Below are 57,671 nucleotides of genomic sequence, written 5' to 3' on the forward strand. Positions count from 1 at the left end.
TTCCAGAGAGCGGATCGTGCTCTCGGCTTCGGCGCGCTGAGCCTGAAGCACCGAGACGTTCGCGGCGGCGGCGGCGATGGTCGCATCCGCGGCCAGCACGTTCGCGCGGGCCTGGTCGAGCGCCACATTGGCACTGTCGAGGGAAGCGACCGAACCCACGGCCTTCGACTGGAGGTCACTGGCACGCTTCTGCGTGATCTCGGCCCCGCGAACGGTCGCTTCCAAGGCGGTCTTTTGCGCTCGGGCCTGCATCAGACTCGCCTGGGCACCGGCGATCTGCGCATCGAACCGCGCAAGAGACAGTTTTTCCGTATCGATCTGCGCCTGAGCCTGATCGGCGGCGATCCGGTAGTCGCCGTTGTCGAGCGTAACGAGGGGATCGCCCGCCTTGACCCGCTGGTTGGCGACGACGTTCACCGTTTCCACATAACCGGAAACCTTCGGCGCGATCGATGTCAGGTCGCCTTCGATATAGGCGTCGTCCGTCGAGATCATGAAGCGGCCGTTGGTCCAATATTCATAGCCGAACCAGCCGGCAGCCCCGAGCACGGCAAGGCCGATAATCGGCACGACGAACCGACGCCGCTTCGGCTGCTTTTCCGGCGCATCCGGCGCAGGTGCGGCAATCGGGGCAACGGCGGCTGGGGCTTCATCGCTCCGCGCCTTCGGTGCATCCTTTGCCGTGTCATAATCCTGATCGACCGGTCGCACATGCGCTGCCGATGTCTTGCTGGAGCCTGCCATGGTCGACGTCCCTGAAAACCAAATAATTGAACTGAACCGTTCGGTTCGATTTGACATAGGCAAGTCCATCGCGCATATCAAGTGAAATCGAACCGCTCGGTTCGAAAAGTTAATGAAGGGAGAATGCGATGCCTGCGCTGCAGCGAGCCGACGCTTCGATGGCGCCCGTGGAGGGCGACGCGCCTGCCGTGACGACGTTGCAGGCGAAAGCCGACCTTGCTTCCGCGGATGCAGGCACCAACGGACGGCGCGCGGCAGGCGAGGACCCGGTCAAGCGCGAGCAGATCATCGACGGAGCAAAGCGCATTTTCATGGCCGTCGGTTTCGACGCCGCAAGCATGAACGACATCACCCGGGAAGCCGGTGTGTCCAAGGGCACCATCTATGTCTACTTCGACGGAAAGGAAGATCTTTTCGCGGCCATGATCGAGCGCGAGCGTGCCAAGGTCGTGGCCAGCATGAAGCATGTCATGCAGACCAACCATGGACCCGTCGATGCGGTTCTCCGGGACTTCGGCGTAACGTTCGTCACCCACCTGTGCTCGGACACGACCGTTCGCGGCATGAAGATGGTGCTCAACGTCAGCGAGCGCATGCCCGATCTCAGCCATCGCTTCTTTTCGGCTTCGCCGGAAAACGGCTATTCGATCCTGCGCGCCTATCTGGAAAGCAAGATCGCAGAGGGACTGCTCGAGATTGAGGATACGGATCTCGCAGCGCGCCAGTTTATCGAGCTCTGCATGCCGGGCCTTTTCAAGCGCCGGCTGTTCGGCTGGCTGCCTGTCCCTCCCGATGCCGACGAGATCGACCGGACCGTCCGGTCCGCAATTGCAATGTTCCTCAAATTTTATATCGCGAAAAAGTGATGTAACGTGATGGCGAGACCGCGTTCGCGTGCCGCGGGCGACTTGCCGCATGCCGAAATCTCGTTACATGGGTGGCCCTGACACCTGCCTTGGGCAGGCCCCTACGCGCCTCTCGCTGAGGCCACCCTATCGAGGAAGGACCCGCCCTGATGCAGGATCTGCTGTTGCTCATGCAAGACCCGGCCGCCTGGATCGCGCTGATCACGCTTGTTGTCATGGAAGTCGTTCTCGGCATCGACAACCTGATCTTCATCTCCATTCTGACGAACAAGCTGCCGCCTGAAAATCGCGACAAAGCCCGCAAGATCGGCATCGGCCTTGCGCTCATCATGCGCCTCGGCCTGCTCTTCGCCATCGCCTGGATCGTCAAGCTCGACTCCGACCTCTTCACGGTCGCAGGCATGGGCTTCTCCGGCAAGGACCTGATCCTGATCGCCGGCGGCATCTTCCTCGTCTGGAAGGCCACGAAGGAGATCCACCATTCGGTCGATACGGAAGACCACAAGGAAGATCTTGTCGGCGCCGGGAAAAACGTCGTCAAGATGACCTTCGGGGCGGCGATCGGTCAGATCCTCGTGCTCGACCTCGTCTTCTCGATCGACAGCATCATCACCGCCGTCGGCATGACGCCGCACGTGCCGATCATGTTCATTGCCGTCATCACCGCCGTGACGGTCATGCTGCTCGCTGCCACGCCGCTCGCCAATTTCATCGAGAAGAACCCGACGATCGTCATGCTGGCGCTCGCCTTCCTGCTGATGATCGGCGGCACGCTGATCGTCGAGGGCTTCGGCGTCCACGTCCCCAAAGGCTACATCTATGCCGCCATGGCGTTCTCGGCCGGCGTCGAGGCGCTCAACATGTTCTCGCGTCGCAAGCGGGAGGGGGAACGCGCAGCCAAGGCGGGCGTGGTGCCGACGCACCATTGATCGCCCGGATGCTGTGGACGATCTAAAGGCAAGGGCCCGGCAGAATCTGTTGGGCCCTTGCCTCTTTGAAAGCCCGCCGGACATGGCCGCCGCCTTGACGCGCGGCGGGGAATATGGTCTCACGCCCGCGATTGAAGACCCGGCCGCGCCCCACGAGGCGCACGGTCGCGCGTCTCCGCCCTCGAATGACTGGGCCAGTGCGGCGGCGCTTGCCTGGAAACGCCCGCAGCACGTGAACAGGCCGAGATCATGACAGACACACCAGTCAGGGTGCGCATCGCCCCCTCCCCCACCGGCGAACCGCATGTCGGCACGGCCTATATCGCGCTGTTCAACTACCTCTTCGCCAAGAAGAACAACGGCACCTTCATCCTGCGGATCGAGGACACCGACGCCGCGCGCTCGACCCCGGAATTTGAAGCCAAGGTGCTCGACGCCCTGAAGTGGTGCGGCCTCGAATGGGCGGAGGGTCCCGATATCGGCGGACCCTATGGCCCCTATCGCCAGTCGGACCGCAAGGACATCTACAAGCCCTACGTCGAGAAGATCGTCGACGCCGGTCACGGTTTCCGCTGTTTCTGCACATCCGAACGTCTTGCCGAAATGCGGGAGGCGCAGCGTGCTGCCGGCAAACCGCCAAAATATGACGGGCTTTGCCTGCATCTCAGCGCCGAGGAAGTGACGCGGCGCGTGGACGGCGGCGAGCCCCATGTGGTGCGCATGAAGATCCCGACCGAAGGTGTCTGCGCCTTCGTCGACGGCGTCTACGGACCCGTGGAGATTCCGTGGGATGCCGTCGATATGCAGGTTCTGCTGAAGGCAGACGGCATGCCGACCTACCACATGGCGAACGTGGTGGACGACTATCTCATGCGCATCACCCATGTGGCGCGCGGCGAGGAATGGCTGTCTTCGGTTCCCAAGCATATTCTGCTCTACCGCTATCTCGGCCTCGAGCCGCCGGTGTTCATGCATCTTTCGCTGATGCGCAATGCCGACAAGTCGAAGCTCTCCAAGCGCAAGAACCCGACATCCATTTCCTACTACTCCGCGCTCGGCTACCTGCCGGAAGCGCTGATGAACTTCCTCGGCCTGTTCTTCATCCAGATCGCCGAAGGCGAGGAGATGCTGACCATGGCGCAGCTGACCGAGCATTTCGATCCGGAGAATCTGTCGAAGGCCGGCGCGATCTTCGACGTCCAGAAGCTCGACTGGCTGAACGGCCGCTGGCTGCGCGAAGGAATTTCGGAAGAGGAATTCATTGGCCGCGTGCTGTCCTGGGCCTTGGAGAACGACCGGATCAAGGAGGGCCTGCGCCTTTCTCAGTCGCGCATCTCCAAGCTCGGCGACCTGCCCGACCTCGCGGGCTTCTTGCTGAAGGCCGATCTCGGGCTCGACGCGTCGTCCTTCGCCAAGGTGAAGACGCCGCCGGAGGAGTTGGTCGACATCTTCAAGACCGTGCAGCCGGACCTCGAAACCATCGTGGAATGGAACGCGGAGTCGGTGGAAGCCGAACTGCGCGCCAGCGCCGACCGCATGGGCAAGAAGCTGAAGGTGGTGCTGGCGCCGCTCTTCATCGCCATCTCCGGCTCGTCGCGCTCGCTGCCGCTGTTCGACAGCATGGCCATTCTCGGCCGCTCCGTCGTGCGGCAGCGCTTGAAAGTTGCAGGACAGGTGGTTGCGGCGATGGCGGCCAACGCCGGGAAGTAAGGCCTGAAGCGTGGCCGTCCCTCATCCGCCTGACGGCACCTTCTCCTCGCGCGCGGGGCTAAGGACCTCTGGGTTGCCGTGGGGCATGCTCCTCGCCGCGCAAGCGGAAAGAGGAGCAAGGTGAGGGCGCGCTCCAACAGAACCACCGCAGATCAAATCATTGCGCGGCCGCGCCGCCACAGGACAGGCAACCATGACCGAAAAGCTCGAAACCGCCCTTTCCTCCGATGTCACCGAGGTCCGCGCCCAGAAGCTGAAGCTTCTGCGCGAGCAGATCGGCGACGTCTACCCCGCGCATTTCCACCGGACGATCACGAACGGCGCCCTGGCGGACATGTATGAAGCGCTGGAGCCGGACGTCGTGACCGAGGATGTGGTCACGGTCGCCGGTCGCGTCTTCTCGTCGCGCAATTCCGGCATGTTCATGGACATCCGCGATGCCTCCGGCAAGATCCAGATCTTCTCGCACAAGGACACGACCCCCGAGGACGCGCGCGCGCTTCTGCCGATGGTCGATATTGGCGACATCATCGGCGTTACCGGCGTCGTGCGCCGCACGAAGCGCGGCGAGCTGACGATCAATGCGCAGGAGATCACCATGCTCACCAAGGCGCTCCTGCCCATGCCGGAGAAGTGGCACGGCCTCTCCGACATCGAGCTGCGCTATCGCAAGCGGCATCTCGACATTCTCACGAACGAGGACAGCAAGCTCCGCTTCCAGCAGCGCGCCCGGATTATCTCCGGCATTCGCCGCTTCATGGAGGAAGACGGCTTCATGGAGGTCGAGACCCCCATGCTGCATTCCGTCTATGGCGGGGCCACCGCCGAACCCTTCAAGACGCATCACAACACGCTGAAGCTCGACATGTACCTGCGCATCGCGCCGGAACTGTTCCTGAAGCGCACGCTGGTGTCCGGCCTGTCGGACAAGGTTTTCGAAATCAACCGCAACTTCCGCAACGAAGGCGTCTCCACCCGGCACAATCCGGAATTCACCATGATGGAGTGCTACTGGGCCTACGCCGACTACGAGGACATCATGGACCTCGTGGAACGCCTGTTCTCCTCGCTGGCCATGGCGATCCACGGCTCGACCGACGTGACCTTCGGCGACAAGACGCTGTCATTTGCAGGTCCGTTCAAGCGCGTTCCCATGCCGGACGCGGTGAAGGACGTGACCGGCATCGACTTCCTGGCCATCAAGACGGACGAGGAAGCGCGCGCCGCCGCCAAGGCAGCCGGCTTCGAGGTCGAAAAGGATTGGACCTGGGGTGAATGCCTCGCCTTCATCTTTGAAGAGAAGGTCGAAGGCACGCTTGTGCAGCCGAGCCATGTCACGCATTTCCCGAAGGACATCTCGCCCTTTGCCAAGGAAGTGCCCGGCGAGCCGCGCCTGGTCGAACGTTTCGAGACCTATTGCAACGCCTGGGAAGTCGGCAACGCGTTTTCCGAGCTCAACGATCCCGAAGAGCAGCGCCGCCGCATGGTGGAGCAGCTGGAGCAGGCCCATGCCCGCGGCGAGAAGGAAAAGCAGCTGGACGACGACTTCCTGGACGCGATCGACCAGGGCATGCCGCCCGCAGGCGGTCTCGGCATCGGCGTCGATCGTCTCGTCATGCTGCTGACCAACGCGCCGTCGATCCGCGACGTCATCCTCTTTCCGGCGCGCCGCAAGGCGGACTGAGACACACCGTCTCGGCGATCGTCGCCATCAATGCGTGGCGCCGGTTTCCTCCGGCGTCACGGCATGCGGTCCAGCCGCTTCCTGCGTGTCAGGCCCTCGGGGTGTCGGGCTCGACATATCCTGTGAAGCTGCCGGCGTCCCGTGCGCTGCATCCTCTCCACCGGGGCTGCCTGCCGCCGCTTCCGTATGCGCTGCCTCGTGCCCCGTCTCCGGGACGGTCACAGCCTGCTCGGGCGTTTCATGGTCAGCTGTTCCATGGTCGGATGTTGCGGCCGTGTCTGCCGTCGCGGCGGGACCCATGCCCGGGATGAGTTGCAGGACGGTGGACAGCATGCCCGGTTGAGCCTGGCCCGGTGCTTCCTGGGGCGCGCCGTGCACCGCTTCGGCCTTACCACCCATGCCCGGGATCCAGGCCGTGATGGTGGAGACCCATCCACCCTGTGTCTGAGGTTCCGGCTGCCCGGCGAGCTCTCCATCGGCGGGCTCCCCATCGGCGGGCTTCCCATCGGCGTGCTCGCCATCCGGCGCATCATGTCCGGACGCAGCTGGCGCTTCGTGACCTTCCGCCGCCTCTCCATGAGCGTCAGCTGCCGCGCCGTGCCCCTCGACCGGTTCGCCGTGACCCTCGCCCGCACCTTGGCCCGCACTCTCGCCCGCACTTTGGCCATGCGCGGCAGGCTTGCCATGCGCTCCGACCGTATCGCCTTCGACGGGCGCTGCCGAATCGGCCACCAGCGTTTCGCAATCGGTGCGGTCGGTCATTTCGGTCAGGGCTGCCCGAATGTCGTCGGGGGAGAGCGTTTTGCGCTCGCCATAGAACAGTCCGACAGGGTTGGCCCTGCCATCGACGTAGCGGGCGATAAACGGCTGCGCCATGTCCGGAAGCTTCGTCGGGTCCGGCGCAAACAGCACCTCGGCCCCGATGGCCGCGCCGCGAAGATTGGCCCGACCCTCGGGACCCGCACGATCGAGCACGACGACCTGATAGAGATCCGCCTTTTCCGCCTTTGCCAGCACGCCGGCGACGCGAAGCGCGGTGCGCACACGCTCGATGCCGTCAACGCTGTCCGTCCGGACATATTTGCGCAGCCAGCGCTGGCCGCCGCGATTGAGCTTGATGAAATCGGTCGTGGTGCAGGCGACACCGGAGGGCTGGGACGACGTCGCCTCGTTGACAGCATCCGACAGGAGGCCGCTCTTCAGGACATAGGCCGCGCCGCCGCCGATGACCACGAGACAGGCTGCGGCGCCAAGAAGGCGCTTCTTGGAAAGCCGGACTTTCAGGGAAATGCCTTTCACCTCAGCCGCTCCATACCCGATCCCGCGCTCCAAACGGTCTGCCAGCGGCAGACATCCTGCCCGGACCGTAAACGAACGGGGTTGAGGAAGCTTTAATCGGCCCCGCGCGGCTGCCCGGCGATGCCGCACGAAAAACCATGCCCGCCCTGTCTTCCCCCTTGATTGACACGGGCCGGATGGCGCATGACCGTGGACAAGGACAAGTACAAGGACAGGGACGTCTGCCGGACCGGCAGTGCGACCCGTCCGGGGTCTCGAACGAAATCCAAGAGCATCGGACAGCACGGCATGGCACGGATCGGCATTGTGGGCGGCGGCATCATCGGTTGTGCGACGGCACTCCACCTGATCGCGCGGGGCCACGACGTGACGGTCTTCGAGCAGGATGCCGCCGGACTTCCCGCCTCGGTCGGCAATGCCGGCATCATGGCCATTCCCGAAATCGACCCGATCGCGCGGCCGGACATGCTTTTGTCCGCTCCACGCTGGCTTGCCGATCCGCTGGGTCCGCTGACCCTGCGGTGGAGCGACCTTCCGGCTCTCACGCCATGGCTGATCGCCTTCCTGCGTTCGGCCCGCCCGGCACAGGCCGCCCGCACCCGCACGGCCTTGCTCGGCCTGATGCGGACGGTGCTCGACGATCACCGTGATCTGGCGGGCATGGCCGCCCTCGTGGATCCCGTGCAGCACACCGGCGCCATGACGATCTTCGACGCCCAGACGTCGCTCGACGCAGCGTTTCGGCATGAGAGCGAAACGGCAAGGCTTCTCGGCTTTTCCATCGAGCGCCTGAGCCCTGCCGAGGTGCGCGCGCGCATACCCGCGCTCGAAGGCGCGCTTGCCGGCGGCATCTTCTCGGCCGGCTACCACACCTTCCGCCACCCGGAGACCTTTCTGCGCGACCTTCAGGCGCAACTGCGCGCCCGGGCAACCTTTGTCGAGGCGGGCATCGCCACGCTGCGTCCGGGCTCGGATGGCATCACGCTCACCACGTCGTCCGGCGCACGGCACCTCTTCGACAAGGCTGTGATCGCCGCAGGGGTCTGGTCGCGCGATCTCGTGCGCGGCCTCGGGTTGCGCGTGCCTCTCGAAACGGAACGCGGCTACAACACGACCTTCGCCGATCCGAAGGTGACGCTGCCCATGCCGATCTTCTTCTCCGAGCACGGTTTCTGCGCCACTCCGTTCGACAACGCGCTGCGGGTCGGCGGCGCCGTGGAACTGGCAAGGCCGGATGCGCCTGCAAACTTCGCCCGCGCCAAAGCCATGCGCACGAAGATGCGCCGCTACGTACCGTCTCTGCCGGAGACCGGCGGCACGGAATGGATGGGCCGTCGCCCCTCGACACCCGACAGTCTGCCCGTAATCGGCCTCAGCCCTGATGATCCGCGCATCGCACTGGCCTTCGGCCACGGCCATCTCGGCCTGACGCTGTCGGCCACCACCGGCCGGCTCGTCGCGGACCTCTTCGACAAGGGCGAGCAGCCGACGCTCGCACCATTCAGCATCCGCCGCTTCCAGCGCGGCAAGACGACCTGAGGAAGCATCATGCACAAAGTCATCTTCGATACCGATCCGGGCGTGGACGACGCCATGGCGCTGCTTTTCCTGCACCAGCACCCTGACATCGATCTCGTGGGCATCACCACGATCTTCGGCAATGCCTCCATCGAGACGACGACCCGCAACGCTCTGTTCCTGAAGAAGGCCTGGCAGATTCCAGCACCGGTCGCCAAGGGCGTGGGCGAGACGATCGACCCCGCCCGCGCCCACGCCGGCTGGCCCGTGATGATCCACGGCCATGACGGTCTCGGCAATATCGGTGTGCCGGATACGGTCGACGGGGAGCCGGATGCGCGCCCTGCACACCGCTTCATCATCGACACGGTGCGCGCTCATCCCGGCGAGGTTACGCTCGTCGCTGTCGGCCGTATGACCAATCTTGCCCGGGCGCTGGCGGAAGATCCCGGGATCGTGTCCCTGGTCAAGGCGGTCGTCATCATGGGCGGCGCCTTTGATGTCGCCGGCAACATCACGCCGGCGGCCGAAGCCAATATCCATGGCGACCCTGAAGCCGCCGACATCGTGATGGGCGCTGCCTGGCCCGTCATCGCGATCGGCCTCGACGTGACGATGAAGACGGTCATGACCCGCTCCGCCCTGGCCAGCATCGCGACAGCCAGTCCACGGGCAAAGCTGCTGGCCGACATCTCCGACTTCTACATCGATTTCTACGCCCACATCGTGGACGACGGCATGGTCGTGCATGACAGCTGCGCCTGCGTCTACGTCGTGGCGCCAGAGCTTTTCACCACGCGCACCGGTGCGATCCGCGTCGTCTGCGGCGGCATTGCGGATGGACAGACCATTCAGAAGGCCGACGGTCGCGCCTTCCCGCCAAGCCCCTGGGACGGGTTGCCGAGCCAGACCGTGTGCACGGATATCGATGCCGACGCCGTCATGGCGCTGATCACCGAGACGCTGTCGCGCGTCTAGTCCGAGATCGCCGCACCACAAAGAATCCTGGTCGCCTCTCTGGCGGCCGGCTCCGGTGCGGCTATCTACAGAATCATGAAACCGGAAACCCTGCTTTACCCCACGCCCAAGGGCCTGTTCTGCGAAGCGGGCGGCTTTTACATCGATCCGGTGCATCCGGTCGACAAGGCTCTGATCACCCATGGTCACGCAGACCACGCCCGATCCGGCCACGGCGAGGTGCTGGCGACGCGGGAGACACTGGAGATCATGGCGATCCGCTACGGCGCCGATTTCTGCCGCCAGCCGCAGGAAGCGGCGCTGCGGGAAACGATGACGATCGGCGATGTGACCGTGAGCTTCCATCCGGCAGGTCATGTTCTCGGCTCTGCGCAAATCGCCGTCAGCCGCGGCGGGACGAAGATCGTCGTTTCCGGCGACTACAAGCGTCGCCGCGACCCGACATGTCTTCCCTTCGAGCCGGTGCCCTGCGATGTCTTCATCACGGAGGCGACGTTCGGCCTGCCCGTCTTCCACCATCCACCGGATGCCGACGAGGTCGGAAAATTGCTGACCTCGCTGCGCCAGTTTCCGGAACGCGCCCATCTGGTCGGCGCCTACGCACTCGGCAAAGCCCAGCGCGTCATCATGCTGCTGCGCGAAGCGGGCTACCATGAGCCGATCTATATCCATGGCGCGCTCGTCAAGCTCTGTGACTACTATCTCTCCAAGGGTATCCCGCTCGGCGAACTCCGTCCGGCAACCGTGACCGCAAAGGAAAAGCCGGCGTTTGCCGGTGCCGTGGTCATCGGGCCGCCTTCGGCCTTTGCCGACAAATGGGCGCGACGCTTTCCCGACCCGATTCCGATCTTTGCTTCGGGCTGGATGCTCGTGCGCCAGCGGGCCAAGCAGCGCGGGGTCGAGTTGCCGATCATCATCTCCGACCACTGCGATTGGGCGGAACTCACCGATACCATTCGTGAAATCCGCCCCGGGCAGGTGTGGGTGACCCACGGGCGTGAAGAAGCGCTGGTCCGCTGGTGCGAGCTGGAGGGCATCAAGGCCCGGCCGCTGCACCTGGTCGGCTATGACGACGAGGGTGAATGATGCGGGATTTCGCCGAACTCTTGGACCGTCTTGTCCTCACCCCCTCCCGCAACGCGAAGATCCGGCTCCTGACCGACTACTTCCGCACGGCACCCGACCCGGATCGCGGTCACGCCCTTGCGGCGCTTGCGGGAACGCTGACGCTATCGGTCGTGAAGCCCAACGTGCTCCGGCAGCTGATGCTGGAGCGGATGGACCCGGTGCTTTTCCAGTATTCCTATGACTACGTGGGCGATCTTGCCGAGACCATCTCGCTCGTCTGGGAAGGCTGCGAGCCGGATGAGGCCGAAATTGGCGATCTCTCGCTCGGATCGATCGTCGAAAAGCTGCAGTCCGTGGGGCGCGCGGACGTGCGCAGTCTCGTGCGCTCGTTGCTCGACCGCCTCGATGGCTCGAGCCGCTTCGCGTTTCTGAAGCTCATCACCGGCTCCATGCGCATCGGCGTCTCGTCGCGCCTCGTCAAGCAGGCGCTGGGCGAGATGGGCGCGGTCGATGTCACCGAGATCGAAACCCTCTGGCACGGCCTGCTGCCGCCTTATGTCGAGCTGTTCGCCTGGCTTGACGGTCATTCCGGTCGCCCGGAACTGACCATGCCGGCGGTCTTTCACTCCGTCATGCTGGCGACCCCTGTTGGCGACAAGGATCTCGACAACCTCGACCCCGCCGATTTCGTGGCAGAATGGAAATGGGACGGCATTCGCGTCCAGCTTGCAAATCTCTCCGGCACGCGTCGGCTCTATTCCCGCAGCGGCGACGATATCTCCGGCGCTTTTCCGGATATCCTTGAAGCGGTCGATTTCGAGGGGGTCATCGACGGCGAGCTCTTGGTCGGGGGTACGCTCCGCTCCAACCAGGCGACGCGCAGCTTTTCCGACTTGCAGCAGCGCCTCAACCGCAAGGCGGTCACGCGCAAGACGATCGAAGAGTACCCCGCCTTCCTGCGCGGTTACGACCTGCTGTTCGACGGACCGCGCGACATGCGCCCGGAGCCCTTCGACGTCAGACGAGAGGCGCTTACAAAACTGATCGCCACCACACCGCCGCTCCATTTTGACCTGTCTCCGCTCGTCCCGTTCTCGTCCTGGGAGGAGCTCGACCGGTTGCGGACCGCGCCGCCGGATCCCGTGATCGAGGGGATCATGCTGAAGCGTCGCGATTCGCCTTACACGCCGGGACGAATGAAGGGCCCCTGGTTCAAGTGGAAGCGCGAGCCCTACAACATCGACGCCGTCCTAATGTACGCACAGCGGGGTCACGGCAAGCGGTCGAGCTATTATTCGGATTTCACCTTCGGCGTCTGGACACACGGCGACAAGGGTGACCTCCTCGTCCCCGTGGGCAAGGCCTATTTCGGCTTTACCGATGCCGAACTCGAAGTGCTCGACCGCTACGTTCGCAACAATACGATCGAGCGGTTCGGCCCGGTGCGCTCCGTGCGGGCGGAACCCGATCAGGGATTTGTGGTCGAGGTGGCGTTCGAAGGCATTGCTTTCTCCTCCCGCCACAAATCGGGCGTTGCCATGCGGTTTCCGCGGATCTCCCGCCTGCGCACCGATAAGTTGCCGCGTGACGCCGACCGTCTGGAGACCCTCGTATCGATGATCGACACAAGCGCGCCGACGACCGACGATCTCTGACCGGCGCCCAATTCTCGTCCAGGACGCCCAGACAGGGATGCTGCCGCGGGCCTCGAAGGTCCGCAGGCAAAGCCCTGTCCGACACGCCGCTGACCGGCCAGAACCGGCTGAAGGGCCGCCGCCGCCTTTAGGACAACGGCCGAACGGGGAATTGGGATAACGATGTCTCGGCATGTGTCGCGGAATGAGACAGGCGCTCTTTCGTCTTTAAAATCAGAGATTTGGCCAAAACGCCCGCACGATGTGCCGTTGATGCGCGTGCGCAAAAAGACGGCCGAGCGTGGCATGCGGGGAACACTGGCGCACAATAATGCGGAAGGCCCTCAGCTTTGGGATTGTTTCCTCGCTTCGGGTGGTGAACATGCTAAAGACCAGATGTGAATCATTCGTTACCGGCGCATCACCTGCCGGATGGGGACCTTTATGAAGATTGCTCAAGCGCTCCTTCCCATGAGCATGCTCCTGCTGTCCGGCTGCGTGGTGGGTCCGGATTACCAGACGCCCGCTGACAACCTGCCCGCCAAGTTTTCCAAGGCCGACACCCCTGCTGCGAACGTCACCCTGAACCCCTGGTGGCAGAGTTTTCGCGACAAGAAGCTCGACAGCCTCGTCGCACAGGGCATGAACCAGAACCTGGACGTTCAGCAGTCGATCGAGCGCATCGTGCAGGCGCGTGCAAACGTCGTGATCGCCAGCGCCGACGCCCTCCCCGCGCTGAACGGCAGCGCTTCCGGCAACGTGCAAGGCTCCGACGGCTCCTATCTTCGCAAGACCTCCGGCATCAACCACACCGAAACCAAGTCGCTCGACAGCGGTCTTGGCGCCTCCTGGCTGCTTGATCTCTTCGGCCAGTATCGACGTGCTCGCGAAAGCGCCAACGCTTCGCTCGACGCCGCGTACAACAACATCAATGTGGCCCGTCTCGCCTATCTCTCCGATCTCGTGACGTCCTACATCGACGCCCGCTACAATCAGGAAGCCCTGGCGCTCGCCCGGCTGAGCCTGTCCTCGCGGCGCGAGACATTGAAACTGACCAACGATATCCGCAGCGCCGGCGCCGCATCGAGCCTCGACGTCGTGCAGGCCGAAGGTCTCGTGAATTCGACGCTTGCCGAACTTCCGGCTTACGAGACCGGCTTCCATCAGGCTGCCAACCACATCGCCACACTGCTCGGTCTTCCCGCGACCTCGGTGACCGCTGATCTGATGCGCGGCCGGGCTCAGCCATGGCCGAAGTTCAACACCAAGGTCGGCGTTCCCGCCGATCTCGTGCGCAATCGTCCCGACATCCGCGTCGCCGAGCGCCAGCTGGCCGCTGCGACCGCAGATATCGGCGTTGCCGAAGCGCAGCTCTATCCGAGCCTCTCGCTCAGCGGCTCGATCAATGCCGGCCGCACGTTCGGCAACACCGTGACCGGCAACCTGACGAGCTGGTCCTTCGGCCCGACGCTCGACGTTCCGATCTTTAACGGTGGCCGCCTGCGCGCCAACGTCGAAGCGCAGCGCTCCGCTGCGCAGGAACAGTACCTCGCGTGGAAGCAGACCGTGCTCAACGGCATCGAGGAAGTCGAGAACGCGATGATCGCGTTGCGCAAGAACTATGAGACCGTCTCGGCCCTTCGCCGCGTGGTCGCATCCTCGGAACAGGCGCTCGGCCTTGCACGTGAAAGCTACCGCGGCGGCGCAACCTCGCTGCTCGACGTCCTCGACGCCGAACGTACGCTGTCTGATAGCCGCATCCAGCTCGCGTCTGCCATTCGCAGTCTCGCGGCCAATTACGTCGCCCTCAACGTTGCCCTCGGCGGCGGCTCGGGCATCGAAATCGCCACGAAGTAAGTCATCCCTGATTGATCGATGCGAAACGCACCGGAGACCCCGTCTCCGGTGCGTTTCGCATTTCAGGACAGTGCCCTGCAATCGCCGCGGCGAGAACCATCGCGTGTGCAGAACGACGTCTCCTGTCATCGGCACGCGCGCAGACGCCGAGATCACGGAGAGATAACAGGATGTTTTCTTGGTCTTCCCGGCGATGAGACGGTACGCGAGGTTGGGCATCCGTCAAAAACACCGGCGAGGTTCATAAGACAAACTGGAAAAACGACAGATGGGGGCTATTTGCCACTTTCGCGGGTTGGCTTCGCGGCAGAATACCGGCATAAAATTCGGCATGTCGCGCTGTCTTCGTTCACGCAGACCCTTCGGGCCCCTCGGCCTCGAAGCGTCCGTCAAGCTCGTGCTCGGGTGAGCGCGTAGAGCCGACATCGTAACGATCAAACTGGGGAAATGACCATAGAGATCGCGCAAAACCTGCTGCTCTTGCTCGTGCTCACGCCGTTCGTGGGAAGCCTCATCGCCATCAGTCTGCCGAGCGATCGCAGCACGCTGGCAGCCTGGCTCTCGGGCTCCATTGCCTTCCTTTGCCTGGCGATCACGACATCGCTTTACGTCTTTGTCATCGAGGGCCGTGTCCTGCGCTATGACATCGCCTGGATTCCGCAATACGGGCTGAACTTCACGCTGCGGATGGACGGTTTCTCCTGGCTGTTCTCGGCCCTGATCAGCGCGATCGCGCTCCTGGTCGTGGTCTATGCACGGTACTACATGTCGGCGGAAGATCCTGTTCCGCGTTTCTTCTCGCTGTTTCTTGCCTTCATGGGCGCAATGCTGGGCCTCGTCCTGTCGGGCAATCTCATTCTTCTGTCGATCTTCTGGGAACTGACGAGCATCATCTCGTTCCTCCTGATCGGCTACTGGTATCACAATGCCAATGCGCGCGACGGCGCCCGCATGGCGCTCACCGTCACCGGAACAGGTGGTCTCTGCCTCTTCGTCGGATTGCTGCTGATCGGCCATGTCGTCGGCAGCTACGATCTCGACGTGGTGCTCGCCTCGGGCGATGCGATCCGCAACCACCCTCTCTATCTGGTGATCCTCGTCTTGGTGCTCATGGGTGCCCTGACCAAGAGCGCGCAATTTCCATTCCATTTCTGGTTGCCGCACGCCATGGCGGCCCCCACGCCCGTTTCGGCCTTTCTGCATTCGGCCACGCTGGTCAAGGCCGGCGTTTTTCTTCTCACCCGCTTCTGGCCGGTGATGGCCGGCACAGAGGCCTGGTTCTGGCTGGTTGGCCTCGCCGGGCTCTCGACACTGCTCCTCAGCGCCTATTTTGCGATCTTCCAGCAGGATCTCAAAGGGCTTCTTGCCTATTCCACCATTAGTCACCTCGGCCTCATCACCGTCCTTTTGAGCCTCGGCAGTCCGCTGGCCGCCGTCGCCGCGATCTTCCACACGATGAATCACGCGACCTTCAAGGCGTCGCTCTTCATGGCCGCCGGCATCATCGACCACGAGACGGGCACCCGCGACATGCGGCGCCTGAGCGGGCTCTTCAAATACATGCCGATAACCGCCACGCTGGCCATGGTCGCAAGCGCGTCCATGGCCGGAGTACCCTTGCTCAACGGGTTCATTTCCAAGGAAATGTTCTTTGCCGAAGCCATCGAAACGCACCGGATCAACCTGCTCGACACGCTGACGCCCTATATCGCGACGCTGGCGAGCCTCTTTGCGGTCACCTATTCCCTGCGCTTCATCTACGCCGTCTTCTTCGGCCCCAAGCCGCACGATCTGCCGAGCGAGCCACACGAGCCGCCGCACTGGATGATCGCGCCGATCGGCTTTCTGGTGCTTGCCTGCCTCGTGGTTGGCGTCGTGCCGAGCCTGACCATCGGACCGCTGCTGCACACGGCCGTGATCTCCGTCCTGCGCGACGCGACGCCGGTCTACAGCCTTGCCGTCTGGCATGGCTGGAACCTGCCGTTCTTCATGAGCCTGTTTGCGCTCGTTGCCGGCATCCTGCTCTATGTCGTCATGCGCCCCTACCTGGCGACCAGCGTTGAGGGGCCACCTTATTTCCGCAAGCTCCAGGGTCAGCGCATCTTCGAGCGCATCCTCCTCACCCTGTCCTGGAAGTGGGCCCGCATGGTGGAAATGAAGGCCGGCACGAGGCGCCTTCAGCCCCAGATGCGCATTCTCGTCTTCGCAGCCGTCATCGCTGCAGCGACGCCGCTGCTCTGGGGTCGCTTCCAGCCAGCCGATCTTGCCTTCCGCAACATCGATCCGGTCTTCGCCATCCTCTGGCTGATCGGCATGGCCTGCGCAATCAGTGCCGCGTACCAGGCGAAATTCCACCGCCTCGCGGCGCTCGTTCTTCTCGGTGGGGCCGGCCTCGTCACCTGCATCACGTTCGTCTGGCTGTCCGCACCCGATCTTGCGCTCACGCAGCTCCTTGTCGAGATCGTCACCACCGTTCTCATTCTCCTCGGCTTGCGCTGGTTGCCCAAGCGCTTCGAGGCGCCCGATGCCGAAGCCATGTCCATCGGTGTGCGCATCCGCCGCCTTCGTGACCTCGTCATCGCGGTCACCGCCGGCGTTGGCCTGATGCTGATCTCCTACACCGTGATGACCCGGCCGATGCCGGAGACGATCTCCAGCTATTTCCTGGAGCGTGCCTATTCCGAAGGCGGCGGCACCAATGTCGTCAATGTGATCCTGGTCGATTTCCGCGGGTTCGATACCTTCGGCGAAATCGCCGTTCTCGCCATTGTCGCGCTAACCGTATTCTCCCTGCTGCTGCGCTTCCGCCCGGCGGCCGAAAGCCTGGAGCGCCCGGAACAACAGCGTGTGCAGAACGCCTTCGATGCGCGGCATCCCGAGCGCCAGTCCGGCGAGAGCGTCGCGGAATATCTCCATATTCCCTCGGTGATCATGCGGTGGCTCTTTCCTGCCATCGGCATGTTCGCAGCCTTCCTGTTCTTCCGCGGCCACGACCTGCCGGGCGGCGGCTTTGCGGCAGGTATCGCGCTTTCGATCGCGTTTATCCTGCAATACATGAGCAGCGGAACGCGCTGGGTCGAGGAACGTCTGCGCATCCATCCCCTGCGCTGGATGAGCGTCGGGATCCTTGTCGCGACCACCACCGGTCTGGGCTCCTGGGTGTTCGGTTATCCCTTCCTGACGACACATTCCCGCTATGCGGACCTGCCGTTGATCGGCGAGATACCGCTGGCGAGCGCCATTCTGTTCGATCTCGGCGTCTTCTCTCTGGTAACCGGCGCCACGGTGCTGATCCTGATTGCGCTCGCCCACCAGTCCGTCCGCTCGCCGCGCGCCCACATGCGCAGTGTCCGGCTGTCGACGAAGGAGAAGAGCTGATGGAACTCGTTCTGTCTGCCGGCATCGGCGTGTTTGCAGGGTCCGGCATCTGGCTGCTCTTCCGGCCGCGGACCTATCAGGTGGTCGTTGGCCTCGCGCTCCTGTCCTACGCGGTCAATCTGTTCATCTTCGGCATGGGCCGTCTGCGCCTCAATGCGCCGCCTGTGCTCGAAAAGGGCGTTGCGGGTGGCTTTCTCACCCACACCGACCCGCTGCCGCAAGCCCTGGTTCTGACAGCCATCGTCATCGGATTTGCCATGACGGCACTGTTTCTCGTGGTGCTTCTCGCCTCGCGGGGCTTCACGGGCAACGACCATGTCGACGGGAGAGAGGGCCGATGAACTGGGTCGGTCATCTGATCATTCTGCCGATCCTCCTGCCGTTTGTCACCGCGGCAGCGCTGATCCCGCTCGACGAGCGTCGCCGAACCCTCAAGGGGGCGGTGAGCTTCGGGGCAACGATCCTTCTGCTCCTGACGGGCGTTGCCCTGATGATCGCGTCCGCGCACGCGCAGGACAACGGCTCGCTCGTCTACCAGCTCGGCAACTGGGCCGCGCCCTATGGCATCGTCCTGGTGATCGATCGCCTGTCGGCCATGATGATCACGCTCGCAACGCTGATGGCCTTGTGCGCCCAGATGTTCTCCATGGCGCGCTGGCACACGGCCGGTCCGCACTTCCACACGCTGTTCCAGTTCATGCTGGTCGGGATCAACGGCGCGTTCCTGACCGGGGATCTGTTCAACCTGTTCGTCTTCTTCGAGATCATGCTGGCAGCTTCCTATGGTCTCATGCTGCACGGTTCGGGGCCGGTGCGTGTCAAGGCGGGTCTGCACTACATCGCCATCAACCTTGCAGCCTCGTCGCTGTTTCTGATCGGCGTCAGCCTGATCTATGGTGCCTCCGGCACCCTCAACATGGCCGATCTCGCTCTGCGCATTCCGGATCTGAGCGCCGAGAACCGCATGTTGCTGGAGGCCGGCGCCGCCGTGCTCGGTGTTGCCTTCCTCGTGAAGGCGGGCATGTGGCCGCTCGGCTTCTGGCTGCCCCAGGCCTATTCTGCCGCAACGCCGCCGGTGGCGGCGATGTTTGCAATCCTGACCAAGGTCGGCGTCTATATCCTGCTTCGGCTGTCGCTTCTCCTGTTCGGCAATGCCGCAGGCACGTCAGAAGGTTTCGGGCAGAGCGTTCTCCTCTATGGTGGTCTCCTGACCGTGGTCTTCGGCACGATCGGCGTCATGGCATCGCAGGCGTTGGGGCGGCTTGCCAGCTATTATGTGCTGATCTCGTCGGGATCGCTGATGGCGGCCATCGGCCTCGGCATCACGGGCGTTATTCCCGGCACGCTGTTCTATCTGATCTCCTCAACGCTCGGCATCTGCGCCTTCTTCCTGCTTATCGAACTCGTGGAGCGGGCCCGGGACGCGGGTGCCGACGTTCTCGCAGTGACCATGGAAGCCTATGGCGACGGCGATGACGATGATGTCCCGAAGGAGGTCGGCGTTGCCGTTCCGGGTACCATGGCGGTGCTCGGCGCGTGCTTCGTCGCCTGCACCATGCTGATGGCCGGCCTGCCGCCTCTGTCAGGCTTCGTCGCCAAGTTCGCAATCCTTCACGGGCTGTTCGAAGGCGTTGGCGAGAACGCGCCCGTCACCGGCGCGCAATGGACCTTCGTGGCGCTTCTGATCCTCTCCGGCCTCGCAGCGCTGATCGCACTCAACCGGGTCGGCATTCGTACGTTCTGGAGTTCGATCGAAGGCACCGTTCCCCGTGTCCGGCTGATCGAGATCACGCCGGTGCTCGCGCTTCTCGCGGCCTGCGGCTTCCTGACGCTTCAGTCCGGTCCGGCGCTCCGCTATCTCCAGGATACGGCGACCGCGCTGTCGCAGCCGCAGATCTACATCGGCAGCGTGCGCGATGCAGTGCCGGTCGTATCCCCAGGAGGCTCCTGATGCGGTACTGGTTCCCCTATCCGGTTCTGTCGCTTCTGCTCCTGGGGTTCTGGCTGCTCGTCAACCAGTCGGTGTCCCCGGGTCAGATCCTCCTCGGCACGGTGCTGTCCGTTTCACTGTCCTGGGCCATGGTCAATCTGGAGCCCAGCAAGCCCCGCCTGCGCCGGCCCGGTGCTGCGTTGCGCCTCGCCGGTTTCGTCGTCAGGGACATCGCACAATCCAACATCGCCGTTCTCGGCGCCGTCCTGTCGCGGCGGAAGCGGCCTGTGCAGTCCGCCTTCGTCATGGTGGAACTGCAACTGCAGGACGACAACGCCATTGCGCTGCTCGCCTGCATCCTAACCACCACGCCCGGCACCGCCTGGCTTGAATATGATCGCCAGACCCGCATGCTCCTCATCCATGTGCTCGATACGGCCGACGGCAAGGACTGGCAGTCCATCGTGACCCATCGGTATGAACGGCTTCTCAGGGAGATCTTCGAATGACCGAGCTTCTCATCATCTGGTCCGTGCTGATTTCGCAGATCATGATCGGCCTTGCCATGGTCTGCGCGCTTTACCGCGTCGCGAGGGGCCCGCGGGCGCAAGACCGCATTCTGGGTCTCGACACGGTGTATATCACGGGCATGCTGCTGCTGCTGACCTTCGGCATCCGCACGGCCAATGTGCTCTATTTCGAGGCTGCACTGACGATTGCCTTGCTCGGCTTCGTCTCGACCATCGCATTTGCCAAGTTCCTGATGCGCGGCGAGGTGATCGAATGACGTTTCTCGTCGATCTGCCGGTCTGGGCGGCCATTCCCGTCTGCCTGCTCCTGCTGTCGGGCTCCGCGATCACGCTGGCCGGCGCGATCGGCATCGTCCGTTTCCAGAGCTTCTACGAGCGCCTTCACGCGCCGACGCTCTGCACCAGCGGCGGCGTCCTTCTCATCGCCACGTCATCGATGATCGCGTTCGGCGTGCTTCAGAACCGCTGGATCGTTCACGAGGTGCTCATCGTGATCTTCATGATCGTCACGACGCCGGTCACCTTGATGCTGCTTGGCCAGTCCGCGCTCTACCGCGATCGCGCCGAAAAGAACCCTGAGGTTCCCCGGAAAACGGAAACCGCCAAGACCGACCCCAAGATCGACATCGGCGTCTAGACCGCTCCGAAAGACGCTCGGACGGAAGGTCCTACAGTTCGTCGCGGCCGCGGAACCGGCGCTGATAGCCTGCATCGTAGAGCGCGCTGTCGCGAAAACCATCCGCTGTCAGCGTGCGACCAACGAAGATCAGCGCGGTCCGCTCGATGGGGTTTTCGGCGACCCGTGCCTCGATATCGCCCAGCGTGCCGCGCACCACGCGCTCGTCCGGCCAGGATGCCTTGACGACGATGGCGACCGGGCAATCGGCGCCGTAGAGCGGCGTGAGCTCCGCGACGATCGCCGGCAGGGCGTGGATGGCGAGATGGATCGCAAGCGTCGCACCGGTCGCACCGAAATTGGCCAGCGTCTCCGCATTCGGCATCGGCGACGCGCGACCGGAAACACGGGTCAGCACGAGGCTCTGCGCCAGTGCCGGCAGCGTCAGTTCGCGACCGAGCGCTGCTGCCGCCGCCGCGAAAGACGGTACGCCCGGCGTCATCGTGTAGGCAATCCCGCGCGACTCCAGCCGCCGCACCTGTTCGGCGACCGCACTCCAGACCGAGAGATCACCGGAGTGCAGACGCGCAACGTCCTGGCCGTGCGCCTCTGCCCGGACATATTCCGCCTCGATCTCGTCCAGCGACAAGGGAGCCGTGTCGACGATGCGGGCGCCCGGCGGGCAGTAGGACAGCAGATCGCGCGAAACGATCGAGCCGGCAAACAGGCACACGGGCGATGCCGCGATCAGATCCCGTCCGCGTACCGTGATCAGGTCCGCTGCCCCGGGACCGGCACCGATGAAATGTACCGTCACGCCGGTTCTCCCTTACGCTTTCCAAGGGCGTCACCGGCGAGGTGAGGCCTGTCTTCTGTTAAAGGTTTCGTCAGAGCCCATTGCGTCACCGGCATGCCCGGGCGCCAGCCCGTCATCGTGCCGACAGGCGATGCACGCGCAATGTCGATCCGTGTCAGGCTTCCGCCCTGCTCGGCATGGCAGGCAAGCAGAACCGCTTCCATCTCCGTCGTCACGGCATTTGCGACCAGCCGCCCGCCAGGCCGCAAGGCGGCCCATGCCGCCTCCATCACGCCCGGCTCGCTCCCTCCGCCACCGACGAAGATCGCATCCGGCGCTCGCCCGGCGTCAAGGCTCGCCAGCACGTCCGGCGCCTTGCCCTCGACCACACCCAGGGCGGGAACGCCGAAAGCCTGCGCATTGCGTCTGATCCGCGCGGCCCGCTCCGGCGATATCTCGATGGCGACCGCTTCTAGGGAGGGATCGGCCAGCATCCACTCGATCGCGATCGAACCTGCGCCAGCCCCGATATCCCAGAGTCTTTCGCCGCGTCGAGGCGCCAGCGCGGAAAGCGTCAACGCCCGGACCTCGCGCTTGGTGATCTGTCCGTCATGCTCGAAAAGGTCGTCGGCAAGTCCGGGCGACAGCGCGAGAACGCGTGCCGCCTCTCCGGCCACGACCTCAATGGCGCAGACATTGAGGGCGTGGCATTCGGCACGATCGAACGTCTTCGCCGTCTGCCGGGTCACCCGCTCCTGCCCTCCGCCCATCGCTTCCAGCACGGTAAAACCGGACGCGCCGAAGCCGCTGTCGCGGAGAAGGGCTGCGATCGCGCTCGGCCCTCTACCGTCGGACGTCAGCGCGAGCAGGCGTGTCCCCGGGTGTAAATGGGGGCGAAGGAGGTCGAGCGGCCGGCCGTGCAGCGAAAGGCAGACCACGTCCTGCAACGCCCAGCCAAGCCGTGCCGCCGCAAGACTGAACGCCGAGGGTGCCGGCAGAACCCGCATTTGCGCCGGATCGATGCGCCGCGACAGCGTGACACCGACGCCGTAGAAGAAGGGATCACCCGAGGCGAGCACGACCACAGGCATGCCGGCCATCGCCACCACGACGTCGATGGCCGTTTCGAACGGGCTCGACCAGGGGCAGCTTTCCCCGGTGATCAGCGGCGCCGCGAGCGCCAGATGCCGCGCGCCGCCGAAGACGAGACGCGCGGCTGCGAGCGCCTGCTTGGCGTCATCGCCGAGACCCGCTAGACCGTCTTCTCCGAGGCCGATGATCGTCAGCCAGGGTTCCGCCGTCAGGGAAGCGTTTTCGCCGTCACGCATGGGTCTTCATATCCTTATTCTCGGTGGCACCACGGAAGCCCGCACGCTGGCCGGTGCCCTTGCCGAGGGCCGGCATGCCGTGGTGCTTTCGCTGGCCGGTCGCACGCGGGCGCCGATGGCGCAGCCCGTCCCGACCCGGATCGGTGGGTTCGGCGGCGCGGAAGGCCTTGCCCGCACACTGCGGGATGAAGGCTTCGATCTTCTGATCGATGCGACGCACCCCTTCGCTGCAAGAATTTCGGAGAACGCCGCAATAGCCTCTCGGGCGACGGGCATACCGGCTTTCGCCCTTCGGCGCCCGCCCTGGGAGCGCCGGCCGGGCGACCTCTGGACCTGCGTCGACAGTGTAAAGACGGCCGTTGCTGCGCTGGGTACGGCCCCCCGGCGCGTCCTCCTGGCGATCGGTCGGCAGGAGGCAGCCGTGTTTGAAGCCGCTCCGCAGCACACGTATCTTGTTCGCAGCGTCGACCCGGTCGATCCGCCTCTGATGCTGCCCGACGTCCGCTACATCCTTGCGACCGGACCTTTCGGCGAGGCTGACGAGCAGGCCTTGCTCATCGAACACCGTATCGACAGCATCGTCGCCAAGAACAGCGGTGGCAGCGCCACCTACGGCAAGATTGCCGCAGCCCGGGCACTGGGGATTGCGGTGATTCTCGTCGAACGGGCCGCCGGGCATGCTCTTCCAGCGGTCGGCACTGTGGAGGAGGCGCTCGCCCGCATCGATCACGTGTCGGCTCCGGAGAGGAAGCGCGGCGTGTAGACCAGGTCGCCGCGGCCGGGTCGAGAGATGACGGTCGTTTCGGGCGAGCCGATGATGACGCAGGTCGCCATGTCGGCTACCGTCGCATCGGCATCGGCAAGCGGCATGACGCGCATGCGCTCGTCCGGCCGGCCGGCAGCGCGGCCAAAGATGACGGGCGTTCGGGCCGGCAGGATCGACCGCAAGATCTCGAAGGCGGCGCCTAGCTGCCAGGGCCGTGCCTTGCTGATCGGATTGTACAGCGCGATGACGAGCCCGGCTTGCGCGACCAAGGTCAGCCGGCGGGTGATGATCTCCCACGGCTTCAAATTGTCCGACAGCGAGATGGCGCAGAAGTCGTGCCCGAGTGGTGCGCCGATCCGGGCCGCAACGGCCAGCATGGCGGTTACGCCCGGCGTCACGCGGAAATCGATATCGCGCCAGAGGGCGGGCCCATGATCGATCGCCTCGCAGACGGCGGCCGCCATCGCAAAGACGCCGGGATCGCCGCCGGAGACCACGCAGACATCGGCACCCCGCGCCGCATGCTCGAGTGCGGCCTTGGCGCGGTCCAGCTCCTCGCGATTGTCGGAAGACACTCGCGTCTGGTCGGGGCGCAGCACAAGGCGGTCGAGGTAAGGTCCATACCCAAAGAAATGGCTGGCCGCGGCAATGGCCTCGAGAGCTTCCGGCGTTGTCTGCCGCGGATCGCCCGGGCCGGTCCCCACGATCGTCAGGCGGCCGCTCATGCGCAGGTGTCCCTGACACGGCCGGTCCAGCCGGGCACGAGAACCAGCGAGAAGTAGGGCGCCTCGTCGGTCAGTTTGTCGGCAAGGGGCGTCATCGCGGCATTCGCCATTGTCCCACGCTCGACATAGACGGCTTCGCCCAGCTTACCGGACGCGGCAAGCGCACGGCGGATCTTTGCCAGATTGCGCCCCACCTTCATGATCACGGCCGCTTGCGTATCACCCAACCGGCGGCAAAGCTCCGTCTCGTCCATGGTTCCGGGCAGGACCGACAGCACGTCGTCGCCCTGAACGATCGGCAGGCCGGCAAGCGACCAGCAGCCCGACATCGCCGTAACCCCAGGCACGACCTCGGCCGCATAGCGCCCTGCCAGACGCACGTGCAGATGCATGTAGGAACCGTAGAACATCGGATCGCCTTCGCTGAGGACGGCGACGGTCCGTCCGGCATTGAGATGTGAGGCAACGCTCTCTGCCGAAGCATCATAGAAGCAGGTGATCTGGTCCCTGTAGTCCTCGTGCTCCTTGTCGATCTCGACGGTGACCGGATAATAGAGCGGCAATTCGATGCGACCGGGCTTCAGGATGCCCTCCATCTGCCCGGGTGCAAACAGGCTGGCAAGACCATCGGCCTTGCCGAGCCCATCGAGAATGGTGCGTCCATTGCCGCGCCGACCGGCCTTTGCGAAATAGGCGAGAACATCTGCCTCGGCGAGCGCCCGCACGGCTTTCAGCGTCAGAAGCTCAGGGTCGCCGGGCCCCGTTCCGACCCCGATCAGGCGCCCGGCCTTGCGGTCCGCCAGCGGCGCGTCGGCACTGTCGGCTGTTTGGTTCTCTCCCGTCCCCAATGCTTTCACAGGCCCGGCCTCGCAAGGGCATTGATGGCGGCTGCCGTGATGGCGCTACCGCCGAGGCGGCCGCGGACAATGGCGAAAGGCACGCCGTAGGAATGCTCGGCCAGGGCATCCTTGGATTCCGCCGCACCGACGAAACCGACCGGCATGCCGAGGATCGCAGCCGGCTTCGGCGCCCCGTCACGTAGCATTTCGAGAAGATAGAAGAGCGCCGTCGGCGCATTGCCGATGGCGACCACCGCACCGCCCATCCGCTCTCCCCAGAGCCGCAGCGCTGCCGCGGATCGCGTGTTGCCGATCTCCCGGGCAAGCGCAGGCGTTTCGGGCTCGCGCAGCGTGCAGACCACCTCGTTTCCAGCGGTCAAGCGCGCGCGGGTCACACCGTTTACCACCATGAAGGCATCACAGAGAATGGGAGCGCCACGCCCGAGGGCGGTCCGTGCAGCCGTCACGAAGTCGGGCGAAAAGACGAAATCCCGCGCAGCTTCGACCAGCCCGCAGGCGTGCACCATGCGCACGGCGACATCCGCCTCCTCCGGCGAAAACCGCGAAAGATCGGTTTCTGCCCGGATGATGGCGAAGGAGCGCTCGTAGATGGCATCGCCATCATGGATGTAGTCATATGCCGGCATCATCAATCCCGTTGAAGCACGCCCCTGAAAACGCAGCGGCGATCCGCGCCGGCCCCACCCGTTCCAAGCAGGCGGCCGCCGATTCGCCCTTCTCTATCGTTTCCGCAACCCATTGGCCAAGCGCCGTCAGGGCGCAAGGCACGTCTTCCAGACGCTTTGTCGCGACAGGCGGGTCTCCGGCCCGTCCGCCAAGGACGATCCCCGCCCCCGGCTGGCCTTCGCAGGATGCTGCCACCAGTGTGAGCCCCGCCGTGCGCGGCCTCGCGCAGCCCTTGGCGCAGCCGGAGACGTGCAGGCTGAGCGACCCATCCATGAGCGCGGGCGCATGCGCGATCAGGCGCGCCGCCATGGCGTGGGTGTCGATGCGTCCCGAGGCACAGCCGGCCTGCCCGGCGCAGGCATCGATCTGCAGGACCGGGTCGGTCGCCTCCACGGCCAGGCCGAGCGACCGGGCAGTCCGGACGAGTGCCGGATGGTCATAGCCGGCAGGACCGATCAGGAGAAGCGCGCGACCCGGAGCCAGCCGCACCTGCGAACATCCCTGCGACCGGGCGGCAACGACCAGACGGCGAAGCACATGCGCCTCCGCCTGTCCGAAGGACGGTGCAACGCCGAGCGCGACCTGGGCGCCGAGATCGAACGTGCCCACCGGCGAATGCGCAGGCAGCTGTTTTGGAGCGGGCGAATGCAGGACCGCTCCACGGCCTGGAGGAAGGTCGCGCGCGCGCGCTGCAGGCCCGCAGGCAGCGATCTCGGAAATCACCGCCATCGCCGCATCGATCATCTCGTCTGCCGCGCCGGAAAGGCCCGACGGCCGCCCTGCGACGAACAGATGCCAGAGAGGAACATCGCCATCAACGGCTTTCAGCCGGACATCCGCCGCAACGCCGTCGAGATGCAGCCTCCCGCCGCCGTCCACGATGACAGCCAGCTTCGGTGCAAGCACATGACGGCTCTCACGGATGCGCGCAGAGAGCTTGCCGGCAAGCGGACGCGCATCGACGATTTCCTCCGGATCGAGCCCGGCCAGCGGTGGCGTTTCCACCGCGATCCCCTCGATCGGCGCGATGCCCGCGCGCGCGATAGCCGCCGACAGCCGTGCGACACTGTCCGGTCGCAAACCGCGAATCTGGAGGTTTCCCCGTGCCGTGATATCGAGCCGTCCCGTGCCGAACGCTTCCGCCGCATCGAGAAGTGCCAGAAAAGCCTCTGTCGTGAAGAAGCCCGAGGCTGGCCGCAGGCGCGCAAGCAGTCCGTCGCCGGTCTGCATCGGACGCGCCAATGTCGGGCAGGCGCCACGCCGCAGCGTCGGGGACGAGCCATCACCGAACGTCGTCGTCTCACCATCTCTGCGCATTTGAGTTCCGGCCATCGTCCTGTCAGCGCCCTTCGATCAGCCGTCATACAGCATGCGGCAAGGCGCGTGCAAATCGCCGCACCCACCGGTCGCCGCGGCAGGCGCAGCCTCGTCTCAGCGCTGTCCCGCGGGTCCTTGTGAAGGCGTGCGCAGCAGGTAGATATCCATGATCCAGCCGTGGCGCGCCCGCGCGGCCGCGCGTGCCTCGACGATCGCGCTTCGGACAGCGCCAAGCCGTCCGGCGATCGTGATCTCCTGCGGCAGACCGAGATAGGCGCCCCAGAAGATCTCGGTATCCAGCTCGTCCACCGCCAGAAAAGCCTCCTCGCCATCCAGCATCACGACCACGGCCTCGGCCGCGCGCGGAAAGATGCCGGACAGGCGCCGTGCGGGCGTAATGGTGACGGGAAGCCCGATGTCGTTGATCGGGATGCGGTGGCGGGCCGCCAGCAGCTGCATGCTGGTGATCCCCGGCAACACGGAAACGTCGAACGCAACATGTCCGGCGTCCCGCACACGCTCGAGAATGCGCAACGTGCTGTCGTAGAGCATCGGATCGCCCCACACGAGGAACGCGCCGGTTTCACCGTCTGCCAGATGATCGAGGAACAGCTGCTCGTGGATGCCTGCGATCGCGGCATGCCAGAGATCGACGCCTTGGCGATAGCCGATGCCATCCGTCTGTCGCCGCGGCACGGCAAACTCCACGAGCCGCACGCTGGCTGAGCCATTGCGCGCAATGATGCCGCGGCGAACGTCGGCAAGCTCGACCTTGTCGTCGCCCTTTGTCGGGACGAAGATCACCTGGGCCTCGCCGATCGCCCTGACAGCCTCGAGCGTCAGGTGATCGGGATTTCCGGTTCCGATGCCGATCACCAGGATCCGGCGCATGGCTTGTCCTCCAAAACACGTTCGTGCTGCCGCGCCTGCGGCCAATGCCGGTCCTATAGCGGGTGGCGCCTTGAAACGCATAATGCTAAAATAAATTCAGAATCTGCCTTTGGTGATAAAAAATTGACATGATCGTCTCTAATGTGACCGCGTCTGCGCAGCGCAAGGGCCGATTGGCATCGCGCTCGGGATCGCAGGCAGGCGTTGGGGAACGCCGGTTCAGGCCACACGACAGCCCTTCCGGCGGGCATTTGGGGTGACGATGACAAAGACCAGACATTCAGGCACGGAGCCGGCGCAGGCTTTGCGGGACTGCAAGGGCGCGTTTATCGGCGTCGGCATCGCCAGTGCGCTGGTCAACGTGCTTTACCTCACGGGCTCGTTCTTCATGCTCGAGGTCTATGACCGCGTCTTGCCGAGCCGCAGCATTCCGACGCTGATCGCGCTCTGCATCCTAGCGCTGTTGCTCTACGCGTTCCAAGGTGCATTCGAGTGGGTGCGCGGCCGCATGCTGGTGCGCATCGCCGGTGCCCTCGACGAGGCAATGACGGGGCGCATCTATCGCACGGTCGTTCGCCAGCCGCTGAAGATGCGGACGGCCGGTGACGGCCTGCAGCCCCTGCGCGATTTCGATCAGGTGCGCGCCTTTCTGTCGGGTGCCGGGCCGGCCGCCTTCTTCGACCTTCCCTGGCTGCCGTTCTACATCGGCATCTGTTTCCTGTTCCACCCGGTCATCGGCATCGTCTCCGTTGTCGGCTCCCTTATTCTCATCGCTCTCACGTTCCTCACCAATCGCGGGACCCAGGGTCCGTCCAAGAAAGCGTCCGAGACCGGCAATCTGCGCAACGCCTTTGCCCAGTCGTCACAGCGCAACGCCGAGGTCATGCAGTCCATGGGGATGCTCGGCCGCATGTCGACGCTCTGGGGCGAGCGCAACGACGCCTATCGGCACCATAACCTGGTGAATTCCGACGTATCGAACGGCTATGGCGCCCTGTCCAAGGTCTTCCGCATGATCCTCCAGTCGGCCGTGCTCGCCACGGGGGCGGTGCTGGTCATCGAGGGACTGGCCTCTCCCGGCATCATCATTGCAGGATCCATTCTCACGGCGCGCGCACTTGCGCCGGTGGAACTGGCCATCGGCAACTGGCGCTCCTTCGTCGCCGCGCGCCAGAGCTGGAAGCGTCTGGGCGACCTCCTGACCGCGCTGCCGGAGCGCGAGGCGCCGCTGGAGCTCCCGGTTCCGCGCGAGAAGCTGACCGCGGAAGCCATTGCCGGCGGACCGCCCGGCATCCAGCGCCTGACCTATGCCGACGTCACCTTTACCCTGAAGAGCGGCAGCGCGCTCGGCATCATCGGCCCCAGCGCTTCGGGCAAGTCTTCGCTCGCCCGCGCCCTCATCGGCATCTGGCCGACCCTGCGCGGAGCCGTCCGGCTGGACGGCGCAGCCCTTGATCAGTGGGACAGCGATCGTCTCGGCAAGCATATCGGCTACCTTCCGCAGGACGTAGAACTGTTCTCCGGCACCGTGGCGCAGAATATCGCGCGCTTCGAAGAGGATGCCGCGCCGGCCGCGATCGTCGAGGCCGCCAAGGCCGCCCGTGTCAACGACCTCATTCTCAAGCTGCCGAACGGCTATGAAACGGAGATCGGCGATGGCGGCTCGTCTCTGTCGGCCGGCCAACGCCAGCGTGTCGCCCTCGCGCGCGCGCTCTACGGCGAGCCCTTCCTCGTCGTTCTCGACGAACCGAACTCGAACCTCGACGCTGAAGGCGAACAGGCGCTGAGCGAGGCCATCCTCGGCGTTCGCGCCCGTGGCGGGATCGTCATCGTCGTTGCCCACCGCCCGAGCGCACTTGCGAGCGTCGACCTCGTGCTGATGATGAATGAAGGCCGCATGCAGGCCTTCGGCCCGAAGGACGAGGTTCTGGCGCAGATCCTCCGCCGCGATCCGCCCCGCCCCGCGGCGACCCAGCCCTCTTCGTCGAACGCCCCGCCGCCGCTACAGGCACAGCTCCCCATGCTCAAAGCCGTCGGCAACGGTCAGGAAACCGCATCATGAGCCCGCGCGAGTCGTCGTCCCCGGTGCCCACGGTGCAGTCCCGCCGGTCTCTTTCGCGCCACATCACGGCCGTCGGAATGATGGCCCTCGTTCTCGTCGGCGGCATCGGCGGATGGGCCGGAACGACGGAGCTTTCGAGCGCCATCGTCGCCCCCGGAACGGTCGTCGTCGAAAACAACGTCAAGAAGATCCAGCACCTGACCGGCGGCATTGTCGGCGAACTGCGCGTGCGTGAAGGCGAAACTGTCGAGGCCGGACAGGTGCTCGTGCGGCTCGATGGCACCACCGTGCGCGCCAATCTGTCGATCGTCCAGAATACGCTGGCCCAGCTCTATGCCCGCCGCGCCCGGATCTTGGCCGAGCAGGCCGGCGAAGCCACGTTCACGGTTCCGAAGATCGTCCAGGTCGTCCCGACAGACATGGCGTCCAAAGGCTTCGAGGACAGCGAGCGACGGCTGTTCGACAGCCGCCGGAGCGCGCTGGTCGGCATGAAGAACCAGCTTGCCTCGCGCAAGGCCCAGCTGAAGGACGAGATCGAAGGCCAGACGGTCCAGCTCAACGCCATTGCCGACAGCCTGAAGCTGATCAGCGAGGAGCTCGAAGGCGTCGACAAGCTCTATGTGCAAGGCCTCGTGTCCATGCAGCGCGTCACGGCTCTCAAGCGTGACCGCGCACAGCTCGAGGGCGATCGCGGCGCTCGTCTTGCCGCCCGCGCACAGGCTGCCGGGAAGTCGAGCGAGATCGACCTACAGATCCTGCAGCTGGACGAGGACCGCCGTACGGAAAATGCCAAGGATCTCACAGATGTCGAGGCACGCATTGCGGAATACGAGGATCGCGGCGTCGCCGCGCTCGACCAGCTGAAGCGACTGGATATTCGCGCCCCGCTGGCCGGCCGGGTTTCGCAGCTCGCCATCCACACGGTCGATGGCGTGGTCAATCCCGGCGAAGTCTTGATGCTGGTGGTTCCCGCGACCGATACGTTGACGATCGAAGCCCGGATCGCGACCACCGACATCGACCAGATCACCCTCGGCCAGCCGGTGGAAATCCGCTTCAGCGCCTTCAACCAGCGAACCACGCCCGTGGTCGAGGGCGAGGTCGCCAATATCGCTCCGGATCAGGTGACAGACCCGCGGACGGGCGCAAGCTACTACCCGCTGCGCATTCGCCCGAAGGCGGCGAGCCTTGCCTCCCTGAAGGGCCTCTCGCTCTATCCGGGCATGCCGGCGGAAACCTACATCAAGATCGCCGACCGGACCGTCATCTCCTATCTTGCCAAGCCTCTGACTGAACAGATGCAGCGCACCTTCCGGGAAGATTGACGGCGGGAGACGGGCTTTCGACGCGGGGCAAAGGGTCCGCTCACGCCGCATTGGATCCGAAGTTCGTTTTCATCCCGAAATCGATACCCGTCCCGGGAAATATACAGTAGGAGACGAGGACGCCCGGCCACGGGCGTTTTCCCAGAAGACCTGAGCGCGTCCATACGGTCGTCAAGGCGAGCACGGCAAGACGACTCCGATGACATCCAAGCGCAAGGGCTATCTCTTCGTCTTCGTCGCAATCCTCATCTTCACGCTGCAGGACGCGACCTCCAAGCACATGGGCAGCCTCTATCCGCCTGTGTTCATCACGATGATCCGCTACTGGGCGTTCGCAGCCTTCGTCGTCCTCCTGGCAGCCCGTTCCAGCGGCGGCCTGAAAGCTGCGGTTTCCACGAAGCACCCGGTGTTGCAGATCCTGCGTGGTCTGCTGCTCGTCAGCCAGATCGTCCTGGTCATTGCCTCCTTTGCCAGCGTCGGGCTGGCGCATTCGCAGGCGATCTTCTCGGTCGGACCGATCTTCGTCGCGCTTCTGTCGATTGTCATCCTCGGCGAGCGCGTCGGCTGGCGCCGCTGGACGGCGATCTTCGTCGGGCTGATCGGCGTCATCGTGATCCTTGATCCGACCGGCAACGAAACGGCCTCGCTGCTGGTCGTTCCCGTCTCGTCCGCCCTGATGTTCGCGTTCTACGTCGTTACCACGCGCCTTGTCAGCCGCGAGGATAGCGCCATGACCAGCTTCTTCTACACCGGCGTCGCCGGAGCCGTGGCGATCACGCTTGTCGGGCCGTTCTACTGGACGTGGTTCGCCCCGGTCGACTGGTTCTGGATGGCGCTCCTCTGCGTCACCGGCACGTCGAGCCACTACTTCCTCATCAAGGCCTATGAATATCTCGATGCCTCGGAGGTGCAGCCCCTGACCTATCTGCAGCTCGTCTTCGCCAGCATCATCGGCGTTTCCGTCTTTGGCGAAGTGCTCAGCGTCAACATGATCGTCGGCGCCGTCATCGTCGTTGGCGCCGGCATCTTCACGGTCTGGCGCGAGAGCGTCGTCGCCCGCAGGGCGGGCGTCCTGCAAACCCACCCTCCGGCCTGAGGCTGGCCTGTGCGAACGGCTCAGATCGGCGGCAATGCCCAGTCGATCGGCGTGCGCCCATGCGCTTCAAGGAAGGCATTGGCTTTGGTAAACGGGCCCGTGCCGAAGAAACCGTTATGCGCAGACAAGGGTGAGGGATGCGCCGAGCGCAGCACGAGATGCCGGCTCTGATCGACAAAGGCCGCCTTCTTCTGGGCGTAGGATCCCCATAGGATAAACACGACCGGCCGCGGCTGATCGTTGACGGCGCGGACGATGGCGTCTGTAAAGGTTTCCCATCCCCGCTTCTGGTGCGACGCCGCCAGCGCCCGCTCCACCGTCAGCACGCTGTTGAGAAGCAGGACGCCCTGTTCCGCCCAATGCTCAAGAAACCCGTGTCGCGCCGGCGGTATGCTGAGGTCGGTCTCGAGTTCCTTGTAGATATTGACCAGAGACGGCGGAATACGCACGCCGGGGCGTACGCTGAAGGACAACCCGTGGGCCTGACCCTCGCCGTGATAGGGATCCTGCCCGAGAATGACGACGCTGACCCTGTCGAGCGGCGTCAGGTCCAACGCCCGGAAATACTCCGAGCCCCGCGGGAAGATCTGCTTTCCCGCCGCCTTCTCAGCCTGCAGGAAGCTCTTGAGCGTCCCCATATAGGCGCTGTCGAACTCCTTCGAAAGCGCGTGTCTCCAGCTCTCCTCCAGCCTGACCGTCCCGTCCATATCGCCCCGTCCTATGCCTGTTGTCTGCGTGTTCCTGTCGCAAACGATAGCTCACCGGGCCGCCGCCGCAAGGGCGGGACAGCAATGTATCTTGACAAATATATCGCTGGCGAAAGCCGAGGGGTGCGTTATATTCTTCGGAATATCTCGAGTTGAGGGGACAACATGCTGCGCAAATTTCGCCGATTGAACGTGAATGCATGGGGCGCGCTGGCGATCTCCATCTTCGCGGCGATGGCACCGGCGACGCCGACTCTGGCCGCGGACAACGTCACGGTGTTTGCGGCTGCAAGCCTGAAAAACGCGCTTGATGCGGTCAATGCGGCTTGGGAGCGGAAAAGCGGAAACGCCGTCACCACCTCCTATGCGGCCAGCTCGGCGCTTGCCAAACAGATCGAAGCGGGCGCTCCGGCCGACATCTTCCTGTCAGCCGATCTTGCCTGGATGGATTACGTCGCAGGCAAGAAGCTCGTTCGCGAGGACAGCCGCTCGACCCTTCTCGGCAACCGCCTTGTTCTCGTCGCACCGGCATCAGACGCTCAAGCCGTCACGATCGCTCCAGGTTTCGACCTCAAAGCACGTCTTGCCGGCGGAAAACTTGCCATGGGTGCGGTCGACTCGGTACCGGCCGGCAAATACGGCAAGGCGGCACTTGAAGCGCTCGGCGTCTGGTCATCCGTCGCGGCGGATGTTGCGGGAGCCGAAAACGTGCGCGCCGCCCTCCTCCTTGTCTCCAAGGGCGAAGCTCCGCTCGGCATCGTCTACGAGACGGATGCCCGCGCCGATCCCTCCGTAAACATCGTCGGCACGTTCCCGGAAAGTTCCCACCTGCCCATCGTCTACCCGGTCGCGATCCTCGCGGAGAGCAGACATCCGGACGCCGCCGCCTATCTCGACTTCGTTCGCTCGCCTGCCGCAAAGCCGCTCTTCGAAGCGCAAGGCTTTACCGTTCTCGACAAATAGGAGAAGGCTAAGCCGGCGCAGACAAGGCCGACTGCGGCTGCCGGAGCGGCGAACCAACGTGGAGAACCAGGGACCGTGGAGTGGCTTGCCATCAGCGATGCAGAATGGACAGCCATCCGGCTGAGCCTGAAAGTATCGGCCGTTGCCATGCTGTCGAGCCTGCCTTTGGCCCTCCTCGCCGCCATGGCGCTTGCCCGGGGCCGGTTCTGGGGCCGCTCCCTCCTGAACGGCCTGGTGCACCTGCCGCTGATCCTGCCGCCGGTCGTTACCGGCTTCCTGCTGCTCATCGTGTTTGGACGGCGCGGGCCGGTCGGCGCATTTCTCGAAACCTACACGGGTCTCGTCCTCTCCTTCCGCTGGACGGGGGCTGCTCTTGCCTGCGCGGTCATGGGGTTCCCGTTGATGGTGCGTAGCATCCGCCTGTCGATCGAGGCGGTGGACAGGCACCTCGAACAGGCCGCAGCCACGCTCGGCGCCTCACCCGGCTGGGTCTTTGCCACGATCACCCTGCCGCTGATCCTGCCGGGCATCATTGCGGGCATGATCCTTTCCTTCGCCAAGGCCATGGGGGAATTCGGCGCGACGATCACATTCGTGTCCAACATCCCCGGGGAGACGCAAACGCTGTCCGCGGCCATCTATACGTTTACACAAGTTCCGGGCGGCGACAGCGGCGCGTTGCGCCTGACCCTCGTCTCCATCGTCATTTCCATGGCCGCGCTGCTTCTCTCGGAATGGCTCGCCAACGCTGCCGCGCGCAAGGTTGCCGGCGCATGACGCTCGACGTGTCCGTGTCTCACCAGCTCGACGCCTTTTCGCTCGACATCGCCTTTTCCGCTGACGCAGGCGTCACCGCCCTTTTCGGGCGCTCGGGCTCGGGCAAGACCTCGCTGATCCGCATCCTCGCAGGCCTCATCCGTCCGGACGAAGGGCAGGTGCGGCTCGACGGCGAAACGATCCTCGATACAAAAAGCCGGACGATCATCCCGCCGCACCGCCGGCGCTTCGGAACGGTGTTCCAGGAAGGCCGGCTGTTTCCACACCTCAGCGTGCGGCAAAACCTGCTCTACGGTCGATGGTTTTCGAAGGAGCGGCCGGACAATGCCGAGATCGCGCGCATCGTGGACCTTCTCGGCATCGCACCGTTGCTCTCGCGCTCCACCACCCGTCTCTCCGGCGGCGAGAAACAGCGGGTCGCGATCGGCAGGGCCCTGCTGGCCCGGCCACGCCTCTTGCTGATGGATGAACCGCTTGCCGCCCTCGACGAGGCACGCAAGGCCGAGATTCTGCCGTATCTCGAACGCCTGCGCGACGAGACCGACATTCCGATCCTCTATGTCAGCCATTCCATCGCGGAAGTGACGCAGCTTGCCGATCGCGTGTTGATGATCGAGAATGGCCGGCTGACGGGAAGCGGCACCGCAGCGGATATGCTCAGCCTGCCGGGTTCGAGCGAGGCCATCAGTCGCAGGGAGGCCGGCACCATGCTGGAGGCGGTCGTCGCCGCCGACCAGCCCGATCCGCGGCTCGTCAGCGTGGTCGCCGGCGGCCTGAACCTCCGGCTGGCCGCCAGCGGGCGGCAGCGGGGGCAACGCCTTCGGCTGCGGATTGCCGCTCGCGACATTCTCCTGGCAACCCGCCGCCCGGATGGCCTGAGCGCCCTGAACATCATCGAGGGCATCATCACGGGCATGGAACCCTCCGGCCACGATCAGGTCGATGTCGCGCTCGACTGTTCCGGGACACGGCTGACGGCACGCATCACCAGCGTCTCGGCCGACATTCTGGATCTTACGCCCGGAATGACGATCCATGCGGTGATCAAGACGGTGGCGCTGGATCCGTGAGCCCGGCGCGCTGCGCCTCGAGCCAGGCGATATCCTCGGCCATGGCAGACAGCGCCTTTTCCTCCATCGCCCGGAAACGCGCGATCAGCGCCTCGCCGAACGGCGTCACCATGGCGCCGCCGCCCTGTTTGCCGCCGCGCTGGGAGGTCACGGCCTCCTCCCCGAACATCGCATTGACCGCGCTGACCAAGAGCCAGGCGCGACGGTAGCTCATGTCCATGGCGCGCCCTGCCGCCGAGATCGAACCGGTCTCGCGAATATGTTCGAGAAGCGTGATCTTGCCGCGCCCGAGCCGCTGCAGCCCGGAAGGACTTGGCAGATCGATCCGGATGACCGGCCGCGGCCGGGATATCTGGTCCATGGGGCATCCCGTCGAGGATTGAAAGGGAAACCAGGCGCAGCTTCCCTGTGCGCCGCAGGGGAGCGAAAGCGGACGCGGCTGTCAACCCGTCCTGCAGCGCGGTCCTCAGCCCATCCGTTCGGACGCGTAAGAGCCCGGACTTGCCGGGAAGACGATGGTTCGATTGCCGTTCATGAAGACGCGGTGGTGGATATGGGCATGCACGGCGCGGGCGAGAACCTGGCTTTCCACGTCCCGGCCGATGGAAACATAGTCGTCCGGTGACTGTGCATGCGTGATGCGGGCAATGTCCTGCTCGATGATCGGACCTTCGTCCAGGTCCTCGGTGACATAATGCGCCGTCGCGCCGATCAGCTTCACGCCGCGCTCGTAGGCCTGCTTGTAGGGATTGGCCCCCTTGAAGCTTGGCAGAAAGGAGTGGTGGATGTTGATGATGCGGCCCGACATCTTCTTGCAGACGGCATCCGACAGAACCTGCATGTAGCGGGCGAGCACGATCAGTTCCGCATTCGACTGCTCGACAATGTCCATCAGTCGCGCCTCGGCCTCGACCTTGTTGTCCTTGGTCACCTTGATGTGATGAAAGGGAATGTCATGATTGACGACCACCTTCTGGTACTCGAAGTGATTGGACACGACGCCGACGATCTCAACCGGCAGCGCGCCGATCTTCCAGCGATAAAGAAGGTCGTTCAGACAATGCCCGAAACGCGACACCATCAACAACACTTTCATACGCTTGGCGGAGTCGTGGATCTGCCATGTCATGGCGAAGGTTTCCGCAATCGGTGCGAACCCTTCCTGTATGGTCGCCTCGGTGGCGCCCTCTTCCGAAATGAAGCTGACCCGCATGAAGAACAGGCCGGTCTGCAGATCGTCGAACTGAGAACTGTCAACGATATTGCAGCCTTGCGTCGCCAGATAACCGGAGATCGCAGCAACGATGCCTCGGGTCGACGCGCAACTGACGGTCAGCACATAGCTCTTCATGAAATGGGTCTCTCGCTCTTGCCGATCACCACGGACGCTATCGCCCGGCTGACTGCAAGCTATCGCGCCTGCCGACCGTCCGTCCATCCGCTTCGCGACATCCGCTAGCAGGAACCGGCCATCCGATCACTCCCGGGCCGGCAACAGAGATTCAAAGCGTCGGAAATCGGCAGAACGTAGCACCAGAGATCCGCAAAATTCTTGTTAACGCGCCGGTTACCCTCTCTCGCACAAGCCGTGTGCTCTGCAGCATCCATTAGTCTTTGCCCTCTACATCTGCGTTCGGAACGACGAACCGCGCGCTCCAGCGAATGCGGATGCGGCTCGATCACGGCAACGACCCGGGAAGACTCAATGTCCACGGAAAAGCCCAAGCGGCAGCTATCGGTGAACTTCGCCATCAACGTCGCAGGAGCTATCGCGCCGATCGTGATCGCGCTGGTGACGGTGCCCATTCTCGTGCGCCATATCGGCGATGCCCGCTACGGCGTCATGTCGATCGTCTGGGTTCTGCTCGGCTATCTCGGCTTTCTCGACCTTGGCCTGTCGCGCGCCTCGACGAACGCCCTGTCGCGCCTTCCCTTCTCGGCAACCCAGGAACGCTCCGAGATCGTCGCAACGTCCTTCCTCCTCAACATGGCGCTGGCAGGCCTCGGCGCCGTGCTTCTCTATTTCGCCGGCAACTTCCTGCTGCTCACCGTCTTCACCGTGCCACCGGAACTCGAGGCGGAGATTGCGACGGCGCTGCCGTTCATCGCCTGTCTCCTGCCGCTGGCGCTGATCTCGGGGTTTTCGATCGGCATTCTGGAATCGCGAGAGCGCTTTTTCCTGGCCAATGCGCTGCAGATCGGCGGCATGATCGTCGGGCAAGTCGTCCCGGTCCTCTGCGCCATCCTGATATCTCCCAATCTCTCAGTCATCATTCCCGCCGCTGCACTGTCCCGCGCTGCCTCCGTCATCGTGGCGACGCTGATCGCGCTCTATACGGAACAGGGCTTCCGCTTCGACCGGTTCCGGTTTGCCAAGGTCCGCTCGCTGATGAACTATGGCGGCTGGATCACGCTTTCCTCGATCATCCTGCCGGTGCTCAACACGCTCGACCAGATCATCATCGGCAAGACGCTAGGCGTCAGCGCCGTCACCTATTATTCGGTTCCCATGAACCTCGTGATGCGCAGTCAGGTCTTTACCAGTTCGCTCGCGCGCACGCTGTTTCCCCGCCTGTCGAGCCTGCCGCGCGCGGAGGCCATCGCGATTTCGGAACGTGCGATGATGGTGAGCGGGATTCTCTATGGCGGCCTCTGCGCGGCAGGAATCTTTCTCATGCGGCCCTTCCTCGATCTCTGGATGGGGCCGTCCTTTACCGCGATCGCCGGGACCGTCGCGGTCGTCCTCCTGATGGGCAGCTGGCCAAATGCCCTGACCTTCGCGCCCTTCACGCTGCTGCAGGGGCAGGGGCGCCCCGACATGACGGCAAAGATCCATGTGGCGCAGATGGTGCCCTATGTCCTTCTGCTGTTGCTGCTCACGCATCAGTTCGGCATTCTCGGCGCCGCCATCGCCTTCCTCTGCCGCGGCTATGCGGATTGCAGTCTGCTCATCCTCTTTTCCCAGATGCCCCGGCGCATCTTCCGCGCGCTTTTCCCGTCCGCCGTTCAGGTCATCGCGGCGGGCCTGCTCCAAATCCTGCTTGCAGGCTCCACGCTGGCCCTCTTTTTGGCCGCATGTGTCAGCATGATCGTTTCAATCGTTCTCCTGCGCGCCCAGGAACGACAGGTGTTTGACGAAACGCTGGCGGTCGCGGCGGGCGCATGGAACCGGCGGCGCGCGCGGGAGGCCACCGCGCCCGTAACCAACCCGTCGACCGTCGGGCGAACCTTTCCGCCGGCTGTAGGGGCGCCGAAAACGGTCGAGAACCAGGGAGCGTGACGGTGGCGACACAGGAAAGGACCGCGATGATGCCGGATGCGCGAAAACCGCTGATCGTCCAGGTCGTCCGCCAGTTCCTGCCCAATCGCGGCGGGCTGGAAGACGTCGTCGCCAATCTCTGTCATTCGCTGCCCGACCGCGGCTTTCGCGTGCGCGTCGTCACCTGCGATCGCCTGTTTTCCGAACCTGAGCGTGGCCGGCTGCCTGCAAGAGAAACGATCGACGGCATCGAGATCGTCCGCATTCCCTGGCGCGGCTCCAGCCGATATCCCGTCGCCCCCGCCGTTTTCCGACATCTGCACGAAGCCGATCTCGTACATGTCCACGCGATCGACTTCTTCTTCGATGCCCTCTCTTGGGGACGCGTCCTTCATCGGCGCCCCATGGTCGTAACCACCCATGGCGGCTTCTTTCACACCAAGGCCTTCTCCGCCCTGAAGCAGACCTGGTTCAACACCGTCACGCGTGTCTCGGCACAAGGCTATTCCGAGATCATCGGCTGCAGCGAGGCCGACGTGCGCACCTTCGCGCCGATTGCCGGAAACCGCGTGCGCCTCATCGAGAACGGCGTGGACATCCGCAAGTTCGAGGATGCTGCCAGCCGCGTGCCGACACGCCGGCTCGTCACCATCGGGCGCTTTTCCGCCAACAAGCGCCTGCCGTTGCTCATTGCTTTGACCGCGGCCCTCAAGGCGCGCCATCCCGACTGGGGCCTCGACATCATTGGCGTTCCCTCCGATCTCACCGTCGACAGGCTGCAGGCCGAGGCGCAGCGGCAGGGCGTCGAGACGGCGGTCGCCATCCACAAGGGCCTTTCCAATTCCGAGATCCGCGACCGACTGGCCAAGGCGTCCCTGTTCGTCTCGGCGTCCGACTATGAAGGATTCGGCCTGGTGGCCGTCGAGGCGATGAGCGCCGGCCTCCTGCCGGTCCTGAACGACAACACCGCCTTCATCGATCTCGCCGCGCGGCACCCGGCGCTGTTGCTCAGCGACTTTGCCGACCTCACCGCGACGGCCGATATCCTGGAGGCTGCGCATGCCCGCCTCGAAGCACGGGGCGACGCGCTTCGGGCCGAATTGATGGGTGCCGCGAGAACCTATGGCTGGAGCGCCGTGGCCGACCGCTATTGCGACGTCTATCGTTCGGTGCTCGGCCCTGCTGCGGCGCCCCGCTCCAATCTCTCGTTCGACGAGACCGCCCCTGCCCGATGAGGACCGACATCATGCAACCGAAACGTTCCCTCGCCGGGCGCGCCGCCCGCCTGCTCGCGCTGGCAGCCTGCCTCTCGACCGGCGTCCAGCCGGCTCTTGCCGGATGCCTCAACGGCGTCAACCTCGCCGGTGCCGAATTCGGCACCATGCCCGGCGTATTTGGCAAGGAATATACCTACCCTTCCAAGGAGACGATCGATTACTTTGCCGGCAAAGGTTTCAACACGGTCCGCCTCCCATTCCGCTGGGAGCGTATTCAACGAAAGCTGAACGGCCCCCTCGACAGCGAGGAGTTGACGCGTCTGAAAGATGCCGTGGCGGCCATGCGGGCGCACGGACAGACGGTCATTCTCGACCTGCACAACTACGCGCGATACAACGAAAAGATCGTCGGAACGAAGGATGTGCCGCAAGCAGCGCTCGCCGATGTCTGGGCGCGCCTCGCCAGGGTTTTCGCCAATCAGAAAGGCGTGGTCTTCGGGCTGATGAACGAGCCGTTCGACATGGCTCCCACCGCCTGGCTGCCGCCGGCCAACGCGGCCATTGCAGCAATCCGCAAGACGGGTGCAAAAAATCTCGTGCTGGTGCCCGGCGTCTCCTGGACCGGTGCGCACAGCTGGAAGGCCGACATCGAGGGGTCTTCCAATGCCTCGACCATGATCAAGGTCAAGGACGCCGCCAACAACATGGCGTTTGAGGTGCACCAGTATCTCGACAACGATTTCTCGGGGACACAGGACGATTGCCCTCGCGGTGAAGACGCCGTCGCCGCGCTCCGCTCCATGACGGACTGGTTCCGCGCCAACAAGACGCGCGGCTTCCTTGGCGAATTCGGCGGCTCCGCGACATCGGACTGCATGATTGGGCTGGCGCGCATGATCGACGTGATGGCGGATGCAAAGGACGTGTGGATCGGTTGGACCTACTGGGCTGCCGGCGATTGGTGGTCGCCCGACGAACCCCTGAACATCCAGCCGACCGAAACCGGCGACAGGCTGCAACTGAGGGCGCTCACGACGCGCAAGCTCGCGCGCGAAGAGGACAGCTGCCCTGCCCTCGATGCCGTCAAGCCACGCTGAGGGAAGGGCTGGCTGCCGGGGCCGACCGGGCATCCTTCGGCGCGCGCCCGAGCACCGTCTCGTCGAGAACCGAGATGGTGCCGAACAGAAACCACAACAGCCCTGCGGTCTTGATGGAATAGCCGCTGTCGCTGATGATCATGAGCAGCAGCAGGTAGACAATGACCATGCCGTGGAAAATGCGGGCCCTGCCGCTTTTCAGCGGCGCGAAGACGAGCAGGCCCCATAGCCCCATGAAGCCGAACAATCCGAACTTCGTCAGCGTGTAGGCAAGCCCCGAATCGGCAGTGAACTGCGTCGTCGTCTGGGCGCCGAACACCACGCGAAGGTCGAGCGAGGTCAGAAGATGGGCCGTGACCTGGAACCGCCCGCCAATATCGTTCGGGCCGCCCTGCGTTCCTGACTGGATGCCGTAATAGGCCAGCACCGACAGCATGATGAACGGCAGCACGTACCACGCAAGTCGCGGCATGACCCGATAGACCGGCAGGAGCAGAGTCATCAGGATGCAGGTATAGAGTCCGAACCGCGCATCTCCGAGGGCAATCACCGTCAGCGCGAGACAGAGCGTCACGAACCGCAGGCGCATGGTCGGCCTAAACAGGCACCAGCCATAGACGATCGCGCCGAAATTGCCGACCGACACGGGTTCGAGGAAGACCGAAGACACGCGATGCATGCCGAGAAACGGCAGAATGGTGCGCGCACTCGGACGCATGCCGCTGATGAACAGGCCGGTCGTCTGCCCGTAAAGCTGATCGACGGTCACGCTGCCCCGGGCGAGATAATAGCCGATGACGTTGAAGAACGAGATGTAAACATCGAGCGCCATGTACTCGAACAGGCCGACAGCCACCACAATGGCTGCCGAGACGAAAACCAGCCGATCGGCAAGCCGGAGATCGTGCAGCGTGCGGCCGGCGAAGTAGAAGCCGATCGGGATGAGGATGTCCCGCAACGCCTTGAGGTCGGGTTGGCCGCGCATCGTGAACAGGAAAAGCATATAGGAGATGTAGACCGCCAGAAGCATGTACGGAGCCGTGCGCCGCCCCAGCGCGACGATGAAGACGCAGCCGACGAGAACCATCTCCGACATCATCACATGTCCGTCCGACACCCGCGTCACACGCGTGTTGACGAGACAAAGGAGCGCGTTGAAGACGAGACCGCCGATGACGCTGAAGGCCGCAAGGCGCGTATAGAGGCCCCGCCACGCGTCGTCGTCCGATGGTACAAGGCCGCGGACCGGCAAGGCATATCGCGCGGAAACGTCCTGCAGGACGCTCATCAGGCCGACGCCTCGACAAGAACGACCCCGACGAGCTTGGTGGCCCACGGCCGGAGCGTCTGCGCAAGGTCCTTCAGATCGGCGCGGCCGACCCGCCCCGGCTTGATGAGGATGGCGATCGCGTCGCTGTCCTTGACGAAGGCCATCAGCCGCGCGGCATGTTCCTCCCCCGTTGCATCGACGATTGAAAAATCGGCCGGTGCAGGCCGGACGGCGGCCGACAGGAGGGAACCGGATGCACGACTGCGCTGACGCGGCATGGCATGGCGATCGAGGCGACGATAATTGACGCTCTCGAAGGCCGGCACGCCGCCCATCTGCATCCGTTGCAAGGTGCCGGCCAGCGGCGATGTCGCGGATACGGATGCGGTTGCCACATCGACCGCGGCACCGGTAGCGGCCAGCGCATGCGCGATATCACCGACCAGCGTCTCATCCGGCGTGTCCGCGCCGGGCGACAGAAACACGATGCGGGCGGGCATGGCGGAGACGGCATCGGCCAAGACATAAGCGGTGCGCGCAACACCGGCCTCGCGCTGTCGTTCGATGGCCTGTGAACGGGCCGTAGCCCGTCCGGCGCGCGGAAGGCGCCGCCGCAACCGTTGAAGGACACCGCCCCAACGGCCGGAGCGATGTCCATCCCAGGCGTCATTTTTCAGAGCTCCATGTCTCGGCATCTGGCGCGGCGCGAGGCGCGCGATGACGGGGACGCCGAGCATGTCGACGATCTGCCGATCGGAGGTCACGCGGCCATCGAGCATGTCCAGCGCGACGGCAACGACCGACCCTGCAGCGGCGCCAAACAGGAAGCCGGCGATGGCCACAAGCACGGCAGAGGCCCGCGTCGTCTTCGTCGGCGGCAGTGCGTCCGAGATGATGCGCGAATTTCCCGAGCCGATGTCATACTGGCGGCTCAACTCTTCCGAACGCGTGAGGAAGGATGTGTAGACGCCGCGGATCGCGTCCGCCTCGCTCTGAAGCTGTGCCAACGTCGTGCGGGCGTCACCGCTGTCGCCGTTGGCGTTACGGAGCGCGGCAAAGCGCGCTTCGAGGGCTGCAACATTCGCCTTGCTGCGCTCGTAGGTGTTGCGCACGGAGTCCTGCACCCGTTTCAGCTCCGACTCCAGCGCCCGGCGCATGCTTTCGGCCTGCGCTTGGGCGGTCAAGAGCTGGGGATGGCGGCTGCCAAGGCTGGTCTGAAGCTCGGCCAGCCGGTCGAGCGTCTGCGCATAACGGGTGCGCAGCGTCGTGACCGACGTCTGCTGAAGCGCTTCGGGAATTGCGCCCGAGGCAAGATCGCCGGTGGTGAGAGCCCGCACCTGATTATAGTTGATCTGCTGCTGCTCCAGGGCGGCGCGTGCGCTTCCCAGTTGCTGCGTCACATCCTCAAGCTGCTGGTCCGTGACCAAACCCTTTTCACCCGTACTGATCAGGCCGTTCTGGGTCCGGAACTTGACGACCTTGTCCTCAGCTTCGAGCAGCCGCTTCCGCAACGCCTCTGCCTCGACCTGCAGGCTCATACTGGCCTTGAGGCTCTTGTCGGAACCGACCTTGTTCGCCTTGTCCAGGTAGATTGTGGACACGGTATTGGCGATTTCTGCGGCGCGGGCGGCATTCGGATGCTGGGCCGTGATGGTAAACACCAGCGACTGGTCCGCACGGGTGATGATGAGGTTCTGCGCCAGTGCCGCGGCCGCACCGGCCGTCGCGGCTTCGAGCGAACCGGGTCCGGCATCGGCGCCCGCGTCGGGAGGCGATCGCCCGAGGATCCGCCCGATCAGGCCGGCCTTCGCCTGGAAGAAGGGATCCTTTTGCAGTTCGAGCTTGCGCGCCGCTTCGGAAAGGACGCTGAATGACTGCATGACGTAAATCTGGCTGTCGATGGCCTGCTGCGCTTGGGCCGGTGCGACCGTATCGCCGGCAGATTGGCCGACCGCGGCGAGGCGCTCGGGATCGAGCAGAATCTGTGTGGATGCGCGAAACACGGCCGGCTGGCTCAGCACGAAGGCGAGGCCGAGGCCACCGAAGATCAACGCCGTGCCGATGACGATGCCGATGCGGCGCATCACGATCGACGGAAGTTGAAAGACATCGATGTCCATGGGGCTTCCATTCCACGCCAGGTTGCTGCGAGAACGCTCGGTCGAGACGTGCCGATGTGAGGCGACAGGCAGCGATCTGCACGAGATTCTCCGTCCGAAGAATTGACAGTTTATCGTTAACAACCTCTGAACGACGCCTCCGACGCTCCGCCCAAGCCCTGCAACTTCAGGGCTTTGCGCGCACATCTCGCCGCCGCACCATATGAGGCGCTGCTTGAGGAAACTTTAGCTATATTCCTTAGCCCGTTTTTAGCCTGCAACCGGTAAGTCTGCCGCATGACAGCCAAGACCCCAGCCGTGCTGAGAAGGAGCGATGCTATGAAGACCCAAATCCGAGAGATGCTTGCCCAATATGCGTCGCTGCCGTCGGCAGCCGATCTGGATGACGACGCGGACCTCTATGCTGCCGGCATGTCGTCGCATGGCTCCGTCCAGCTCATGCTCGCGCTGGAAGACACGTTCGATGTCGAGTTTCCCGACAACCTCCTGAACCGCAAATCGTTTTCCACCATTGCGATCATCGAGCAGACGGTCAACCAGCTGGTTGCTGGGAAAGAAGCCGCCTGATGGACGTCTCCCTCAACGCTCATGGATCGACGCTGCTGGAGCGTGCACGCCGCGTGGCGGGCATCGCAGGCCAGCACGCAGACGACGTGGACCGCAATGCCCGCTTCCCGCGTGAAGCTGTCGATGCCCTGATCTCGGAGCGGCTCCTGTCGATCCAGATCCCCGTCACACTGGGCGGTGAGGGCGCGACGACCGCGCAGATCGCGGAAGCCTGCACCGTTCTCGGCCAGGCCTGCTCCGCCGCTGCCATGATCTTCGCCATGCACCACATCAAGCTGTCGAGTCTCGTGTCTCACGGGATCGACAGTCCCTGGCATCAGAGCTTCATGCGCCGCGTCGTCGACGAACAGCTTCTCATCGCCTCGGCGACGACCGAGGGCGGCATCGGCGGCAATATGCGCAATTCGATTTGCGCCATCGACGTGGACGGAGATATCTGCCGGTTGCAGAAGGATGCGACGGTCATCTCCTACGGTCGTCACGCCGACGCGATCCTCATCACCTCCCGCGCCCATTCGGAGGCTGCCAGCACCGACCAGGTGATGACGGTCTTCACGAAGGACCAGTACACGCTGGAACGGACCAACGAGTGGGACACGCTCGGCATGCGCGGCACCTGTTCGGAAGGCTACCTTTTCAACGGGACGGCGCCGAAGGAGCAGATCCTGCCGAAGCCCTTTGCCGAGATTGCTGCACAATCGATGCTGGCCAGCTCGCACCTTCTCTGGGGTGGCGTCTGGTATGGCATCGCCGTCAATGCGATGACCCGCGCACAGGCCTTTGTTCGCGCCGCAGCGCGCAAGAGCCCCGGCCAGACACCGCCTGGCGCACTGCATCTCGCGGAAGCCTCGAGCCTTCTGCAGCAGGTCCGAGCCAACATCACGGCCGGAATTGCCCGCTACGAGGCGGCCCTTGTCGAGCCGGAGCAGCTTTCCTCCATGGGCTTCTCCGTCGCGATGAACAACGTCAAGCTCGCGGTCTCCCAGACCGTGCCGAAGATCATCGACCACGCCATGCAGATCACCGGCATCATGGGCTACAAAAACGGCACCCCGTTCTCGCTCGGGCGCCACCTGCGCGACGCGCAGTCCGCGCAGTTGATGATTTCCAATGACCGCATTCTCGCGAACACGTCGAACATGCTTCTCGTCAACAAGATCGAAACAAACCTTCTGGGGTAACCGACATGGATATGCAGCTTCCCTTGCTTGACCGGCTGTTTGCGGCCGGCCTCCTCATCGATACCGGTGTCGACGGACTTTACGGCCGCAGCGGCGTGTTCGAAGACGTCATCACCCGCTTCGAAGCGGTCATCGATGGCCTCGGCGGCGTGGACAAGCCGGAGACCATCCGCTTCCCGCCCGGCATGAATCGCGCCCACTTCGAAGGCTCGGGCTACATGAAGAGCTTTCCGCAACTGGCCGGCACCATCCATTCCTTCTGCGGTTGCGAGCTCGACCATGTCAGCTTGCTCACCTGCATGGAGGAAGGCAAGGACTGGACCGGTCAGCAGCAGGCAACCGATATCGTTCTGACGCCCGCCGCCTGCTACCCGCTCTATCCGACGATCGCCAAGCGTGGCGCCCTGCCGGCTGGCGGCGGCTTGTTCGACCTGCAATCCTATTGCTTCCGTCACGAGCCCTCGAAGGAGCCGACCCGCATGCAGCTGTTCCGCATGCGGGAATATGTGCGCATGGGCAAGCCTGCGGACGTCGTTGCTTTTCGCCAGGACTGGATGGAACGCGGCACAAAGCTGATGGAATCAGTGGGCCTCCCGGTTGAGATCGACGTTGCCAACGATCCGTTTTTCGGTCGTGCCGGCAAGATGTACAAGAACAACCAGCGCAACCAGAACCTCAAGTTCGAGCTGCTGATCCCTGTGAATGCCAATGCCGGCCCGACCGCCTGCATGAGCTTCAACTACCACCAGGATCATTTCGGCAAGACCTGGGGTCTGACGACGGAAGACGGTGAGACTGCCCATACAGCCTGCGTCGGCTTTGGACTGGAACGCATCGCCCTGGCCCTGTTCAAGCATCATGGCCTCGACGTCGCGGCCTGGCCGGCGCACGTCCGCAAGACGCTCTGGGGCTGATACATCCATGCAAGCCGTGTTCCCCGGCCTCGCGCCCGAGACCTATCGCCCGCATGCGCTCCACGACCAGGAGCGCATGTGGCCGGAAACGAACTGTTACATCGATCTGTGGATCGAGGTCTTGAACACGATGAACCTGCCGCCGGAAGCCATGCTCGGCTTCACGCTGACGCAGGATTTTGAAGGCGACCAATTCACTTTTTTCAAGGTGCCGCTGGAAGACCTTGACACGCTTTACGGCATTACCTGCACGGAGCTTGCCATTTTCGACAAGGTCGAGAGGCATGTGGAGACCCAGATCGCGCGCGGCCGTCTCTGCCTCGTCGAGATGGACAGCTTCTTCATGCCCGACACCGCCGGCGTGGCCTACCGCCGCGAGCACGGCAAGACGACGATCGGGATCAACCGGCTGGATGCCGCCGGCCGCAGCCTTGATTATTTTCACAATGGCGGCTTCTTTCGCCTGGAAGGCGACGATTTCGATGGCCTGTTCCAGACGCTGAGCGCGCCGGACGCTTTGCCGCTCTTGCCCTACACCGAGTTCGCCAAGCTGCCGAACGGGCGCCCGGACGAGGCCCATCTCCGGAAAGCAGCAGACGCGCGGCTCGCCTTCCATTTCGCCCGCCGCCCGAGCGCGAACCCGTTTCACGCTTTTGCCGCCGTCTTGCCCGGGCAGGTCGAGGCGCTGGCCGGCCGCGACTTCGACTTCTTCCACAAATACGCCTTCAACACGCTTCGTCAATTCGGCGCGAACTACGAGCTTCTGGCCACGCATCTCGCCTGGCTTGCGACCGATGGGCGCTATGAGACCGAACGTCTCGCCGCGCTGAAGATCTCCGAAGTCGGCAAGACCGTCCAGTTCCAGGTCGCACGTGCCGTCAACCGAAAGAGGTTCGACGCCCTCGCCGGCACGCTCACGCCCGCTGCCGAGGCCTGGGACACGCTGATGCAAGGGCTGGCGACGAAGCTCGCCTGACCCGCCTCTGAAGGTCGAGACACAGGAAACGCAGGCCATCATGACATCGCTTCCCGCCTGCCTCCGTCTTGTGGATCCACGGCCCGTGACACAAGGCTGGCGCCTCGTCCTGACGGCTCCGGGTTTACACACGGAGCCTTCCGGTCTGACCGACGACGACGGCATCCCGGCCCTGGTCCCCGGCACCGTGGCTGAAGCGCTAGAAGCGGCAGGCCTTTTCGACCGTACCGCCCCGCATCCACTGAACGGGCAGGACGCCTGGTTCCTCACCGTTCTCGAGGACGAACGGCCGGGAGAGGCCCTTCTGCGCTTCGAAGGGCTTGCGACCATCGCGGACGTCTTTCTCAATGGCGAAAAGATCCTGTCGTCGCAGAGCATGTTCACGCGTCATGCCGTTTCCGTCCGCCTCACCGGGGACAAGGACCGCCTTGCGATCTGCTGCCGGGCTCTCCTGCCGCATCTGTCGCGAAAGTTGAAGCGCGCGCGCTGGCGCACCAAAATGATCGTGCCTGCAGGTCTGCGCGGTGTGCGGACCACGACACTCGGCTACATGCCGGGCTGGTGTCCGGAGATCCAGGCGGCCGGGCCCTATCGTCCGGTGACGCTCGAGCGTCCTCAAGAGACGGCCGTCGGTGCTGTCAACATCGCTGCTGCGCTCGACGCGGACGGCACAGGCCATCTCACCGTCCGTTTCGAGACCACGACGACCCTTCCGATCCGCCTTTGCTGCGCCGGTCACGTGACAGACATGTCGGTTGAAGACGGTCACGCAGAGGCGACACTCGTTCTCCCCGGTATCGCCCCCTGGTGGCCGCGCAGTCATGGGGAGCCGCGGCTTCACGACGTCGAGATCCTCGTCAACGGAGATCGCATCGCTCTCGGTCGCACCGGCTTCCGGCGAACCGAGATTGATCGGGGTGCCGATGGCACGCATTTCGCTCTGAAGGTCAACGGCGTCGATGTCTTCTGCCGCGGCGCCGTCTGGACCAATGCGGACATCGCGAGACTGCCGGGAGACCGTACGGCCTATGCGCCCTGGCTTCACTTGGCCGCCGAAGCCAACATGAACATGATCCGCATCGGCGGAACTATGACCTATGAAACCCAGGCATTTTTCGCGCTCTGCGACGAGCTCGGTCTGATGGTCTGGCAGGACGTCATGCTGGCCAATTTCGACTATCCGGCCGAAGACGAGGTTTTCGCCGAAGCGCTTCGGGAAGAGGTCGAGACGCTGCTGCAAATGACGCGTGCGTCTCCATCGCTCGTCATCGTTTGCGGCGGCAGCGAAATGTACCAGCAGGCCGCGATGATGGGCCTTGCAGAACGGGTCTGGGCCGGCCCCCTCACGGAGACGCTTCTCCCCGGCATCGTCGCCGACCTTCGTCCAGATCTTGTCTATGTCCCCAACTCTCCGTTCGGCGGCGCGCAGCCGTTTTCGCCGAACGCAGGCGTTGGGCATTACTACGGCGTCGGCGCCTATGAACGACCGCTGGAGGACGCCAGACGCGCCGATGTTCGTTTCGCCGCCGAATGCCTCGCCTTTTCCAACGTGCCGGAACAGGCGACGCTCGACACGCATCTGCCGGTCGCGCCCGTCCACGATCCCCGCTGGAAGGCGCGCGTCCCCCGCGATCGCGATGCTTCCTGGGACTTCGAGGATACGCGGGATCATTATCTTGGCCTTCTCTATGGCCTTGACCCTGCCCGGCTCAGACGGGAGGATCCCGCGCGCTATCTTGATCTTTCCCGCGCCGTCACGGGCGAAGTCGTCGAGGCGACATTCTCTGAGTGGCGACGGACGGGATCCGGATGCGGTGGCGCGCTCGTCTGGACACTCCAGGATCTGCTTGCGGGAGCCGGCTGGGGCCTTGTCGATGCCACGGGTCTGCCGAAGCCCGTCTGGCACGCCGCCCGTCGTGCCTTTCGCCCCGTTCAGGTCTTGCTCCTCGACGAAGGAACGAACGGCCTTGATGTCCATCTCGTCAACGATACGGCCGACGCCGTCCCCGTGCGGCTGGAGCTGACATGCCTGCGCGCCGGTCGCCAGCCCGTCGTCTCCGGCCGGCATGAAACCGTGCTTGCCCCGAGATCGAAGAGGCGTCTCGCGGCGACCGACCTGTTCGGGGCTTTCTACGATACGACCTATGCCTTTCGTTTCGCCGGTCCGCAGCATGACGTAACCGAGGCACGCCTCGTTTCGTCGGAGACGAACATGGTGATCGCCGATGCCTTCCACTTTCCGCTCGGTCGCCGCGCAGCCATCCACGATGCGACGCTGACCGCAGCGGTGGTGGATATCGCGGGCGGGTTCGCGGTCGACATCGCCACCGACCGCTTCGCGCAATCGATACACATTGTTTGTCCCGGCTTTCTGCCGTCCGACAACTGGTTCCACCTCGCCCCGGGCCCGGCACGCCGCATCGGATTGATGCCGTTGCCCGCTGCGGACGCGGACGCGACGTCGACACGCCCTGCCTGCGAGATCACCGCGATCGGCAGTGCCTTTCCCGTGCACGTCTGATGTGAACGCCCCGGGCGCTTATCCGACCTTGCGCGTGGAGGATGTGAACGCGAGGATCGTATCGCGGATGTGGTGGCGCAACACGCTGCGTGCAGCGGGTGGCGTCACATTGTGGTCCGCGTCGGCCAGCAGGAAGCGGGAGACATCTGGGTAGCGCGCCAGGAGCTGGCCGTCCCGGCCGAAATGCTGTCCGAGTCGCGCCAATCCGATGTCGCCTTCGCTGTAGACGAGCGAAACCGGGACATGGCGCTCGCGCAGCTGCCGGAACGCGCGGTGTACGCCAGTGCGAAGCTTCGCGTCGACGGACAGCGATCCCATCACCGGCGCTACCACCTTCGAAACGCGACGTGCCACGATCTTCAGAAGATTGCCGGCCGCGCGCGGCACGTCGATCTTGCCGGAGATCAATCTGTAGGCGGTTTCCATGCGAAAGGCGCGTCGCTTGTAATCTTCCAGGGAACGCGGGTTGTAGCGAACCATCTGGTCGACATCGTCGCGGGGATCCCAGGCGAAGGTCAGGATATTGACGGCGATCACGCCCCGGCAACGCGGGTCGGCCAACGCGGCGTTGAACGCGAGATAAGCACCACTGCACCGGCCGACGAAAACCGGATCGGGCAGACCGATGGCCTCGATGCGATCGAGCGCCGCGCGCACATCGGCGATCTGACCGGGCGAATAGAGCACCTGCGCCTCTCCGTTCGGTACGGGAGGGCTGTCGGCGATGCCGGCGGCATCGAACCGGAAGGACGCGATCCCGGAAACCGCCAGAAAGCGCGCGGTCTCGACGGTCGACCGGGCCCAGCCGGACTGGCGATCGTAGCCCGTGCCCAGCAGCAAGGCGGTGCCCGCGGGAATGGAATTGGCAGGCGTGCAGAGGACACCGAACAGCCGGTCGCCGGCACCGAACCGCATGGGACATTCGATGAAGTCGCTGCCGTCGAGGACGCCGGAAGACGGCATGCCCGGACCCGGCCCTCCATTGGCGTTTGAGAGATCGAAGCCGAGGATCCACGTCGTCAGCGCCTTGAAGACGGCAATGGGCGCCTCGGCAGTAATGGGGTTCGACACGAGATCGGAATACCCCTCGAAGTCCACGCGGGTAACATCCGCCCCCGCATTTTGCAGCTGGCGGGAAAAGCCTGCATCCATGTCGGATTGCGGGCGTTCCGCAATGAAAAAGCGGATCGAGGCCGGCGGTTCGAAAGCCCTGAGATCCGCACTGCGCACCGCGGCGGCAACGCTGTCCTCCATGACGAGCCCGGCTATCGACGTGTTCAGCCCACTGCTGCCCGGCGGCAGACCCAGGCCCTCATCGACGACCTTCGACCACAGCGACAACTCCCGCAGATAGCGCCGTCCATGGGTGACAGGGGCAAGAAAAGCGACACCTTCCGGCTGAAACGATGAATCCTGTGCCTGCAGGAGGGCGAGAATGGGTAAGGCCCCGAAACCCTGCGTCACCACCACCAGACGGTCGCAACCGGTGAGATCACGCAGTCTCCGTGCCGCCGCCAGTGCTGTCGCGGCAAAGGGTTCGAGACCGGCGGGCACGGAGATGTCCAGCGCATCGCCCGTACCGGGATGATCGTAGCGCAGGCTTGCAACACCGACTGACGCGAGACGATCGGCAAGCTCGCGCCAGGCCTTGTGCACACACAGTTCCTCCAGTCCCCAGGGGCTGACGAACAGCACGGCTGCCCGCGTCGCCAACCCTTGTGCCGGTGTGTAAAGGCCAATGGTGTTTTCGAACGTGACGGGCTGGCCTGCAGAACACGGCATCGCGATGGTATCCATGCTGACGGCAGACATTGCACATTGGTTCCGTTGGTTGGAAGCACCTCCGAGCGGGGCTCGTCAGTCTAGAATCTGGTTATTGCTCGTGGCTGATTACACGGGTGGACGGCCGGTCTCGAGAACCGGCGGCCGGTTGGTCTGTCGGCGAGGCGCTGTACGCCAGCCTTGCAAACGGCCGAGGAAGAGATGGCGGGAGCGGCGCGCCATGGCCCAATCCCGCTGAGCCCCGTAGAGGATCATACCAGCAAGCGGGCGCACCAATTCCGGCAGAAAGCGTCTCATCGGGAAAGAATGCCGGCGAAGCACGTAACCAAGTCCGGCACCGTATCGATACATCTTCTGCGCATTGTCGAACGTGCGTCGATCGCCGTGATCTTCGGGATGATGCGCATTGAGCGTTGGGAAATAGCGCCCGGTCGCTCCCGTCTCCAGGCATTTCAGCACCATGTCCTGGATTTCATGTGCCCCCCAGATCGTGCCCGACCCCGGCCCGAGGGCCACATCGAAGCCTCCTACGGCTTCAAAGACACGACGCCGCACGACGACGATCCATTCCATCAGCGTGTCCCATACCGTGTCCCGCGTCAGGGTCACGGCCTCGCTGGCGAAACGCCCCATAATCGTCCGTCCCTCCATGTCCGTCGGGCGGCCGCTATAGATGTCTGCAGGCGCGGCGGCCATCAGGGCGTCCAGAGACCGGAAAAAGTCCGCGGGATACCAGCAGTCATCGTCGGGAAACATCAGCCATGTGCCGCGGGCCTGCCTCGCGCCGCGGTTTCGGGCACGACACACACCCTTTTCTGGCGAGCGGATATGAACGATGTCGAGATCGTCGGAAAAACGCGCCAGAAGGGGCGTCAGTCGCTCATCGCCATTCTGGTCGACGAACAGGACTTCGATGTCCCGGCGCTGTTGGGCCGCGAGAGAGATCAGAAGGCGCTCGATCTCCTCGACGCGACCAAGGGTGGCCACCACGAGGGAGAAGCGGTGATGCAACGATCCTTCCACGTCGAGCGTCCCCCGATGCGCCGGAGCGCGGATATCATGACGTTTGCCCTTTCGGGTTCTCGCTCTCGACATAGCGCGAATTCGCCAATGTCCCCTTAATAGCGGCGCGAAAAGGCCCTCTAACCGTCGCGATGCGTCACGTGCGTCCGCAGGCTTCGGGGCTGCAGGCGCTTCAGCGTCTTGCCGCCCGGATCATTTTCCAGGTGCAGGACACGCTTGAAGAACACATCGTTGGGCTGGACTCGACCAATATTGACGATTGCGGCCTTGGCCGTCTCGACCATGAAGAAGGTGACGACGCGCTGATAGGTGTCTGGATCGAGCGTGTCGAGCACCTCCTCGATAACGATCCAGCGCGGCTTGTGGAGGCCAAGCCGGGCAATGGCGAGCAGGCGCAACTCCGCTTCCGTCGGTTTCACCTGAGATTGCAGCGGTTGATCGAGAGCCGCAACGAAGCGATCGAGCCCAACACGGGTCAACACGGATGCGAGTTGCTCGCGCGGGAAACGGTCCGGCGCTGCAGGATGGATCAAGGTTTCCGCGACGGTTCCCGGTGGAAAATAGGGTGCGCGAGGAATGAACGCCATGCTCTCTGGCGGCGGCAGCGCAAGCCGCCCGCGACCCCAGGGCCAGAGCCCGGTGATCGCACGGAAGAAGGAGCTCTTGTCGACGTCGGTCCTCGCGGTGATCAGCACCCTGTCTCCAGCCATGATCTCGACATGCGTGTCGGCAAGCTTGACGCTGCCAGCAGGCGAGGCCACTGCGAGATCGTCCATGACGATACTGCCAGAGTTTGGCGCGGCATAGACGATCCGCTTGTCGTTCTCGTAGCGCTCGTCGGTCATCAGCATGGCGGAGCGGAAGGCGGAAACCCGCAACAGGGTCGCGCGCCAGTCTGCCACGGCCTGGATGTTGTCGACGAACCATCGCAACGAAGCATGGACCTGGTTGAACGCACCGACGGCCATCATCAGGCCGCCGAAAGACAGGTTTCCCGCAAAGAACACCGGCGCAGCAATGACGATCGGCGCAATGACCGTTACCCATCCATAGCCCGCCGTCACCCAGGTAAGGCGCGTCATGGCGAACATCAGGCCACGGCTGATTTCCAGCACGGAGGCCAGATCGCGCTCGATCCGGCGCTTCTCGTTCGCTTCGCCGCCCGAGAGGGAGACAGCTTCGATATGCTCGTTGACCCGCATGAGCGAAAAGCGGAGCGCCGCCTCGCGTTGATAGTGCTCGCCGTTCAGCTTGACGAGCGGCCGTCCGACCAGCCAGCTCAGCCAGGAAGCGATACCGGCATAAAGAATAGCGGCCCAGACCATGTAGCCGGGAATGGCGATCGAATAGCCTTGGAAACGGAAGACGAACCCGGCCGAGAGGGACCAGAGCACCCCGATGAAGCTGACCAGGAGAATGCCGGACTGGACAAGCCCGATGCCGAGGCCCGCCGTCAGGTCTGTCAGATGCCGTGTATCCTCATGAATGCGCTGATCCGGATTGATGCCGAGCGAACCGGCATTGGCAAGGCGAAAGGCCCGCGTCGGCTTCATCCATTCCGTGATCAGGTCCCGCGTCAGGCCCTCCCGCAACTTGATCTTGATCCATTGTCCCAGCCAGGTCTGGATGACATTGAGGACAAGGATGACCCCCGCGATCTGACCGAAAACGACGAATTGCCCGAGGAATGCCGGAAGGTCGCGTCGTTCCAACGTATCGTAGAACGGCTTGTACCAACGATTGAGAAAGATTTGGCCGATGGCAATCGCAACGATGACGGTGAGAAGACCGGCCGCCAGAAGGAGGATGATGCGTCGCGACGGCGAGGCCATGAATGCCTGCTGCATCATCCGGAGTTGTTGGCCAAGCGACTGCTCTTCCTCGAGTTCCCCTGCAGCTGCACCCGTGGCGCCTTCTGCCACACGTGCTTTGGCGCCCTCTGTCGGCCTGTTGCGAGCGTCCCTGCGATGCGGCATGTCGGCAGCTTTCTTCCAATTACGTCACGCTAAACTATAGCGCAGACCGCAATCTCTCCCACGGGAAAACGACCATGAAGCGGCGACCTTGCCGCTTCCTGACCATTGTCGCTTAAATAAGAACTTGATGTCGTCAGAGATCGCTTTCCGAGCGGGCGCGTCAGGCATCCCGCATGTTGTCTGCCTCCGCAGGGGAACTCGCAGCGTGGGCCGTCCTGAGCTTCATCCCGATTGCGTTGTTATTAGGCGATCCGGTGGGAAGAAACGCAGTTTAGCGCGCAAAGACGGGGTAAAATGCTATGATTTCGACATGGCTCGTCTCTTGCATATGCCTCGTTCTGACAGGGTGTCTTGAAAGATGCACAGTTCAATTGGTACAAGTGCCGCCGACAGACAGACCTGCATTAGCAACGACAGATGGAAATTTGGATGAATTTTGAGCGCCTCTCGATCCCCGACGTGGTCCTGATCAAGCCGAATAAGATCGGCGACGACCGGGGTTACTTCATGGAAACGTTTCGCCAATCCCTGTTCGAGGAGCAGGCAGCCAAAGTCGAATTCCGTCAGGACAATCAGTCGCTCTCAGCAGACGCCGGGACGGTGCGCGGTCTGCATTTCCAGCTCGAACCACGTGCTCAGGGCAAGCTTGTGCGCTGCATTGCCGGCGCCATCTACGACGTTGCGGTCGATATCCGTGTCGGTTCGCCGACCTATGGCCAGTATGTCGGTGCCGAACTGACGGCGCAGAACGGCCACCAGCTGTGGGTCCCCGCCGGCTTTGCCCATGGGTTCTGCACACTGGTCCCGGCCACCGAGGTCAGCTACAAGGTGACCGACTACTACAGCGCAGAGCACGACCGCGGACTTCGCTGGGACGATCCGGCCATCGGCATCGTCTGGCCCGATGTTGCCAAGACGCCCGTTCTCTCGAAGAAGGACACCCTTCAGCCGATGCTTGCCGACCTGAAGGAAAGCTTCATCTACACCGGCGCCAACGCCAACTCGTAAACCAGTCAGGAACCGATCAATATGCGTGTTATTGTTACCGGAGGTGCCGGCTTCATCGGTTCGGCCGTCGTCCGTTATCTTGTCCTTGAAAAGGGCTACGACGTTCTGACGATCGACAAGCTCACCTACGCAGGGACGCTGACCTCTCTCGAGAGCATCAGCAACCAGGCCAACCACAGGTTCCTGCAGGCCGATATCTGCGATCGCAGTGCGATCCAGGAAGCCTTCGACACCTTCCGCCCGGATCGCGTGATGCATCTCGCAGCCGAGAGCCACGTGGACCGCTCGATCACCGGTGCTGCCGACTTCGTCCAGACGAACGTGATCGGCACCTTCACGATGCTCGAGTCCGCCCGGGCCTATTGGAACACGCTGGAAGCAGACGCCAAGGACGCTTTCCGTTTCCTTCACGTCTCCACCGATGAGGTCTACGGGTCGCTCGGCGACGAAGGTCTCTTCACGGAGACGACACCTTACGATCCGAGCTCGCCCTACTCGGCCTCCAAGGCCTCGTCCGACCACCTGGCGAAAGCTTGGCAGCGCACCTACGGCCTGCCGATCGTCGTGTCCAACTGCTCGAACAATTACGGGCCCTACCATTTCCCGGAAAAGCTGATCCCGCTGATCATCCTGAACGCCATGCACGGCAAGAAGCTGCCGGTCTATGGCA

The 57,671-nt window shown here is 64.0% G+C and carries 49 protein-coding genes (2 of these 49 running past the window's edge); 32 read left to right on the forward strand and 17 right to left on the reverse strand.

Annotated elements, in window-relative coordinates:
• Nucleotides 1-744, reverse strand: the 5' portion of a protein-coding gene (locus ASG25_RS15185) for an HlyD family secretion protein (RefSeq protein ID WP_062475421.1). 471 nt of this gene lie to the left of the window's left edge; 744 of the gene's 1,215 nt are visible here — the first part of the coding sequence; the start codon lies at nt 742-744; its stop codon lies off the left edge, out of view.
• Between the two features lie 128 nt (nt 745-872).
• Here ASG25_RS15185 and ASG25_RS15190 point away from each other — a divergent pair, with 128 nt between their 5' ends.
• From ASG25_RS15190 to lysS, 4 genes are all read left to right on the forward strand, one after another.
• Entirely contained in the window at nt 873-1,610 is a 738-nt protein-coding gene (locus tag ASG25_RS15190; RefSeq protein ID WP_244479417.1) for a TetR/AcrR family transcriptional regulator, read from the forward strand.
• A gap of 149 nt (nt 1,611-1,759) precedes the next feature.
• Nucleotides 1,760-2,539 (forward strand): TerC family protein, encoded by a 780-nt coding sequence (locus tag ASG25_RS15195; protein ID WP_062475424.1) that lies wholly within the window; start codon nt 1,760-1,762, stop codon nt 2,537-2,539.
• Between the two features lie 249 nt (nt 2,540-2,788).
• Entirely contained in the window at nt 2,789-4,249 is a 1,461-nt protein-coding gene (gene gltX / locus ASG25_RS15200; RefSeq protein WP_062475427.1) for a glutamate--tRNA ligase, read from the forward strand.
• A gap of 193 nt (nt 4,250-4,442) precedes the next feature.
• Complete coding sequence (gene lysS, locus ASG25_RS15205) at nt 4,443-5,933, forward strand: lysine--tRNA ligase (protein WP_062475430.1); 1,491 nt, start codon at nt 4,443-4,445, stop codon at nt 5,931-5,933.
• Nucleotides 5,934-5,960: 27 nt separating this feature from the next.
• On the opposite strand, the gene ASG25_RS15210 is transcribed toward lysS, so the two are convergent.
• Nucleotides 5,961-7,232: a hypothetical protein gene (locus ASG25_RS15210; RefSeq protein WP_062475432.1), complete on the reverse strand. Its 1,272-nt coding sequence runs from the start codon at nt 7,230-7,232 to the stop codon at nt 5,961-5,963.
• A gap of 183 nt (nt 7,233-7,415) precedes the next feature.
• Between ASG25_RS15210 and ASG25_RS15215 the strand changes: the two genes are divergently transcribed.
• From ASG25_RS15215 to mnhG, 11 genes are all read left to right on the forward strand, one after another.
• The gene (locus ASG25_RS15215) at nt 7,416-8,771 is read left to right on the forward strand and encodes an FAD-binding oxidoreductase (RefSeq protein ID WP_244479418.1); all 1,356 of its coding nucleotides are present in this window, start codon (nt 7,416-7,418) and stop codon (nt 8,769-8,771) included.
• 9 nt (nt 8,772-8,780) lie between these two features.
• Nucleotides 8,781-9,728 carry a nucleoside hydrolase gene (locus ASG25_RS15220; protein ID WP_062475435.1) on the forward strand — a complete coding sequence of 316 codons (948 nt, stop codon included), beginning with the start codon at nt 8,781-8,783 and terminating at the stop codon, nt 9,726-9,728.
• Between the two features lie 75 nt (nt 9,729-9,803).
• A complete protein-coding gene (locus ASG25_RS15225; protein ID WP_062475439.1) occupies nt 9,804-10,814 on the forward strand; it encodes a ligase-associated DNA damage response exonuclease in 1,011 nt (336 codons plus the stop codon).
• Nucleotides 10,814-12,451, forward strand: coding sequence for a cisplatin damage response ATP-dependent DNA ligase (locus tag ASG25_RS15230; protein ID WP_062475846.1), 1,638 nt, complete (start codon nt 10,814-10,816; stop codon nt 12,449-12,451). Before ASG25_RS15225 ends, ASG25_RS15230 begins: the two co-directional genes overlap by 1 nt.
• A gap of 423 nt (nt 12,452-12,874) precedes the next feature.
• Nucleotides 12,875-14,287, forward strand: a complete 1,413-nt coding sequence (locus ASG25_RS15235) for an efflux transporter outer membrane subunit (protein WP_062475442.1) — start codon at nt 12,875-12,877, stop codon at nt 14,285-14,287.
• Nucleotides 14,288-14,734: 447 nt separating this feature from the next.
• Entirely contained in the window at nt 14,735-17,665 is a 2,931-nt protein-coding gene (locus tag ASG25_RS15240) for a monovalent cation/H+ antiporter subunit A (RefSeq protein WP_082480215.1), read from the forward strand.
• Nucleotides 17,665-18,006 (forward strand): Na+/H+ antiporter subunit C, encoded by a 342-nt coding sequence (locus ASG25_RS15245; protein WP_062475445.1) that lies wholly within the window; start codon nt 17,665-17,667, stop codon nt 18,004-18,006. Before ASG25_RS15240 ends, ASG25_RS15245 begins: the two co-directional genes overlap by 1 nt.
• A complete protein-coding gene (locus ASG25_RS15250) occupies nt 18,003-19,616 on the forward strand; it encodes a monovalent cation/H+ antiporter subunit D (RefSeq protein WP_062475448.1) in 1,614 nt (537 codons plus the stop codon). The genes ASG25_RS15245 and ASG25_RS15250 overlap by 4 nt, the downstream gene beginning before the upstream one ends.
• A complete protein-coding gene (locus ASG25_RS15255; protein ID WP_062475452.1) occupies nt 19,616-20,104 on the forward strand; it encodes a Na+/H+ antiporter subunit E in 489 nt (162 codons plus the stop codon). The genes ASG25_RS15250 and ASG25_RS15255 overlap by 1 nt, the downstream gene beginning before the upstream one ends.
• A complete protein-coding gene (locus tag ASG25_RS15260; protein ID WP_062475455.1) occupies nt 20,101-20,382 on the forward strand; it encodes a K+/H+ antiporter subunit F in 282 nt (93 codons plus the stop codon). Before ASG25_RS15255 ends, ASG25_RS15260 begins: the two co-directional genes overlap by 4 nt.
• Nucleotides 20,379-20,762 carry a monovalent cation/H(+) antiporter subunit G gene (mnhG, locus tag ASG25_RS15265; protein WP_062475458.1) on the forward strand — a complete coding sequence of 128 codons (384 nt, stop codon included), beginning with the start codon at nt 20,379-20,381 and terminating at the stop codon, nt 20,760-20,762. Before ASG25_RS15260 ends, mnhG begins: the two co-directional genes overlap by 4 nt.
• 31 nt (nt 20,763-20,793) lie before the next feature.
• On the opposite strand, the gene cobM is transcribed toward mnhG, so the two are convergent.
• Complete coding sequence (cobM, locus tag ASG25_RS15270; protein WP_062475461.1) at nt 20,794-21,558, reverse strand: precorrin-4 C(11)-methyltransferase; 765 nt, start codon at nt 21,556-21,558, stop codon at nt 20,794-20,796.
• Nucleotides 21,555-22,865 (reverse strand): precorrin-6y C5,15-methyltransferase (decarboxylating) subunit CbiE, encoded by a 1,311-nt coding sequence (cbiE, locus tag ASG25_RS15275; RefSeq protein ID WP_082480218.1) that lies wholly within the window; start codon nt 22,863-22,865, stop codon nt 21,555-21,557. Before cbiE ends, cobM begins: the two co-directional genes overlap by 4 nt.
• Here cbiE and ASG25_RS15280 point away from each other — a divergent pair.
• Nucleotides 22,864-23,628 carry a cobalt-precorrin-6A reductase gene (locus ASG25_RS15280; RefSeq protein ID WP_062475464.1) on the forward strand — a complete coding sequence of 255 codons (765 nt, stop codon included), beginning with the start codon at nt 22,864-22,866 and terminating at the stop codon, nt 23,626-23,628. The two genes, cbiE and ASG25_RS15280, sit on opposite strands and share 2 nt — an antisense overlap.
• Here the strand turns inward: ASG25_RS15280 and ASG25_RS15285 are convergent.
• The 5 genes from ASG25_RS15285 to cobF form a co-directional block, all read right to left on the reverse strand.
• Entirely contained in the window at nt 23,592-24,356 is a 765-nt protein-coding gene (locus ASG25_RS15285) for a precorrin-3B C(17)-methyltransferase (protein ID WP_062475469.1), read from the reverse strand. The two genes, ASG25_RS15280 and ASG25_RS15285, sit on opposite strands and share 37 nt — an antisense overlap.
• On the reverse strand, nt 24,353-25,159 hold the full coding sequence (locus ASG25_RS15290) for a precorrin-2 C(20)-methyltransferase (protein WP_062475852.1): 807 nt from the start codon (nt 25,157-25,159) through the stop codon (nt 24,353-24,355). Before ASG25_RS15290 ends, ASG25_RS15285 begins: the two co-directional genes overlap by 4 nt.
• 50 nt (nt 25,160-25,209) lie before the next feature.
• On the reverse strand, nt 25,210-25,842 hold the full coding sequence (locus ASG25_RS15295; protein ID WP_062475855.1) for a precorrin-8X methylmutase: 633 nt from the start codon (nt 25,840-25,842) through the stop codon (nt 25,210-25,212).
• Nucleotides 25,829-27,199 (reverse strand): precorrin-3B synthase, encoded by a 1,371-nt coding sequence (gene cobG, locus ASG25_RS15300; RefSeq protein ID WP_062601230.1) that lies wholly within the window; start codon nt 27,197-27,199, stop codon nt 25,829-25,831. Before cobG ends, ASG25_RS15295 begins: the two co-directional genes overlap by 14 nt.
• A gap of 114 nt (nt 27,200-27,313) precedes the next feature.
• On the reverse strand, nt 27,314-28,090 hold the full coding sequence (gene cobF, locus ASG25_RS15305) for a precorrin-6A synthase (deacetylating) (protein ID WP_062475475.1): 777 nt from the start codon (nt 28,088-28,090) through the stop codon (nt 27,314-27,316).
• Between the two features lie 262 nt (nt 28,091-28,352).
• On the opposite strand from cobF, the gene ASG25_RS15310 reads away from it, so the two are divergent.
• From ASG25_RS15310 to ASG25_RS15320, 3 genes are all read left to right on the forward strand, one after another.
• A complete protein-coding gene (locus ASG25_RS15310) occupies nt 28,353-30,152 on the forward strand; it encodes a type I secretion system permease/ATPase (RefSeq protein WP_062475478.1) in 1,800 nt (599 codons plus the stop codon).
• On the forward strand, nt 30,149-31,477 hold the full coding sequence (locus tag ASG25_RS15315; protein WP_062475481.1) for an HlyD family type I secretion periplasmic adaptor subunit: 1,329 nt from the start codon (nt 30,149-30,151) through the stop codon (nt 31,475-31,477). Before ASG25_RS15310 ends, ASG25_RS15315 begins: the two co-directional genes overlap by 4 nt.
• Nucleotides 31,478-31,676: 199 nt before the next feature.
• Nucleotides 31,677-32,573, forward strand: a complete 897-nt coding sequence (locus tag ASG25_RS15320; protein WP_062475485.1) for a DMT family transporter — start codon at nt 31,677-31,679, stop codon at nt 32,571-32,573.
• A gap of 20 nt (nt 32,574-32,593) precedes the next feature.
• Here ASG25_RS15320 and ung read toward each other — a convergent pair whose 3' ends face one another.
• The gene (gene ung, locus ASG25_RS15325; RefSeq protein WP_062475488.1) at nt 32,594-33,280 is read right to left on the reverse strand and encodes a uracil-DNA glycosylase; all 687 of its coding nucleotides are present in this window, start codon (nt 33,278-33,280) and stop codon (nt 32,594-32,596) included.
• A 165-nt stretch (nt 33,281-33,445) separates the two neighbouring features.
• Between ung and modA the strand changes: the two genes are divergently transcribed.
• The 3 genes from modA (at nt 33,446) to modC (ending at nt 36,090) form a co-directional block, all read left to right on the forward strand.
• Nucleotides 33,446-34,243 carry a molybdate ABC transporter substrate-binding protein gene (modA, locus tag ASG25_RS15330; RefSeq protein WP_082480224.1) on the forward strand — a complete coding sequence of 266 codons (798 nt, stop codon included), beginning with the start codon at nt 33,446-33,448 and terminating at the stop codon, nt 34,241-34,243.
• A gap of 75 nt (nt 34,244-34,318) precedes the next feature.
• Nucleotides 34,319-35,020 (forward strand): molybdate ABC transporter permease subunit, encoded by a 702-nt coding sequence (gene modB, locus ASG25_RS15335; RefSeq protein ID WP_062475491.1) that lies wholly within the window; start codon nt 34,319-34,321, stop codon nt 35,018-35,020.
• Entirely contained in the window at nt 35,017-36,090 is a 1,074-nt protein-coding gene (gene modC, locus ASG25_RS15340; protein WP_062475495.1) for a molybdenum ABC transporter ATP-binding protein, read from the forward strand. Before modB ends, modC begins: the two co-directional genes overlap by 4 nt.
• On the opposite strand, the gene ASG25_RS15345 is transcribed toward modC, so the two are convergent.
• Both ASG25_RS15345 and purU read right to left on the reverse strand, forming a co-directional pair.
• Nucleotides 36,065-36,451: a winged helix-turn-helix domain-containing protein gene (locus tag ASG25_RS15345; protein ID WP_062475498.1), complete on the reverse strand. Its 387-nt coding sequence runs from the start codon at nt 36,449-36,451 to the stop codon at nt 36,065-36,067. The two genes, modC and ASG25_RS15345, sit on opposite strands and share 26 nt — an antisense overlap.
• A 105-nt stretch (nt 36,452-36,556) precedes the next feature.
• Nucleotides 36,557-37,441 carry a formyltetrahydrofolate deformylase gene (purU, locus tag ASG25_RS15350; RefSeq protein ID WP_062475501.1) on the reverse strand — a complete coding sequence of 295 codons (885 nt, stop codon included), beginning with the start codon at nt 37,439-37,441 and terminating at the stop codon, nt 36,557-36,559.
• Between the two features lie 354 nt (nt 37,442-37,795).
• On the opposite strand from purU, the gene ASG25_RS15355 reads away from it, so the two are divergent.
• From ASG25_RS15355 to ASG25_RS15365, 3 genes are read left to right on the forward strand one after another with little or no spacing between them, the layout of a single operon-like run.
• Nucleotides 37,796-39,370, forward strand: a complete 1,575-nt coding sequence (locus ASG25_RS15355) for a flippase (protein ID WP_062475504.1) — start codon at nt 37,796-37,798, stop codon at nt 39,368-39,370.
• Nucleotides 39,371-39,396: 26 nt separating this feature from the next.
• Nucleotides 39,397-40,584, forward strand: coding sequence for a glycosyltransferase family 4 protein (locus ASG25_RS15360; protein WP_062475507.1), 1,188 nt, complete (start codon nt 39,397-39,399; stop codon nt 40,582-40,584).
• Between the two features lie 11 nt (nt 40,585-40,595).
• Entirely contained in the window at nt 40,596-41,663 is a 1,068-nt protein-coding gene (locus ASG25_RS15365) for a glycoside hydrolase family 5 protein (RefSeq protein ID WP_062475862.1), read from the forward strand.
• Here the strand turns inward: ASG25_RS15365 and ASG25_RS15370 are convergent.
• Both ASG25_RS15370 and ASG25_RS15375 read right to left on the reverse strand, forming a co-directional pair.
• Nucleotides 41,650-42,951 (reverse strand): hypothetical protein, encoded by a 1,302-nt coding sequence (locus ASG25_RS15370; RefSeq protein ID WP_062475510.1) that lies wholly within the window; start codon nt 42,949-42,951, stop codon nt 41,650-41,652. The genes ASG25_RS15365 and ASG25_RS15370 overlap by 14 nt on opposite strands.
• Nucleotides 42,951-45,053 (reverse strand): GumC family protein, encoded by a 2,103-nt coding sequence (locus ASG25_RS15375; RefSeq protein WP_062475513.1) that lies wholly within the window; start codon nt 45,051-45,053, stop codon nt 42,951-42,953. The genes ASG25_RS15370 and ASG25_RS15375 overlap by 1 nt, the downstream gene beginning before the upstream one ends.
• Nucleotides 45,054-45,371: 318 nt before the next feature.
• On the opposite strand from ASG25_RS15375, the gene ASG25_RS15380 reads away from it, so the two are divergent.
• From ASG25_RS15380 to ASG25_RS15400, 5 genes are read left to right on the forward strand one after another with little or no spacing between them, the layout of a single operon-like run.
• A complete protein-coding gene (locus ASG25_RS15380; protein ID WP_062475516.1) occupies nt 45,372-45,620 on the forward strand; it encodes an acyl carrier protein in 249 nt (82 codons plus the stop codon).
• Complete coding sequence (locus tag ASG25_RS15385; RefSeq protein ID WP_062475519.1) at nt 45,620-46,801, forward strand: acyl-CoA dehydrogenase family protein; 1,182 nt, start codon at nt 45,620-45,622, stop codon at nt 46,799-46,801. The genes ASG25_RS15380 and ASG25_RS15385 overlap by 1 nt, the downstream gene beginning before the upstream one ends.
• Nucleotides 46,802-46,806: 5 nt before the next feature.
• Nucleotides 46,807-47,715: an amino acid--[acyl-carrier-protein] ligase gene (locus ASG25_RS15390; protein WP_062475522.1), complete on the forward strand. Its 909-nt coding sequence runs from the start codon at nt 46,807-46,809 to the stop codon at nt 47,713-47,715.
• A gap of 7 nt (nt 47,716-47,722) precedes the next feature.
• Nucleotides 47,723-48,691: a DUF1839 family protein gene (locus ASG25_RS15395; protein WP_062475525.1), complete on the forward strand. Its 969-nt coding sequence runs from the start codon at nt 47,723-47,725 to the stop codon at nt 48,689-48,691.
• 40 nt (nt 48,692-48,731) lie between these two features.
• Nucleotides 48,732-51,212, forward strand: coding sequence for a glycoside hydrolase family 2 protein (locus ASG25_RS15400; protein ID WP_062475528.1), 2,481 nt, complete (start codon nt 48,732-48,734; stop codon nt 51,210-51,212).
• An 18-nt stretch (nt 51,213-51,230) separates the two neighbouring features.
• Here the strand turns inward: ASG25_RS15400 and ASG25_RS15405 are convergent, their stop codons facing one another.
• The 3 genes from ASG25_RS15405 to ASG25_RS15415 form a co-directional block, all read right to left on the reverse strand.
• Nucleotides 51,231-52,994, reverse strand: a complete 1,764-nt coding sequence (locus tag ASG25_RS15405; RefSeq protein WP_156379867.1) for an alpha/beta hydrolase — start codon at nt 52,992-52,994, stop codon at nt 51,231-51,233.
• Between the two features lie 108 nt (nt 52,995-53,102).
• Nucleotides 53,103-54,017 carry a glycosyltransferase family A protein gene (locus ASG25_RS15410; protein WP_162242198.1) on the reverse strand — a complete coding sequence of 305 codons (915 nt, stop codon included), beginning with the start codon at nt 54,015-54,017 and terminating at the stop codon, nt 53,103-53,105.
• Nucleotides 54,018-54,136: 119 nt separating this feature from the next.
• Nucleotides 54,137-55,993, reverse strand: coding sequence for an ABC transporter ATP-binding protein/permease (locus tag ASG25_RS15415; RefSeq protein WP_062475533.1), 1,857 nt, complete (start codon nt 55,991-55,993; stop codon nt 54,137-54,139).
• A 429-nt stretch (nt 55,994-56,422) separates the two neighbouring features.
• On the opposite strand from ASG25_RS15415, the gene rfbC reads away from it, so the two are divergent.
• Together rfbC and rfbB are read left to right on the forward strand one after the other, a co-directional pair.
• Complete coding sequence (gene rfbC, locus ASG25_RS15420; protein WP_062475538.1) at nt 56,423-57,001, forward strand: dTDP-4-dehydrorhamnose 3,5-epimerase; 579 nt, start codon at nt 56,423-56,425, stop codon at nt 56,999-57,001.
• 21 nt (nt 57,002-57,022) lie between these two features.
• Nucleotides 57,023-57,671, forward strand: the 5' portion of a protein-coding gene (gene rfbB, locus ASG25_RS15425; protein WP_062475541.1) for a dTDP-glucose 4,6-dehydratase. Its footprint extends 416 nt past the window's final position; only the first 649 of its 1,065 coding nucleotides appear in the window; its start codon is at nt 57,023-57,025; its stop codon lies off the right edge, out of view.

This window comes from Rhizobium sp. Leaf384, assembly GCF_001424065.1.
Lineage (GTDB): Bacteria > Pseudomonadota > Alphaproteobacteria > Rhizobiales > Rhizobiaceae > Ferranicluibacter.

What these genes read in the sequence shown, in the direction of transcription:
- ASG25_RS15405 (WP_156379867.1), bottom strand. Translation starts at nt 52,994, where the DNA reads ATGCCGTGTTCTGCAGGCCAGCCCGTCACGTTCGAAAACACCATTGGC.
- ASG25_RS15370 (WP_062475510.1), bottom strand. Translation starts at nt 42,951, where the DNA reads ATGAGCGTCCTGCAGGACGTTTCCGCGCGATATGCCTTGCCGGTCCGC.
- ASG25_RS15360 (WP_062475507.1), top strand. Translation starts at nt 39,397, where the DNA reads ATGATGCCGGATGCGCGAAAACCGCTGATCGTCCAGGTCGTCCGCCAG.
- ASG25_RS15250 (WP_062475448.1), top strand. Translation starts at nt 18,003, where the DNA reads ATGAACTGGGTCGGTCATCTGATCATTCTGCCGATCCTCCTGCCGTTT.
- cobF (WP_062475475.1), bottom strand. Translation starts at nt 28,090, where the DNA reads ATGCGCCGGATCCTGGTGATCGGCATCGGAACCGGAAATCCCGATCAC.
- ASG25_RS15195 (WP_062475424.1), top strand. Translation starts at nt 1,760, where the DNA reads ATGCAGGATCTGCTGTTGCTCATGCAAGACCCGGCCGCCTGGATCGCG.
- cbiE (WP_082480218.1), bottom strand. Translation starts at nt 22,865, where the DNA reads ATGCGTGACGGCGAAAACGCTTCCCTGACGGCGGAACCCTGGCTGACG.
- ASG25_RS15235 (WP_062475442.1), top strand. Translation starts at nt 12,875, where the DNA reads ATGAAGATTGCTCAAGCGCTCCTTCCCATGAGCATGCTCCTGCTGTCC.
- modA (WP_082480224.1), top strand. Translation starts at nt 33,446, where the DNA reads ATGCTGCGCAAATTTCGCCGATTGAACGTGAATGCATGGGGCGCGCTG.
- ASG25_RS15365 (WP_062475862.1), top strand. Translation starts at nt 40,596, where the DNA reads ATGCAACCGAAACGTTCCCTCGCCGGGCGCGCCGCCCGCCTGCTCGCG.
- ASG25_RS15190 (WP_244479417.1), top strand. Translation starts at nt 873, where the DNA reads ATGCCTGCGCTGCAGCGAGCCGACGCTTCGATGGCGCCCGTGGAGGGC.
- ASG25_RS15385 (WP_062475519.1), top strand. Translation starts at nt 45,620, where the DNA reads ATGGACGTCTCCCTCAACGCTCATGGATCGACGCTGCTGGAGCGTGCA.
- rfbC (WP_062475538.1), top strand. Translation starts at nt 56,423, where the DNA reads ATGAATTTTGAGCGCCTCTCGATCCCCGACGTGGTCCTGATCAAGCCG.
- ASG25_RS15345 (WP_062475498.1), bottom strand. Translation starts at nt 36,451, where the DNA reads ATGGACCAGATATCCCGGCCGCGGCCGGTCATCCGGATCGATCTGCCA.
- ASG25_RS15230 (WP_062475846.1), top strand. Translation starts at nt 10,814, where the DNA reads ATGCGGGATTTCGCCGAACTCTTGGACCGTCTTGTCCTCACCCCCTCC.
- cobG (WP_062601230.1), bottom strand. Translation starts at nt 27,199, where the DNA reads ATGCGCAGAGATGGTGAGACGACGACGTTCGGTGATGGCTCGTCCCCG.
- ASG25_RS15380 (WP_062475516.1), top strand. Translation starts at nt 45,372, where the DNA reads ATGAAGACCCAAATCCGAGAGATGCTTGCCCAATATGCGTCGCTGCCG.
- lysS (WP_062475430.1), top strand. Translation starts at nt 4,443, where the DNA reads ATGACCGAAAAGCTCGAAACCGCCCTTTCCTCCGATGTCACCGAGGTC.
- ASG25_RS15390 (WP_062475522.1), top strand. Translation starts at nt 46,807, where the DNA reads ATGGATATGCAGCTTCCCTTGCTTGACCGGCTGTTTGCGGCCGGCCTC.
- ung (WP_062475488.1), bottom strand. Translation starts at nt 33,280, where the DNA reads ATGGACGGGACGGTCAGGCTGGAGGAGAGCTGGAGACACGCGCTTTCG.
- ASG25_RS15295 (WP_062475855.1), bottom strand. Translation starts at nt 25,842, where the DNA reads ATGCCGGCATATGACTACATCCATGATGGCGATGCCATCTACGAGCGC.
- mnhG (WP_062475458.1), top strand. Translation starts at nt 20,379, where the DNA reads ATGACGTTTCTCGTCGATCTGCCGGTCTGGGCGGCCATTCCCGTCTGC.
- gltX (WP_062475427.1), top strand. Translation starts at nt 2,789, where the DNA reads ATGACAGACACACCAGTCAGGGTGCGCATCGCCCCCTCCCCCACCGGC.
- ASG25_RS15255 (WP_062475452.1), top strand. Translation starts at nt 19,616, where the DNA reads ATGCGGTACTGGTTCCCCTATCCGGTTCTGTCGCTTCTGCTCCTGGGG.
- ASG25_RS15355 (WP_062475504.1), top strand. Translation starts at nt 37,796, where the DNA reads ATGTCCACGGAAAAGCCCAAGCGGCAGCTATCGGTGAACTTCGCCATC.
- modC (WP_062475495.1), top strand. Translation starts at nt 35,017, where the DNA reads ATGACGCTCGACGTGTCCGTGTCTCACCAGCTCGACGCCTTTTCGCTC.
- ASG25_RS15225 (WP_062475439.1), top strand. Translation starts at nt 9,804, where the DNA reads ATGAAACCGGAAACCCTGCTTTACCCCACGCCCAAGGGCCTGTTCTGC.
- ASG25_RS15375 (WP_062475513.1), bottom strand. Translation starts at nt 45,053, where the DNA reads ATGGACATCGATGTCTTTCAACTTCCGTCGATCGTGATGCGCCGCATC.
- ASG25_RS15415 (WP_062475533.1), bottom strand. Translation starts at nt 55,993, where the DNA reads ATGCCGCATCGCAGGGACGCTCGCAACAGGCCGACAGAGGGCGCCAAA.
- purU (WP_062475501.1), bottom strand. Translation starts at nt 37,441, where the DNA reads ATGAAGAGCTATGTGCTGACCGTCAGTTGCGCGTCGACCCGAGGCATC.
- ASG25_RS15215 (WP_244479418.1), top strand. Translation starts at nt 7,416, where the DNA reads ATGACCGTGGACAAGGACAAGTACAAGGACAGGGACGTCTGCCGGACC.
- ASG25_RS15310 (WP_062475478.1), top strand. Translation starts at nt 28,353, where the DNA reads ATGACAAAGACCAGACATTCAGGCACGGAGCCGGCGCAGGCTTTGCGG.
- ASG25_RS15285 (WP_062475469.1), bottom strand. Translation starts at nt 24,356, where the DNA reads ATGAGCGGCCGCCTGACGATCGTGGGGACCGGCCCGGGCGATCCGCGG.
- ASG25_RS15280 (WP_062475464.1), top strand. Translation starts at nt 22,864, where the DNA reads ATGGGTCTTCATATCCTTATTCTCGGTGGCACCACGGAAGCCCGCACG.
- ASG25_RS15245 (WP_062475445.1), top strand. Translation starts at nt 17,665, where the DNA reads ATGGAACTCGTTCTGTCTGCCGGCATCGGCGTGTTTGCAGGGTCCGGC.
- ASG25_RS15400 (WP_062475528.1), top strand. Translation starts at nt 48,732, where the DNA reads ATGACATCGCTTCCCGCCTGCCTCCGTCTTGTGGATCCACGGCCCGTG.
- ASG25_RS15320 (WP_062475485.1), top strand. Translation starts at nt 31,677, where the DNA reads ATGACATCCAAGCGCAAGGGCTATCTCTTCGTCTTCGTCGCAATCCTC.
- ASG25_RS15220 (WP_062475435.1), top strand. Translation starts at nt 8,781, where the DNA reads ATGCACAAAGTCATCTTCGATACCGATCCGGGCGTGGACGACGCCATG.
- ASG25_RS15315 (WP_062475481.1), top strand. Translation starts at nt 30,149, where the DNA reads ATGAGCCCGCGCGAGTCGTCGTCCCCGGTGCCCACGGTGCAGTCCCGC.
- ASG25_RS15260 (WP_062475455.1), top strand. Translation starts at nt 20,101, where the DNA reads ATGACCGAGCTTCTCATCATCTGGTCCGTGCTGATTTCGCAGATCATG.
- ASG25_RS15240 (WP_082480215.1), top strand. Translation starts at nt 14,735, where the DNA reads ATGACCATAGAGATCGCGCAAAACCTGCTGCTCTTGCTCGTGCTCACG.
- ASG25_RS15395 (WP_062475525.1), top strand. Translation starts at nt 47,723, where the DNA reads ATGCAAGCCGTGTTCCCCGGCCTCGCGCCCGAGACCTATCGCCCGCAT.